The sequence below is a fragment of the Kribbella koreensis genome (genome assembly GCF_039525325.1).
In the GTDB taxonomy this organism is placed as follows: Bacteria; Actinomycetota; Actinomycetes; order Propionibacteriales; family Kribbellaceae; genus Kribbella; species Kribbella koreensis.
The window spans coordinates 56681-114049 of sequence record NZ_BAAAHK010000027.1; the positions used below are offsets into that span (position 1 = coordinate 56681).

The following is a 57369-nucleotide window of genomic DNA, read 5'->3' on the forward strand; positions in this document are numbered from 1 at the left end:
CCTCGTTGTAGGTGCCCGGGCCGTAGAACTGCCCGTAGCTCAGGACGACGCCGCCCTCGGCCAGCACCGACTTCTCGAGCGACGCGACGGCCACCGCGTCAGGCCCGTCCGGCAACTGCCACGCGACGCTCTGCACCAGCAGCTTCGGCGAGCCGACCTGCCGGGCGGCCTCGATCAGGTTCTGGTTGCCTTCGGTCCGGATCCGGGCGTTCAGCTCGGCGTGCGCGCCGATCTGCGCCAGGTCGTCCGGCAGGTCGGTCAGCTCGTTCAGGATCAGGTCGGGTTTGAAGTCGGTCACCGCCTGGATCAGCGCGTCGCGGTCGAAGACGTCGCACAGGATCGCCTCGGCGCCGAGCCGCTCGAGCAGCTCCGTCTTGGCCGCCGACCGGGTCATGCCGCCGACCACGTGCCCGTCCTCGACCAGCAGCGGGATCAACCGCTGCCCGATCTGCCCCGATGCGCCCGCCAGAAAGATCCTCATCGCCATCGTCGTTCTCTTCTCTCGAGTTATTCTGGATATTTAATGTCCAGGTTGTGCTCATGACTGTAGGCACTGACTACATCGGAGTCAAGTCAGCTACTCGCCGACGGCTTCCGGACCGGCCTCCTCGGCGGCCCAGTCGTCCAGCAGGCCGGCGATCCGGCCGAGGATGTCGCGCGCGATCTCGTACTCCACCACCCCGAACTCGGCCGCGAATCGCCGCTCGAGCTCGATCAGATGACCATGGCCGTCGGCGGACACCTCCCGCCCGTGCTCGGTGTACGTCACCAGCTTGGCCCGCCGATCCGCCGGATCCGGGCGCATCTCCAGGATGCCGAGGGCGACCATGTCGCGGACCACCTCACCCATCGACTGACGGGTGATCCCGGCCCGCTCGGCCATGTCGATGGCCCGCGAACCACCCTCGGCCAGCGTCGCGAAGACGGAGTTGTGGGCCGGCTTGACCTCCGGATGACCGCGCAGATGAGCGATCCGCACCATGTCGGCCTGCATCGCCCGGTTGGCCCGGTCGATCAGCGCGATCAGCGGCTTCCGGTCGAGCCGAGGACGATCAACCCTTGACATCCGTAAGGATTCCTTCCAATATTTCGACAGGAATCCTTACAGTATCAGGAGCGACGATGGACACCAAGGAGCTACGCCCCCTCGTGGCCGGCCTGTTCGCCCGGGGCCGCCGGCGGACCACCCGGATCGCCGTCGAGCAGGAGTTTCTCGTCGCCGACACCGCGACCGGCGCCGCCGTACCGATCGAGCGAGTACGCCGAGCAGCCCGTACCGCGCACGCCGCGCCGTACGTCAGCTTCGAACCCGGCGGCCAACTCGAGCTCAGCCTCCCCTGCACCGACGACCCGGCCGGCAGCCTCTGCGCCTACACCGAGGACCTCCAACGCCACCTCACCGCAGCGGGAATCCAGCTCGACGCCCAGCCCTGCGACCCGCGTCCCGAACACGAGGTCCCGCTTCAGCTGACAACCCCGCGGTACGTCGCCATGCACCGCCACTTCGACACGATCGGTCCCGCCGGCCGCCGCATGATGCGCCGAACCGCATCCACCCAGGTCTGCCTGGACTGGTGGCCGGGCGAGGCCGGCATCGAGCAATGGCGAGTCCTCAACCTCGCGGGCCCCTTGCTGGCCGCCAGATTCGCTCGAAGCTCAGGCCTCGGCAGCCGCCTCACCACCTGGCTCCGCACCGACCCAGCCCGCACCGGCTTCGACGACCGCCTACTGCATGCGGACCCAGTCACGGCGTACGCCGAATTCGCAGCCGTAGCCAAGGTCTTCGTCACCGGCGGCGCCGCCGACCACCTCAGCACGCTGTTCCCGCCAGTCCGGCCGCGCGGAACGTACCTCGAGGTTCGCTTCCTCGACGCCCAGCAACCAGCTGAGGTGGGTCCCGTGATCACGGCTCTGGCCAGTCTCATGTACGACGACGCCCTCCGCCGCCGGACCCTTCGCCTCCTTCAAACGCAGGCGCCTCAGCTGGCCGACCACTGGCACGCGGCAGCGATGGGAACCCTCAGCACCGCAGATCGGCTACTACCCGAATTGGAGCCGGCCGCATGAACAGCGTCCTCTTCGTCACCGACCCGCTCGACGGCCTGCAGGCCGACATCGACGCCACCATCGGCATGATGAGCGCGACCCAGGACCTCGGCCTCGACGTCTGGTCCTGCCAGCCCGCCGGCCTCATCGTTGCCAACGGCAAGCTTCACGCCAGGGCCCACCGGATCAGGCTCCGGCCACGGCATCCGGCCGGCCGCGACCATCGGTGGATCGTCGATCGTCGCTGGTACGACGAACTGGCGACGACCGTCGTCGAGGTCGCCACCTTCGACCTCGTGCAACTGCGCATCGATCCACCCGTCGACGAGCGCTACCTCCACACCACCTACCTGCTCGATCTGGCCGGTACGCCGGTGGTCAACCGCCCCGACGGAGTCCGCGCGATGCACGAGAAGCTGATCGCCCTGCGCTTCCCCGACCTCTGCCCACCGACGTTCGTCGGCGCCGACGTCGCAGGCCTCCGCGAGTTCGTCGCCGGCGCCGGCACCGCGGTCGTCAAGCCCGTCGACGGATTCGCCGGTCTCGATGTGTGGCTGGTCAGCAATGACCACGCCGCGCTGTCGCTCCTGGAGTCGGCCACGCACGGCGGCCGCCGCCAGGTGATCGCCCAGCAGTACCTACCGGCCGTTGAACACGGCAACAAACGCCTCTTCCTGCTGGACGGCGAGATCGTCGGCGCCGTACTCCGCAGGCCGTGCGCCGACGACTTCCGGATCGGCCCGCCGGTCGCGCCCGCCGACATCGACGACGCCGACCGGGCGATCGTCGACGCGCTCCGCCCGCAGCTGCTCCAGCACGGAATCGCCATCGCCGGCCTGGACGTGATCGGCGGCCGGCTGATCGAGGTCAACGTCACCTGCCCCGGCGGCATGCACAAGACCGACGCCCTGCTCGGCACCCAGCTCAGTCACACGATCGTCAGCCACCTCGCTGACTCGGCCCGTCACTTCGAAGGAGTACTCACATGACCACCATCACGATCGTCTGCATCGCCCTGATGGGCGTCCTGCTGTTCGGGCTCGGCGCCAACGTCACCCGGTGGCGGGTGATCCGTGGCAAGAACGGCGGCCCGCAAGCATCGACCGACCCCGCCGACCGGCTGCTCATCGCGGTCCGGGCGCACGGCAACGCCGCGGAGTACATCCCGACCATGATCGTGCTGCTGCTGGTCTGCTCGGCGCTGTCCGACAGCTGGTGGGTCGACGCGCTGTCGGTCGCGGCGCTCGTAGTACGGACCGTGCACGCCGTTGGCATGCTGACGTCGAAAACCCTCGCCGAGCACGGCCCGCTCCGCGATATCGGTGCCCTAGGCACCTATCTGGTCGGCATCACCTTGGGAATCACCGCGATCGCCGTCATCTGACCGGACGCCGGCTGACTGGCCGTCAGCCGGCGCGGCGTCAGCCGATCGGGGCGATCGTCTTCGCTCGGGCTCCTTCGTAGGCGGCGAGCAGGATGGCGAGGACGGCGATGCCTTCCTCCTCGGTGTGCAGCGGGCGGGTCTTGCCGAGCAACGAGTCGGCGAAGTGCCCGATCTCCGCGACGAAGGTGTCGACGGATCCCAGGTCCACGGTCTCGGTCTCACCGGTTCGGAGCTGAGTGGTGAGCGATTCACCGTCGCTGCGCAGCGATCCCAGCTCGCCGACGACGGAGAACCGCTCGGTGCCAGGCGCCGGCTGGTACGCCCAGCTCGTCACCAGTTGCCCGACGACGCCGTTGTCGAACCGGATCAGCACCTGCGCCGAATCCTCACCCTCCATGAACTTCAGCCGATGCGTCGACAGCATCGCCGTCGCCTCGACCGGCAGCCCGCCGGCCAGGTGCAACATCAGGTACGTCGGGTGGTACCCGGTGTCGATCAGCTCGCCACCGCCACTCGTCTTCGCGCTTGCCCGCCAGCCCATGTTGGCCGGATCGAAGTTGTTGTAGAAGCTGTCCGTGGTCCGTACTTCGTACACGGTGCCGATCGTGCCGGCCTCCAGCAACTCCTTCGCCTTCGCCACCGCCGGCATGAACAACTGGTTGTGCGCGCACATCAGCGTGACGTTGTTCTCGGTGACCGCCTTGCGCACGTCGGCGGCCTCGTCCGCCGACAGGCACAACGGCTTCTCGCAGAGAATGTGCTTGCCTGCTTGGGCCGCGGCCACGATCGCGTCGCGGTGCAGGTGATGCGGGAGGCAGATGTCGACGGCGTCGAGTTCCTCGGCTTCGAGCATCTGCAGATAGTCCGTGTACGCCGTTGCGCCCAGCTCCTCGCCACGCGCCTTGGCCGTCTGCTCGACCGCGTCGGCGACGGCGGTGATGCGGATCTTGGCGGCGTGCTGGTGATAGCCCTTGATGTGCGCGGAGGCGATCCCGCCACCACCGATGAGGCCGACCTTGAGTTGCGTCATCAGCTGATCACCTTCCCGTCGTACGCGATGGAATCGCCTTTCGTGGCAGCCTCGTTGGCGGCGACGACGAGGCGGGTCAGCTCGACGGCGCGGGCGAGGTTGTCGTCCGCGCGGGTGCCGTCGGTGATGTGGGAGACCCATTGGGCGAACGGGTCCGGGCTGTGCTCGGGTACCGGCAATTGGTTGCCCTTTACCCGGAGTACGTTGCCTTCGTCGGTGTAGCTGAGGCTGCCGTCGGTACCGAAGATCTCGATCGTGAACGGGTTCGGGCTGGCGAACCCCGCCTCGATCACGCCGAGCTTCTGGTCCGCGTAGCCGACGGTGACGACGGCGTTGTCCTCCAGGCCGCGGCCGGCCACCGACCGATAGATCGCGCTGACGGTCTCGGGGTCGGCTCCGAGGAACAACTGCAGCAGGTAGATCGGGTGGCAGCCGAGGTCGGTGAGTGCTCCCCCGATGGCCGCCTTCGGATCGAAGAACCGCTGCGGCAGCCAGCCTTCGTTGCCGTTACGCGGGATCGCTCCGTCGTGGGACAGGCGCACCCTGCCGTAGGTGAGCCGACCGAGGACTCCGCTGTCGATCACCTCGCGGATCGCCTGTGTGTACCCATGCGCAAGCCGCGGTAGTGAAACCACCAGTTTCACTCCGTTGGCATCGGCCGCCTCGATGATCTCGGTCGCCTCGGCAACCGTCGGCGCCAGCACCTTCTCGGTGAAAATGTGCTTCCCCGCGTTGGCCGCCTTGACCATGATGTCGCGGTGCACGTCGGTCGAGGTGGTGACGATGACCCCGTCGAGATCGTCCCGCTGCAGCAGCCCGTCCAGATCCTCCGTGAACGGCACTCCGAACTGCTCCGCCCCCGCCCGCCCCAACTCGACTTCGTCATCCCAGACGGCCACCAACTCCGTCCCCGGATGCTCCTGCGCCTGCCGGGCGTAATCCCTCGCATGAACGTGCCAGAACCCCAGAACAGCAACCTTGAGCGGTGTACCCACCAGCTCCTCCTAGCGAAATAGATTCCGCGATCCCCGCCACATTACAACGATGAACTGACTCCCGACAGACACCGCGAGTCCCCCTCCCACCCCTCGGACACACCCCCGCCCGCCCCCGTCGAGCGGATGGCGTGGACTCGGTTGGTGCGGGGTCAGGGGGTGGGCCGGTTGAGGGCTACCGCTCGTTCGAGGAGAGCTGGGTCTTGGAGGGTGTTGGGGTGGGCTTGCATGCGGGTTACTGCGACGAAAGCCTCGGCGATCGACCGGTCTTTGAGGGTTGCCTGGAGGATTTGGTTCATGGCCCAGCGTTGGTGATGGACCGGTTCGGGGACTTCGGCGCCGGTGAGTAGGTCTTGGCGGGCTGCGTCGCCGCCGGCTGAGATGGTCCAGGCGGCGTCGACGACTACTTGCAGGCTGGTGAAGTACGACGTTGCCTGGGTTGTCAGGTCGGGGTTGCTGTTCAGGTACTCGGAGAGGCAGGAGGCGTGGAGGGCGGCGGAGCTCAGGCCCTGGCCGTAGATGGGGTTGAAAGAGGCGACCGCGTCGCCGACAGCAATCAGGCGAGCGGGGAAGTTAGCTAGGCCGGTGAAGTCGCGGCGGCGGCTGTCGGCTTGGTGGTAGGTCTGGGCCTCCGAGGTAGCTGAACCGCTGGAGGCTTTGGCGAAGATGGGTGGGAGGTCGGCGCAGGCGGCGCGGAAGGAATCGATCGACTCCGCCGCCGAGTGATGCTCGTACGACATCAGCATCACCAGCCACTGGTCGTTCTCGACCCAGCCAGCAGCAGGTGCGCATCACCGATCGGCGCCTGCTCCTCCAGATCGTGATAGACGACCTGCTGATCGCTGCCCGCGAGGTACCCACCCAACGCCTCCGCCTCAGCAGCAAGCCCAGGCAGCCATCGCTCCAACTGCTGCAACCCACCCGGCAACAACACATGCCCATGCCGATCCTGCGGTACGCCGGAACGCCACCGCCCCGCCAGGTCGACCTCGTCACGCTCGACGACCACCACCCGCCGCGCATGATCAGCAAGCACCCGCGCAGCCAGCAACCCAGCCACACTCCCACCCATCACGCAGGCCGTCTCAAACAACACCGACGGCCGCTCCGGCACCCCCACCCCGGTAAGCCGCTCAAACACCGCCACAGCCGATTCCGACATCCCCCGCCCCCTTGTCCCCCCATCCACGGTAAGCGACGTTTCCCTGAGGGCATGTGCCGATCGACAGGTAGTGCACCCCCGAGACGCCGTACGCGGATCGCCATCCACGCTCAAGGTGCACTAGGGCGCGCGGACTACCTCCTGTCGATCCGCACGTCGGTCCATGGCCGGAGCTTCTCCGGGTTGCGGATGGCCCAGATGTGTTTGATCTTGTCGCCTTCCAGGTCGAAGGCGAGGACGGCGGCGGTGACGCCCTCGTCGAGGACGACCAGGCCGGGCTGGCCGTTGACGGTGCGTTCCTCGACGGTGAGGGAGCCTCGGCGTTCGGCGAGGTCGACGAAGTACCGGGCGATCGTCTCGGCGCCCTCGACGGGGTGGAGCGCGGCGCTGACCAGCCCGCCACCGTCGCCGATCGAGACGGCCTCGGGATCGAGCAGGCCGACGAGGGTCTGGATGTCCTTCGCTTTCCAGGCCTGCATGAAGTCGCGGACGATCGCGGTGCGTTCGGCCTCGGGAGCCGGCGGGGTCTGCGAGGTGCGGATGCGGCGGCGGGCCGAGGTGGCGAGTTGACGGCAGGCTGCCGGCGTACGGCCGACGATCTCGGCGACTTCGGGGAACGGGTAGCGGAACACGTCGTGCAGGATGAACGCGACGCGTTCGGCCGGGGTCATCGATTCGAGCACGACGAGGAACGCCATGTTGACCGACTCGTCGAGGGTGACGCGGTCGGCGGGATCGGTCTGCGTCTGGTCGGGGACGGGCTCGGGGATCCATTCGCCGACGTAGCGCTCCCGGCGTACCCGCGCTGAACCGAGCAGGTCGAGGCAGATCCGGCTCGCCACGGTCGTCAGCCAGGCGCCCGGCGACTCGATCGCATCCTGCTTGTCCCGCGACATCGCGTACCAGCGCGCGTACGTCTCCTGTACGACGTCCTCCGCGTCCGCCAGCGACCCGAGCAGCCGGTACGCGAGGTTGATCAGCTGCCGCCGCTCACTCATGATCACACTCAGCTTCGGATCGCCACCACTCACTGCCGCCTCCTCAGGTTTGCCGTCTCTCGAAGCACCGACGCCCCAGCCTCCCGGATTGTGAGGTCCTCACTCGACCCTTCTCGATCTGGCCGGTTTCGGTCAAACCTGTTCACATATGTGAATATAGTTCACACTTGTGCTTTCGGTGGTCTACCTTCGGGCCAGAGATGTCGAATCCTCCCGCCCTAAGGAGTTGTTCATGTCGCCACCTGTTGGGATCCGTGTTCGTGTGTTGGCAGTGTTTTTGATGGGGTGTTTGCTGGCTGGGTTGGGGGTGCAATACGCACAGGCGGCGCCGGCGCCGTTGCAGATCTATCCGGTGCAGTCGATCTATGCCGCCTCGCCCGACTACCGGCTGACCGTCAACGGGCAGAACGTGCCGGTCAGTGACTTCCCCGGGTACGACATCGCTCAGCTCGCCATGGGCGGCGGCGAGGCGACGATCACGGTCACGAAGGTCAACAACACCGCCATCGGGTCGTACTCGATCAGTCCGGCCAAGCTCAATCTCAGCGGGTCGGTCAGCGGCGCGAGTCTGACCTTCACCGTGACCCGCGACGAGTACCTGATCGTCAAACTCGATGGTCGGCCGGGCCTGGTGATCGCGATCGACCCGCTCGAGACCAACCGTCCCGCCGACAGCGGCGCCGGCATCTTCAACGTCCGCAACGCGCCCTACAACGCGCAGCCGGGAAGCGGCTACTCCACCACCGCCTTCCAGAACGCCCTGAACGACGCCGCCGCCTGGGGCACGGCCAACGGCAGGCAAGGCACCGTCTACGTCCCCGCCGGCGTCTGGACCCTCGGCACCATCTACCTCCGCAGCAACCTCGCCCTGTACCTCGCCCCCGGCGCCGTCCTGCGCTACACCGGCGAGCGCGCCAACTACGACGTCCACTGGCACAAGGATTCGCAGGGCCGCGACATCACCTGGTTCATCTCCACCCGGTACTCGTCGACCAGCATCTCGATCTACGGCCGCGGCACCATCGACGGCAACGGCAAGGCATCCCTTGCCCCGAGCAACCTCGGCGTCAACCTGCTGACCCCCGTCTACACGACCAACTTCCGGGTCGACGGGATCACCTTCAAGGAGGCGAGCAGCTGGATGGTGATGCCGATCCGCTCGGAGGATCTCAGCTTCACCAACCTGAAGCTCTTCAACCGCCTCGATCTCGAACTCGGCGAGAACGACGGCATCGACGTGATGGAGTCGAAAGCGGTGACGGTCCGCAACGCGATCGGCATCGGCCTCGACGACCCGTTCAGCACCAAGACCTGGGCAGCGAACACCGACATCACCAAGAACATCCCCGGCAACCCCCGGCCGCTGGACAACGTGCTGTTCGACGACATCATCACCTGGACCTTCTGCTACGGACTCAAGGTCGGCCAGGGTGTCCTGCAGAACCAGTCCAACGTCACCTTCCGCAACGCGGTCGTGTACGACGCGGCCGTCGCGATCGGCGTCCATCACAAGTACGGCACCGGTACGGCCGGCACGATCCGGTTCGAGAACATCGACATCGAGCGGCTGTCCTTCACCAACGACAACAACCGCACCTGGCTGGCGTTGTGGACCGGCGCCGGCGCGAACGGCGTCGGCCCGATCACCGGCGTGACGATCACCGATGTGAGAGTCCGCAACGCCGGTACCACCGCCGCTCGCATCAACGGTCAGCCAGGCGCCCAGATCACCGGCGTCGAGCTGCGCCGGATCCTGATGCCGGGCTCGTCGGCGTACGCGACCACCCTCACCCAGATGAACATCACCAACGTCTCCGAAGCCGGCCCGGTCACCATCAGCCAGTAAGCAGGCCGCGAGATCCCGCGCCGCGAGCTCGCACCCCGGACGAGTTCGCGGCGGTTCGGTTGCAGTGGGTTGCGCCACAGAAGTGGGAATCAACCGAATCCCCGGTCGAGGCGTCTTACCTTGCACAACGGGGTGATTCGGAAATTCTGGGGGAATTTCATGACTGCGGTACAAGAGTTGCTGACGCCTGTCCACCTGCCGGAAGTGCGCCTTCCGGAGCCACTTCCGGTAGGGCGGCGGGTGATGAAGCATCCGCGGATGATGCAGAGCCATCGGCTCACGCTCTTCGTGGTGATGTCGAACGTGCTGGTGCTCGGCTGGGGGTTGAGCGGTCACTGGTGGGACTCGGTGGTGAATCTCGCCTTGGTCGCTCAGGTGAACTTCGCACTGGGTGTGGTTGTGCGGCAGCAGTTCTTCGTGAACTTCCTGTCCCAGTTGGTGATGCGGGTGCCGAAGTCGTGGCCGCTTCGGGTGCGGTGGGCGCTCGCGAAGGGGTATCACCTGGGTGGGCTGCATGTGGGTGGCGCGGTCTGCGGGACGCTGTGGTTCTTCGCTTTGACCGTCGTCGCGACCGGGCAGGTGGGGTTGGGACTGCTTGTCGTGTACTACGTGCAGTCGCTCCTGCTGCTGGCGATCGTGATGACGTCGCGGCCCTCGATGCGGGCGAAGCGGCATGATCTGTTCGAGCGGGTTCACCGATTCGGCGGGTGGGCGCTGTCGACGCTGTTCTGGATCGGCGCCCTGCTGCTGGTGAACGAACGGCGCGGCGCGTCATCGGCCGGGTCGTCGCCGGCCGGCTCGGAGTCGTTGCTGGCGGCGCTCGCCGGTACGCCGACCGTGTGGGTGCTCGCTTTGACCACGACCAGCACGCTGGTTCCGTGGATGTTGCTGCGGCGGATCCCGATCGACGTCATCCGGCCGTCGTCGCATGTCGCGCTGGTGAGCGGCGGGCGCAGCCGCCCGATGGCCGGCTCGACGCGATCCATCTCGCGGCATCCGCTGCGGCAGTGGCACAGCTTCGCGGTGATCCCGACGCCGGGCGCGCCAGGATTCCGGATGGCGGTCTCCCGGGCCGGCGACTGGACCGGGGACTTCATCGACAATCCCCCGTCCCACGTCTGGGTCCGCGGCGTCGCCACGGCCGGGATGGCCAACTACGGAACGGTATTCAGGCGAGTTGTGTACGTCGTGACGGGCAGCGGGATCGGGCCGGTGCTGGCACATGTACTGGCGAATCGGGTTCCCATGAAGCTGGTGTGGGTGACGCGTGATCCGGTGAAGACGTATGGGCAGGCGCTCGTCGACGAGATCCTCACGGCTCAGCCGGACACCCTCATCTGGGACACCGACGCCTACGGCAAGCCGGACATGGTGAAGCTGGCGTATTCGGAGTACGAGTCCTCCGGTGCCGAAGCCGTCATCTGCGTCTCCAACAAGAAGGTGACCTGGAGGGTCGTCCACGGGATGGAGCGGCTGGGAATCCCCGCGCTAGGACCGATCTGGGACTCCTGACCGGAACTGACGAAGAATGCCGCGAAGTGGATGGGCTGCGGGCATGATGGGTGTTCGGCACACCTAGGAGGGGACGGCATGGCGTCCGACAGCTGGTTGTTCGAGGATGATCGCGGAGATCAGGTCGAGGTGGCTGCGCGGCCGACGCATGTGCTGGCCTATGCGCAGGCCGCACAGACGCTGGCGGCGTTGGGAGTACCGGTTGTCGGGTACTTCGGGTCGCAGCATCACGCCGATGCCGGGGCGCAACCCGCGCTGGGCCTGGACGTGCCGAGTATTGGCTCCGGCGATGCCGTCGACGACGAGCTGATCGCGACGCTGCAACCTGATCTCGTGGTCGGGGTCAGCTATGCGGGCGAGGTGTACGGGCTGTCGGAAGGTGCCGCGGCCAAGCTGGGTGAGCTCGCGCCGATCCTGCTGATCCGGATCGCCGGCGACCCGGGGCTCGAGACGATCATCGGGCGCTTTCATCAGCTGGCTGAGGCGTTGACGGGCTCGGACGCTGCGGACGACGAGGCGGTACTGACTGAGGCGCTCGGGCGGTTGAGTGCGGCTGTCGGCGAGCGGCCCGACATACGCGTCACTGCTTTGTCCGGTGGTACTCCGGCGGACGCGTATGTGGCCAATCCGGCGTACTGGCCGGGGCTGCGACTCCTGGCCGACGCGGGTCTGCCGTTCACGCCGACTCCGGCGCAGGGCGGCTGGGAAGTGGTGAAGTGGACCGAGCTCGCCAGTGGCCATCCTGCTGACATCCTGTTGTACGACCAACGGCCCAATTCGCTCGGCGCTGATCAGCTGGCGGAGATCCCCGCGTGGTCGGAGCAGTCGGCCGTACGCAGCGGTCACGTGTTGCCGTGGAACCCCGAGCCGCCGCTGACCTTCGCAGCAACCGCAGCATCCGTCGACGCGCTGACCGCCGCGATCAAGGCCGACAGCTAGCGGGTGCCGAAGCGTTGCTCTATTGCATCGAGTAGGGACTCGACCTGGCGGTACGTCGCGGAGCTGTAGGCGCCGATGCTGCGTTCGGCGCCGAGGGCGTCGCGCATCGCGTCGAGGTAGCGGCGCTGAACGATCATCATCTGCTCGAAGGAGTCGGGTTTGGCGTTCCGCAGCTGACTGCTCCCGGAGACGAGACCCGGAACGATCCGGTCCTTCATCGTCGTGACCAGCTCCGGGTCGAGCCGCTCGCCACCGATGGTCTGCTCCTCCAGCGGACCGAGCGTGTCGATCGCCCCTTCGCCGACCCGCCGCAGCAGCGACTGGACGGAGTCGCGCTTCTCCTCCGCACTCTCAGCCGCGAAGCTCATCCGATTGATCACCATCGGCAGCGTCAGCCCGAACAGCACCAGCGTGATGAGCGCGACCAGGAACGCCGCGAGCACGACGGTGTCGACGTGCGGCGCACCACCTGGGATCGTCTGGACAGCGGCGACTGTGACGACGCCGCGCATCCCAGCCCAGCCGACGACGACGTACCCGCGTCCGGTGATCGGCTCCCGCTCCTCGAACTCCACATCCGCCCGGCCACGAGCGAGCCGCCGACGGGCCCACGCCAGCCGGTTCTCCTCCCGCTGCCCTGCCGGTGTCATCGAGTCCAGCTGCTCTTCGAACTGACCGAGCTTCGCCCGGGTCTGCTCGTTGCGATCCTTCCGCCCGAACCGCTCCCGCAACGCCGGCCAGGCCAGCCCAGCGAACCTGAGGACGATCAACAGTCCAACTACCAGTAGTACAAGGCCGGTGATCTCAGCGGTGGTGGTCTCGGCCCGGGCTGCGTCCACGAGTTCGGGGAGTTGGTAGCCCATGGCAAGGAAGACGGCGCTCTCGAGGATGAAGCTGATCGTCGTCCAGGTGGTGGCCTGGGTCTGCCGATCGCGAGCGCTGAACCGCTTGCTGCCCAGGGCGCCGGTCAGCAGCCCCGCCATCACCACGGCCAGGACGCCGGAAGCGTGGACCTCCTCAGCCGGGAAGTACGCGAGGAAAGGGACCGCGAACGAGATCGTCGTGTTGAGCACCGGATCGTCGAGGCGCTGGCGCAGCAATGCGGTCAGCCAGCCGACCAGCAACCCGATCAGCACGGCTCCGAGCACCGCCCAGCCGAAGTCGAGGACCGTATGCCCGAAGCTGAACCCGGACGACGCGGCGATCGCGGCGATGGCTGTCCGGAGTACGACGAGAGCGGACGCGTCGTTGACCAGGCTCTCCCCCTCCAGCACCGTCATCAGCCGCGGCGGCAGCCCGATCCGGTGCCCGATCGCCGTCGCCGCGACCGCATCGGTCGGACTCACCACAGCGCCGAGCGCCGTGCCCAGTGCAAAGGAGATCTCCGGAAACAACGCATGCACCAGTGCCCCGATGGCCAGCGCCGACACGATCACCATCACCACCGACTGCCAGGCGATCAGCGACACGTTCCGCCGTACGTCGAGCACCGGCAACTGAACCGCTGACGAGTACAGGAGCGGCGGCAGCACTCCCGCCAGGATGAGCTCCGGCTCGACGTGGATCACCGGCGTACCGGGCAGATAACTGGCCCCGATCCCCAGCCCCACCAACAACAACGGCGCGGCCACACCCGTACGCCGAGCGAACACCGACGCCGTGATCATGATCGCCAGCCCGGCCCCGGCCACTAGCAGAAACTGATGGTCCACGCGACGGGAGTCTAGGTCCCGGCACTCGCCGATCCCCGCATTGCAGCAACCTGCAACCTTCACCGAAGGCCTGGCAGGTCGCCCCCACCGGATGGGAGCCTCTGGCGGTCGTTCGTCATTCCGTCTGGGGGGCTCACATGATCCGACAGCTGGCCGCACTCTGCGCCACCACCGCACTCCTCGCCGCCGCACTCCCGGCCACACAGTCCGTCGCCACGCCGGCTGCCGCAGCCGAGCCGACCGCCTGTGCCAAGACCGTTCTCCCGCTGCCTGCCGACACCGAGCCCGGCCTCAGCATGGTCAGAAGCGCGGATCCGTCCGGGCGGTACATCCTCGGGCACGCCCCGCGGCAGGAACGAGCCGGCTCCCAGGGAGTGCTCTGGGTCGACGGCGTACCGCGCTGGCTCGCGTCGAAGCCTGACAGCGAGTCGTACGGCTATGCGGTGGTCAAGGGCGGCTTCGTCCTCGGCTACAGCAGCAACCAGGCCGGTACCGACTACTGGGTCTACTCGGTCAAGACCGACTCGTACCGGATCCTGCAGGTGCCCGAAGGCCAGGAGATCTACACGCTCAGCGGGATGAACGCCCGCCAGGACATCGTCGGTAGCGTCTCCGACGAGACGGACCCCAACACCACTCACGCCTTCATCTGGCCGGCGGGCGGGCAACCGCGGCTGCTCCGCACGCCGCGGGGATCACAGGGATCCTCTGCTGAGGACATCTCCGACGAGGGCCGGATCATCGGGCGGGCCGATAACCCGGAAGACCCGAACAGCCCGATCAGCTACCTGTGGGAGTCCTGGAACAGCCGGCCGATCCCGCTCCGGGGCCCGCACCACGAGAACGTCTTCGTCTGGGACATCGAGGGCAGCCGGATCGGCGGTCAGGTGGGCAACGGCATCTACTCCACCGGGTACATCTGGAACACCCGCGGCGCCCTCGTCGCGCAGGTCGAGGATGCCGTGGCCGACGTCAACAGCTCAGGCGACGCCGTCACGGCAGGCGATGACTTCATCGACCACTACCCGTCGATCCTGGTCAGGAGCGACGGCACCAGGTACACCTTCCCCGAAGGCACGATGCTGACGCACGCCTTCAACCGCAACGCGCCGTGGACGGCGGGCGGCTACGAGACCAACTCAGGCTATTGGGCGGCGGTCGTCTACAAATGCGGCAGCTGACTGGAGGGCGAACCAGGCGGTCATTCTGACGTCGGGGTCGTCGAGGGAGTCGCCCAGCTGGTGCTCGATCTGGGTCAGGCGGTTGCGGACCGTGTTCCGGTGGAGGCCGAGCTCTTCGGCGGTCTTGAGGTGGGAGCCGTGGTGACGGAGGTAGGACCGCAGAGTTTCCAGCTGCTCTGCGGTCAAGGTCCCCAGATACGAAGCAGAGAAGGCTGTCGCCGTGGGCTGGTCGATGAGGGCAGTGAGACCTTCGTGGACGATGCGGTTCCAGCGGACGACAGGTCGGGCCGCAGACGTACGCGCAAGAGCCTGTACCGCGGTGCTGCGACTCCCGGCGAGGCTGTCGGGGGCCGCGATGTCGCCAACCCCCACAAACAAACCCAAGCCGGCCAGCTCGGAGGCGATACGCCCGGCGACCGCATCCGCAGCGACAACGAAGAGGTCGCCGTCCACGCGGACCGCCAGCGTCCCGCGACGGCCGGCCGCACCGTTGGCGCCTGCTACCTCGGCGAGGGTCAGGGCGTCTTCGATTGCTTCTGGGGGTCCTTGGGCGGCTAGGAGTTGGAGCTTGGTCGGGAAGGCGTTGCGGTCCAGTAGTAGCTGTGCGGTGCGGTGGTCGCCGGTCATCAGCAGGTCGAAGGCTCGGCTTGTGACGCGGCGGCGGTCCTCGAGCTTTTCGCGTTGCTGTTCGGAGACCAGGGCCAGGAGGGCTGCGGCGGTGGTGACGGAGCGGCGTTGGGGTTCGGTGGGGCGAGTGGGGGTGGCGGTGACGAGGTAGCTGTCGGGGCGTTGGTTGAGGCCGATTGGCTGGATGGTGATCACCTGCTGGGGTGAGCTCAGCGTGAGGGCGGCGAGCATGCCTTGGGAGCGGATCACCTTCAGTTGCTCGCGGATCTCGAGAAGGTCCAGGTCGCCGGGTGAGCCGGATTGGAGTTGGCCGGCGGGAGTGAAGAGGCAGGCGACGCCGGTGGTGACCTTGGCCAGTTGGCGCAGGATTGCTGATGAGGGGTCGGGGCCTGCGGCTGCGGCAGTGAGGCGGCGCTGGAGGTCGAGGGCGGTGCGGGCCGCGCGTTCTTCGGCTTGCTCCAGTAGGTCGGCGGTACGCCGGCTGATTGCCACGAACGCCGTCAGCCGTGGGACCTCGACAAGGTTGACCCCCAGCTCCTCGCAGGCCCGTACCAACCCCCGGGGCGGCGTCCGATGAGTCAACCCGGTGCCGATCCCGAGCCCGGCGACCCCGGCATCTCGGAGCCGGGTGACGTACGACGTCCACTCACGCCGCCAGCCCGCCGTGGCCAGACCCGTGGTCAGCAGCAGCTCCCCACCCTCAAGGAAAGGAGTGGGATCGACCAGCTCGCTGGTCGCTACCCAGCGCACCGGAGCGTTCGGCTGGGGAACATGGACCGCCTTCAGGTCCAGCCCCGGCTCAGCGAGTACGGCAGTCAGCGAGATCACCCTGACAGTTTTGCACAACCGACCGCATCAGATTGTGCAGATAAGCCATCGCCTCCGAGGCAGCCAACCCGCACCGTGGTGACCATGCCGAACCTACCCACCGGGGGCCCCGCGCTCCCCCAGGAACGTCGCCTGCTCACGGCCATCCCCGGTCCTCGCTCTCGCGACCTGCAGAGCCGGAAGTCCGCCGCCGTAGCCCAGGGCGTCGGGACGATCATGCCCGTCTACGCCGCCGCGGCAGGTGGCGGTGTAGTCGTCGACGTGGACGGCAACTCCCTGATTGACTTCGGCTCTGGCATCGCCGTCACCACCGTCGGCAACAGCGCTCCTGCCCTGGTCCAAGCGGTCCAGGACCAGCTGGCCTCCTTCACGCACACCTGCTTCATGGTCACCCCGTACGACGGCTACGTCCGCGTCGCCGAAGCTCTCAACCGGATCACCCCCGGCGACCACCCCAAGCGCACGGCCCTCTTCAACTCAGGTGCCGAAGCCGTCGAGAACGCGGTGAAGATCGCCCGCGCGTACACCGGCAAGCAGGCCGTCGTCGCCTTCGACCACGCCTACCACGGCCGCACCAACCTGACGATGGCGATGACCGCGAAGAACCACCCGTACAAGAGCGGCTTCGGTCCCTTCGCCGGCGAGGTCTACCGCGCGCCCATGTCCTACCCCTTCCGTGATCAAGGCATCGACGGTCCGGCAGCGGCGCGACGTGCGATCGAGGTGATCGAGAAGCAGGTCGGCAGCGAGAACCTCGCGGCCGTGGTGATCGAACCGATCCAGGGCGAGGGCGGCTTTGTCGTACCGGCTGACGGTTTCCTTCCCGCGCTGGCGGCATGGTGCCGGGACCACGACGTGGTGTTCGTCGCCGACGAGGTACAGACCGGGTTCGCCCGGACCGGCGATCTGTTCGCCTGTGAGCACGAAGGCGTCGTACCCGACCTGATCGTGACCGCGAAGGGCATCGCGGGCGGGCTGCCGTTGTCGGCCGTGACCGGTCGCGCCGAGATCATGGACGCTCCTCACGTCGGTGGCCTCGGCGGGACCTACGGCGGCAACCCGCTGGCGTGCGCGGCCGCCCTTGCAGTGATCGAAATGATCGAGACCGACGGGCTGGTCGACCGCGCCCGCGCCATCGGCGACCTGATGGCCGAGCGCCTGAGGAAGACCCAGGCGGCCGACGAGCGGATCGGCGACGTCCGCGGCCGTGGCGCGATGCTCGCGGTCGAACTCGTCGTACCGGGAACGACCGAGCCCGACGCCGACCTGACTCGCCGCGTCGCGACGGCCGCTCACGCCAAGGGTCTGATCGTGCTGACCTGCGGCACGTTCGGCAACGTACTGCGCTTCCTGCCGCCGCTGTCGATCCCCGATCACCTGCTGATCGAAGGCCTCGACCTCCTCGACACCGTGCTGGAGGAGTCCCGGTGACGTCCTTCGCCGTCTACAACCCGGCCACCGAGGCAGTCATCGCCGAGGTCCCGAACGGTACCGCCGCCGACGCGACCGCAGCCGTCGACGCCGCCGCGAAGGCCTTCCCGGACTGGGCCACCACCGCTCCCAGAGCGAGGGCCGAGGTACTCCGGAAAGCCTACGAACTCATCATCGCCGGCACCGAGAACCTGGCCGCCCTGATCACCGCCGAGAACGGCAAATCCGAAGCGGACGCAAGAGCCGAGGTCGCCTACTCCGCCGAGTTCTTCCGCTGGTTCTCCGAGGAAGCCGTCCGCACCGACGGCGAATACGGCTCGTCCCCCGCCGGCGGCACCCGCACGATCGTGACCCACCAGCCGGTCGGCATCGCAGCCCTCGTCACCCCCTGGAACTTCCCTGCTGCGATGGCAACTCGCAAGATCGCCCCTGCCCTGGCCGCCGGCTGCACCGTCGTACTGAAGCCCGCCTCCGAGACCCCGCTGACCGCCCTGGCGATCGCCGACCTGCTCACCGCGGCCGGCGTACCCGAAGGTGTGGTGAACGTCGTGACGACCGACTCCCCCGCCGAGGTGGTCACCACCTGGTTGGCGGACGACCGCGTCCGCAAGCTCTCCTTCACCGGCTCGACCCGGGTCGGCCACACCCTGCTCAGGCAGTCGGCCGATCGCGTTCTCAACACCAGCATGGAACTCGGCGGCAACGCGCCCTTCATCGTCACCGCCGACGCCGATCTCGACGCCGCCGTCGCCGGCGCGATGATCGCGAAGTTCCGCAACGGCGGCCAGGCGTGCACCGCGGCGAACCGCTTCTTCGTCCATGCGGACGTCCTCGACGATTTCGTGGCTCGCTTCGGCGCGGCGATCGACAAGCTCGAGGTCGCCCCGCTGATCAGCGCGAAGGCCGTCACCGGAGTCAGCGGCCTCGTCGACGATGCCGTCGCCGACGGTGCCCGGATCACCAACACCGGCCCGGTACCGGCCGACGGCTGGTACTACCCCGCGACCCTGCTCGTCGACGTCGAGCCCGGCTTCCGGATCGTCCGTGAGGAGATCTTCGGCCCGGTCGCGCCGATCATCAGCTGGCGCGACGAGCAGGAGATGCTTGCCCAGGTCAACGATTCGGAGTACGGACTGGCCGCCTACGTCTACGCCGGCCGGCTCCAGGACGCACTGCGGATCGCGGAGTCGGTCGAGGCCGGCATGGTCGGCGTCAACCGTGGCGTCGTCTCCGACCCAGCCGCCCCGTTCGGCGGCTTCAAACAGAGCGGGCTGGGCCGCGAAGGAGCCCGCGACGGATTGCGCGAATTCCAGGAAACGCAGTTCTTCTCGGTCGACTGGACCTAGCGCCGATGGCTGCTCGGGAGACGGGCAGGCTGCCGGTCGCACGGCAGTCGGCGCGGGCGCGGGCGCGGGCGTGGGCGTGGGCGTGGGCGTGGGCGTCCGTGCATACCTAACTCGGTTGGAAAGCGGTTGCCCTCGGCGTGTCGGAGCGTCCTCCGGGAGTTGTGCCTGCATGGCGCGTCGGCGGGGATAACGACAATGCTCGATTCCGGGCCTTGTATGTCCGGTAGACCTCCCCCTCTCCTCCTAGATGGCTAGCCAATGGCCGCTCGGACGGCGGGGACGACTTCTTGGGACCAGCGGTTGAGGGTGGTTTCGATGGGGTCGGTGCCTCGCGGGAAGAGGATGAAGCCGGCCGCGCCGTGGTCGAGTACGGCTTCGGTGAGTTCTTCGACCCATTGGGACGGCGAGCCTCCGATCCAGCGGCCGTCGTCGTCGCGGACGCGGTCCAGCGGCTGCGCGGTGATCTGGCCGGGGAAGTTGTAGATCGTCGCCACGTCGGAGGGTTTACGGCCGACCGACAGGGCCGCCTCGTCAATGATCGGGCGGGCCTGGCGGTACCGCTCGCTGAGCCAATCGGCTGCGTGGCCAGGGATCCAGCCGTCCGCCTGGCGGCCGGCTGCGGCCAAGGACTTGGGTCCGTTGGAGCCGGTCCAGATCGGTGGCGCCGGCACTTGGGAGGGCGCGAGTGCTGTCACGCCGTAGTAAGGGTCGGTGATCGCGGGACCGCCGCCGGAGAGCTTGCGGACCAGGATCATCGCCTGCTCGAACGCCTCCACCGCCTCGGCCGGGCTGACCTTGGGCACGCCCATCGTCGCGATCTTGTCCCACGCGCCGCCCGCACCGAGACCGAGTACGAACCGTCCACCGGAGATCGCGGTCAGCGATGACGCCGTACGGGCGAGCACCGGCGCCGGACGCAGCGGGAGGTTGGTGACATTGGCCAGCCCGGAGATTCGGGTCGTGCGGCCGAGTATGAAGGCGAGCGTCGCGTAGGGGTCGAGCAGATTGGGCAGGTAGGGGTGGTCCGAGAGCGAGAAAAGGTCGAGCTCGTCCCGATCCGCTTGCTCGGCCAGCCGGAGAATCTCCGGCACCTCGCGGATGTGGTCGGGCGAGCCATAGCCGAAGCGCACGTTCATCGTCTGTCTCCTAAATAGTTCGAACACCTAAATACTAGGCCTCCTAACTATCAGAACCCCAAACTGTCCGCAGGTCGGACTACAGTGGTGGCGTGGCGACGACGACAACGAGGCACACAGAGCTGGTCGGCTCCCTGGTGCAACTGATGCACGTCCTCCAGGACCTGTACGCCGAAACGAGCCGCCCACTGGGCCTCACTCCACAGCAGGCCCACCTACTGTGCGTCCTGCTCGCCGGCCCGCAAGGCATGACCGACCTGAGCCGCATAATGTCCATCGAACGCTCCAGCCTCACCAGCATGGTCGACCGCCTGGAACGCCGCTCCCTCCTGGCCCGCAACCCTCACCCGACCGACCGTCGCGCCAGCCAGATCACCCTCACCCCCGCCGGCCACACCCTCGCCGCCAAAGCCCACACCGCCTTCACCGACCGGGTAGAAGCCCTCACCACCGACCTCTCCCCTCGAACCCGCGAAACCCTGACCGCGGCCGTCACCCACATCACGGCACCCGAACTGAGCTGACAGCTCGAGCTCCCGCCCGGAGGTGATTGTCCAGCTCCTGGAGCCGGAGCAGGTCGGCCAGCCCCTGGGATCAGATCTGGGCGGCGAGGTTGCCTGCGGCTTCGATGGCGATTTCGATGGCTCGGGTGGCGAGGGGTGAATGGGTGCGTTCGGCCGGCCAGTGGAGGAACATCTCGCGGGATGGCGCCGGCTCTAGCTGATGGATGCTGAGGCGGTCGTCGGATGTGGCGTCGGATCCGTGCAGGGCAAGCCACGGCAGCACCGCTGAGCCGATCCCCGCCCGCACCATCGACAGGATGGTTTCGTGGCCGCTAGTACGGAACACGACCCGCGGCCGGGCGCCATACTCCGCAAGCGTCCGCTCCAACCAGCGCTGGTGGAAGGTGAGCGGCCACGCGACCATCGGCACTCCGTCGAGCAGCTCCGCGCGTACAGGCCCGTCCGGAAACACGCCGACGCCGGCCACCAACAGATACGGCTCGTCGAGCAGCTTCACGTGTTCGACGTCGCCTTCGATCCGGCCGTCGTGGAACAGCAGATCGAGATCCCCGAGCTTCGGATCCTCGGGCTCGACCTCGGACAACCTGATGTCGCAGCCCGGATGCTCATCCAGTAACTGCCGTACCACCGCCGGCAGGATCAGATTGGACACGCTCTGGAAGGTGCCGATGTCGATCCGCCCACTCCCCGCCCGGAACCGATCGACCGCATCAGCCAGCGCCTCCGACCTCGTCAGCAACTCGCGCCCATGACTCAGCACCACCTCACCGAGCGGGGTGAGTCGCACCGCCCGGGGCCCACCCGGCCGATCGAAAACAGCCCCACCCAGCGCCCGCTCCAGCGCCGCGATCTGCTGACTCACCGACGACTGGGTATACCCGAGCCGGACCGCCGCCCGCCCGAACGTCCCCTCCTCGGCGATGGCAGCCATCGCCCGCAAATGCCGCAACTCGACGTCGATCACCGACCAACCATAACCCTTGGCGATCACCTTGATCGATAATCATCGCTTTTCACGATCACCCACCGCGCCTAGCGTCGTACCCAAGAGACGCCGACTCAGCGAATGGGAGCACACCGATGACCGCGATGACCGACACCGAATGGCGATCCTTCGTCACCGCCGGAACCAAGCTCGCCCACGTGGCCCTGGCCCGCCCCGACGGCCGCCCCCACGTCACCCCGATCTGCTTCGTCCTCGACGGCGACGAACTGGCCTTCGCCCTCTCCCCCGGCAGCGTCAAAGGCGACCTGTTGGCCGGCGACCCCCGCATCGCAGCCTGCATCAGCGACGACCAGCAGCCCTACAGTTTCGTCACCCTCGAAGGCCAGGCAAGAATCTCCGCCGACCCCACCCACATCAAGTCCGTCGCCTCAGCCATCGCCGACCGCTACTACCCCACCCACCCCGCGGACGCCCTGGCCGAAACCTTCACAGAACAAGGCTTCACCGCAGTCCACATCACCATCACCAAGGTCATCGCCCACTCCGATCTCGGCTGACCTACTGCTCGGCAGTGATCCCGCGCAGCAGTCCGGTGGTCTGCCCGATCTCGATCAGGTAGCCATCCGGATCCCGCAGATAACACCGCACCTCCGACCCTCGATCCAACGGCTCGGTAAGAAACTGCGCCCCTTTCGCCCGGGCATCGGCATAGAACGCCGCGATATCAGCCACCCGCACATTGAGAAACGCCGACACCGGATCCCCAGCCTCAGGCGCACTCAACGTCACCCCCGGCTTGTCCGGCGTAGGCCCACCCCCCGGATTCATGATGATCCACGTATTGGCCACCTGAACCACCGCCGGATTCTCCGCCAGCACCACCCGCCCACCGAAGACATCCGCATAGAACTCCCGGGAAACCCCCACATCCCGCACAGTCAAGAACTGCGCAACAACCAACCCGGCCTCCGGCACCGGAAACCCGCCTTGCTCCGCCACTGTCCATCTCCGATTCCTCGTCGAGTCATACCCGTCAATCCAAGACAGCACAGCACCCACAGCTGTGACAGGCGGACGGCCGAGCAGGCGTGGGGAGTTGTTCAGGGGGTTGGGATGGGGGTGAGGTGGGAGCGGAGGATCAGGTGGAGGGTGCTGTGGAGGGCTAGGCCACCCAGGGAGTCGAGGGCTCGGAAGGTGAGGGTGAGGTCTACGGTCGCCGGTACGCCGAAGCGCACCCGGAACTCACCATCCTGCCGAGGTAAGCCGCTCAACTCATGCACCGGAAGATCCAACTCGAGCCCCGGCACCGGGCCGGCGTCGATCACCAGCCGCCCGGTCACGTACCCGGTGTTGACGATCGGGAACCCGATCGTGTGCCACTCACCGCTCGACAGGCTGGCTACCCGGTTCCCGGTCCGCGCCGCGTTGACCCGGGCCTCCGGATTGATCGTCACCGAGATCGGCGCCGTCGTCTCAACCGGCCCACAACAACCGGCCGCCTCCCCGTGAACCATCAGTCGACCTCGCATTCGGCGAGCCGCTCCCGATACGTAGCCTGCGCAGCGTCGTATCCGTCCCGTGCCGCCGGCCGCTCGGTCTCGCGGATGAAGCCGGACTTCGCCTTCCACAGCGCATCGACCGAGTCGTGCAACCACTGTGCGCTCCGACGCGACGCCCGGATCGGCAGCCCGCCGACCTCCACGAAGATCGGCTGCGTGTGCACACTGCGCAGGATCCGCAACGCAACCCACGACGAACGCTCGAGCTCAACCGAGAAGTCCAGAGCCTGCTCGTTGCCGTCAGCAAGCAGTTCCTGTGTGCCGACCGGCACTCCGTTCACCAGCACCTCGACCAGCACGTTCCGCGACCGGCCGATCCGCGACCGCTCAAGATGCCACCCAACCGGCGCGGAGTACACCGGCTGACCGGCAGCAGGCAACGCCGGCGGCTCCTCAGGCAACCAGGCAGTGACAGTAGCGCTCACCCGCACCACCCCCGGACCGTCAACCGCATGCTCCCGAGAGACATCCCCATCGACCGCGAAGTCGTAGACATGGCTGCGCCCATCACCGAAGTACGACGCACCGTCCTTCAACCCAAGAAGCCACGCCTCCAGAGCCTGCGGACCTTGCGGCGGCTCAGGCAGCCGCACATATGTCCGCCCGACCCCCGGCCCATCGTCGTAAATACAGGGATAGTCGGTCTCCCCGAGCATCAGCGTGCGATACCCGACATTCAGCAAGTGGTACCAGATGTTGAGCTCAGCAGCAGGCGCGAACTCAGCCCCACACTGGAAGTCCGCAGCACCGAGCGGCACATCGACGATGATCTCGTTGGACCCGATCGACTGAAAGCCAGGGATCACATAGTTCGGCAACTCATCGGTCCCGACCGACAGCCCGAGCCCGCAATGCGCATACCCGACCAGCGCGTTCTGCTCATGCCCCCACCGCATCACCGGCAGATTCCACGACGGCCAGTCCTCGATCACCGACGTACCCGGATAGTCCTGATCAGTCAGCCCGAGCAAGATGACGTGCCCCGAATGACTGGACGGGAACCCCGACACCTCCAGGTCGTACCGGAGCACACTCTGCCCGTCGCGATCAGTGTCCTGCGGCTCCCAGGTCATCCCCTGCGCCAGCTGCATAGCCGGATACTCCAGCTCTGCACGCGGACTGATCGACACCCCACTGAAGAACTGCTTCTGGTGGTAGTAACACGGCCCCCAGGTGAGCACGCTCCCCATCCAGAGCCCCTCGCCCCGAACATGCCGGATCATCGTCTCCGGCGTAACCCCCTCAGACGGAACGCTGTAATGCGAGCACCCACCCGCATGAATATGCGGATCCCCCGAGTAATACCCCCGCGCAGCCGGATCAGCCCACCGATCAAGCTCGATCGACACAGCTTCACTGTCCTCCGACAGTGAAACCTCGACCCGGACCTCCCGGTACTCCGGACCGCGCCGCGCCGTGATCTCGTACGACCCCGCCGGCAGCGCGATCACCTCACCGGTCGCCCGGTACACGTGCTCGTGAAAGAACATGTCCGGCGCCAACCGCATCGCCTTCGACGGATAAGCCCTACGCTGCGAATCCCGCACGGTCACCGCCGCCACCGTGCTACTCCCATCCGGCTCCCGGAGGTCGAACCGGATGTCGCGAGCAGGCAGACACTCGAAGTCGATCTTCGCCCCATACGGCCGGCTCTCGAACCCCATCCGCTGCCAGGCCTTCGACGACGGCGGCCGGGTCAGACTCTCCGTCGCCTCCTCCACCGCCAGCAGGAAACTCAGCTCACCACTGCGAGTCCCACCATCGCGGCTGTACAAGCTGATCACCTTGTACTCGACATCCAGCCCAGCCACATCGGTCGGCCCCACAAGCTTCACCTGCAGCCAGCTGCGCTCGATCCGCGGCACCACCGTCAACGTGTCGGCCAACGCGATCCGCGCCGCGTGGCTGTGGTGATCCACCAGCCCGAGCACATGATTCGACGGCGCGGACAGATCCCCCAGCAGCCGCTGCGGATTCACCACCCGAACCAGAAAACTCCGCCATCCATGCTGAACCAGCCGCGGCACCGCAGCCCCCGGCGTGGCCGCGGTCAGCCCTTGCTCATCGATCAGCGCCTCGACAAGGACATAGGGCCGTAGCAGTTCTTCCACCGCGGCAGACTTGACGGCCTCGCTCTGCGCGTCGTCAACCAGCTTCGCCAGTTGACCGATCAGTTCATCGGGTAGCGGTTCACCGATGTCACGAAGTTTCTCAACGGCTCGAGTCGCGGATGCCAGCAGTGGTTGGAACACAGGACCTCCCAGTCGCAGACCACCTCCGACCTTAGCCACCCCGGCCCAACCTGGCTCCCGGTTTTAGCCGAGGCCGAGACGACCACGGCTAATCTCGTGGGTCCGGGCTTCGCGCAGGCAGCGCAGATGAACGGCGGCCCAGGTCCGGTACGGACGCCAGTTCTCCGACACCTCCGCGAGCGTCCGGCCGGCGCCGTACCGGAAGGTGATCTCCTCGTCGAGCCGCCGCTCGTTCTGCGGGATCGCATCCGGCGCGTTGGCCCCACGCAACACCACCAACTCAGCGGCGAACGGACCAAGCCCCTTCACCTCCCGCACCGCACTGATCGCATCCTCAACCGGCATCGCCCGAAGAGCCAAACCATCCAGCCGACCATCCAACGCGGCCTCCGCAACCGCCTGCAGATACTCGGTCTTCCGCCCGGGCAACTCGAGGTCGAGCGCTCGCAACCGCTCCGGCGCAGGAAAAGCACCATTCTCGCCATACTCACGGACCAGCTCATCGCGAAGCGATGCCGCCTGGACGATCCGAATCCGCTGCGACAACACGGCCCAGGCAGCAGCCTCGTACGGCGAATGGAACCCGCAAGGCCGCAACCCCGGCAACTGCTCCTGCGCATCAGCGATCACCGCGTCACGCGAGCCCACCTCGACCCACCCGCGCCCGTCGACATCCAGCGACAAGAACCGGCCGGCCTGAGCAGCCGCCAACTCGAGATCGCCGGACCCCTCGACGACGATCCGCGCCGCGCTGTCGTGCTGAGTCACCCACACCTCAGCCCTGCTCCAGTCACCCTCGCCCCGGAACACCGTCCGCATCTCCTGCTGCTCACCCTGCGACGGCAACGCCCCCGGCGCGAACCCTTCCCAAAACTGCTTGCTCGTGGCAAGCGACCACGGCCCGAGCACCTCCACGGTCACCTCATGACGCGCCACCATCAGGCCTTGTCGTGGATGGTGATCGCATATCCGTCCGGATCCGTGAAGGTGAACATGCGACCGAACGGCCCGTCGTCCGGAGCCGCAACGATCGGTACGCCGGCAGCCGCCAACTCGTCATGCACCACCTGCGCGTCCTCAGCCTGCAGCCACAGCGCGACCCCCAGGCCCGGCCGCGGCGACGCGGCATCGAGGTCGACGCCGGGCAGCGGCTCACGTACCGCGAACGAGATCGGCGAGGTATCGAAAACCACCGCACCGGGCGGCGAGGCCGGCACCCGGCGCAGCCCGAGCCGCATCTCGTAGAAGGCAGCCGCCCGCTCGAGGTCGCGCGCCTGCAGAGCGAGGAAGTCCGGTCCGGTCACAGTCATGTCGATCTCCGTCTTGTATGTCAGTGTGTTGACATCCAGAATGTATGTCAGGATATTGACATGAGTCAAGGCGAACAGGTCGGCCCTCTGGACGAGGCGGTGGGCTACGTGCTGAAACGAGCAGCCACTGCCCTGCGGACAGCCATGGACGCGGCCCTGCGACCACTGGATCTGACCGTCCCGCAGTACTCCTGCCTCGAGGTTCTATCCCAACAGCCCGGCCTCTCCAACGCGGAGCTCGCCCGGGCCGTCTTCGTCACCCGCCAATCGATGAACCTGGTACTCCGGGGCCTCCAGGACCGCGGCCTGATCACCCGCCCGGCGACAGCCCCCCACGGCCGCGCCCTCCCCACCGAACTCACCCCAGCCGGCCGCCACCAACTCAAAGCAGCCAGTACCGCCGTACGCGCGGTCGAAGCGCGCATGCTCACACCGTTCACCAAGTCCCAGCAGACCCGCCTGCTGAACGACCTACTCGCCTGCGTCGAGGCCCTGGACTAGCGGTACGACCGGCTGGAGACCGCCCGACGGGACGGTGGGAGTCGCGGATCCGCCGTCGGGTTCGACCGTGACGGCCAGGTCTGTCTGCCCGGATACACCACCGTTGACGACGGTGGGGCGGAGCGTAGTACCCGCAGTGGACAGGCCGATGGAGCGTGCGTGGTGAGCGGCGTCGATGAGCCACAGTTGGTAGGTCTGGTGTCCTGGCAGGGGTTTCAGGTCGCGGATGAGGACAACTGCGGCGTCTTGGCGGCTGGAGAGCACCACGGTGGCCTGGCCTCCGCCGGTGACGGCGCCGTGGATTGTTCGCGCGTCCGGCTGGGTCAAGATCGTTGCGGCCCGAGTGCTGACGGCAGTAAGAGCTGTCTTGTCGCGGTACTGGTCCAGAGCAATCGCCCCGCTGGCGGCGATCGCCAGAAACGCCGCTGCCAGTGCGAGGGACCGGCGGGTAAGCGACCGGCGGGCGAACGGTCGGCGGGCGATCCCTGGTCGCGTCGCGCTCCGGCGTACCGGCCGTCCTGGAGGTCGCGCGCGGCTCGATGCAGTCGCGCCGCTCGATGACGTGGGTGGGGTGTGGAGCAGCGGTGGTTGCTGACGGGTCGTGTGGACCGAGTTCATCACCTTGGGTTTGAGGCCGGCCGGCGGCGGTGTTGCGACGTACGCGCCGAGTTTGGTGGCTGTCTCGCGGAGGTCGCTGACCTCGGTGCTGCAGTCGGCGCAGGTGGCGAGGTGCTGATCGAAGTCGGCTCGCTCTTCGTCGGACACCGCGTCCAGGACGTACGGACCGGTCAGGGCATGAACGTCTGTCGTTGTCACGTGGTGCCGCTTTCCTGGCGTCGGACTGGTGAATGGGTCAGGCCGTCTCGCGTCCTCGTCTGTGGTTCGGGGCGGGGCGTGATGCGGGCGGTGGCGCCTCCCAGGAGTAGGGAGGCACCACCGCTTACTGCTGGGTCGGTGTCACCGTCATCTGGTGTCCTGGCCTGGTGACATCGACCCGGTGATGCCGGGTCGGCGGGATCGTCAGCTCGCCGGCGGCATCAGTACGGTGTCGATCAGGTACACGGTCGCGTTGGCGGTCTTCACGCCGCCGCAGATGACCTTCGCGTTGTTGACCATCAGGTTGCCGCCCGAACCGGTGACGGTCAGCGAGCCCTTCTCGACGGTGGTCTGCTTGCCGACGACCGCGGCCGGGTCGAGCTGACCGGCGACCACGTGGTACGTCAGGATCTTGCTCAGCAGGGCCGAGTCGGTCTTCAGGGTGTTGATCGTCGCGGCCGGGATCTTCGCGAAGGCGGAGTCGACCGGGGCGAAGACGGTGAACTCACCGCCGTTGAGGGTCGAGACCAGGTCCACCTTCGGGTTCAGCTTGCCCGAGACGGCGGCAACCAGCGTCTTGAGCAGCGGGTTGCCGGAGGCCGCGGTGGCGACCGGCGCGGCGGCCATACCGTCGACCGAACCTGCACCGGTCGGGTTCGCCTTGGCGTAGTCGGCGCAGCCGGGGCCGACCAGGCCCGCAGCGTTGTCCACCGACGGCATCGCCGACGGGGTGTCCGACGTCGACGTGGAGGCCGAGCTGATGGTCGACGGGCTGCTGCTCGACTTGTCGTCGTCGCTACCACAGGCAACGGTTGCGAAGAGCAACGAAACGGCAGAGGCTGCGAGGGCGACCCGCTTGATGGTGTGGGACATGACGATCCTGCTCCTTGGGTGAAGTGGCTGAGCCAGCGGCTCAGCTGCTGACACCACTGATTCGGGGCCACCCCCTGGGGCGGATGGGTCGGGTCCGGAACTTTTCTGTCACGGCTTTCGCCGGCGCCCTTCACCCATCCACCCGGCCGGTCCGCAGCGAACTCGGGGTGACACTCGATCCCTTCTCACCTGGAGCGAACCCCATGATCACCTTGGCTTTGATCGGACTGCTGGGTGGGTTGATCACCGGTGTCTCGCCGTGTGTCCTGCCGATGCTGCCCATCATCTTCTTCGCCGGTACGACCGGCAGAACCGAACCACAGAAGAAAACCACCGCCCGCGCCGACGGTTCGGCCGGCGATGTGCTGGTCGAGGAGGTCGAGGCCGGGAAGCCGGCCCGGGACTGGCGGCCGTTGAAGATCATCGCCGGGATCGTGGTCAGCTTCAGCGTCTTCACGCTGGCCGGCTCCGTCATCTTGTCGGCGCTCGGCCTGCCGGACGACTTCCTGCGCTGGGGCGGACTCATCATCCTCAGCATCGTCGGCCTCGGCCTGATCTTCCCGGCGCTGGGGCACTGGATCGAGAAGCCGTTCTACCGGCTCCCCAAGATCAACCGCAACAACAACGGCGCCTTCGTCCTCGGACTGGGTCTCGGCACCCTGTACGTCCCGTGCGCCGGCCCGGTACTCGCCGCGATCACAGTCGCCGGCGCCACCGGTAACGTCGGCTGGCGGACGGTCGTACTGACAGTGTCCTTCGCCATGGGTGCCGCATTGCCGTTGCTGATCTTCGCCTCCGCCGGGTCGCGGATTTCGCAGCGGGTGAAGGCGTACCGCGATCACCAGAAGGGGTTCCGGGTCGCCGGAGGTGCGGTGATGATCGCGCTTGCCGTCGCACTCGCCTTCAACGTCACCGACGTGATCCAGCGGTCGCTGCCCAGCTACACCAGCGGGCTGGAGAAGAAGGTCGCCGAGAACAAGACCGTCCAGGGGGCGCTCGCGCCCGCGATCGGCAACGACGCCAGCGCCGACCTGGCCAAGTGCACACCGGGTGCCGCCGAGTTGGCGTCGTGTGGTGCGGCACCGGAGTTCCGGGGTACGCAGAAGTGGTTCAACACGCCTGGCGGGCAGCCCGCCACACTCAGCGGGTTGAAGGGCAAGGTCGTGCTGGTCGACTTCTGGGCGTACTCGTGCATCAACTGCCAGCGGGCGACGCCGCATCTGCTCGCCTGGGACAAGGCGTACAAGTCGCTCGGGTTGCAGATCGTCGGGATCCACTCGCCGGAGTTCGCGTTCGAGAAGTCGGCCGGGAACCTGCAGTCGGCGATCAGCAAGGAGGGCATCGGGTATCCGGTGGGTCAGGACAACAACCTCGCCACCTGGACGGCGTACCGGAATCAGTACTGGCCGGCCAAGTATCTCGTCGACGCCGGCGGCACCGTACGGTCGATCAAGTTCGGTGAAGGCGACTACGGCCAGACCGAGAACCAGATCCGCGAGCTGCTCAAGGCGGCCAATCCCTCGGTCCAGCTACCCGCGCCGGTCGACGGCACGGTCAAGGCCGACACGATCGGCGCCGACGGAACCACGCCCGAGACCTACCTCGGCTACTCCCGCTCGGCCAACCTCAATGGCCCTGTCGGCAAGCTGACCCCCAACAAGACCGTTGCCTTCGGCCTCAACCAGGCTCAGCCCGACGACACCTTCAGCCTCGGCGGTTCGTGGGCCGTCGGCACACAGAGCGTCACCTCCACCAAGGGCTCCCAAGCACGCCTCAACTTCCAGGCCGCGAAGGTCTTCCATGTCCTGTCCGGCGAGGGCACCGTCACCGTCTCCATCCCTGGCGAACCCGACAAGACCATCACGGTCTCCGGTACGCCGAACGCCTACCAACTGGTCGACAAGCCCACCCAGGAACGCAAGACAATGACGCTGACCTACAGCCCGGGCATCTCCGCCTTCACCTTCAGCTTCGGCTGAACCGATCAGCGCCAGGGGTTGACCAGGTCGGTGAGGTTCTTGGTCAGTGCGACCTGCAGCAGCGGACCGAAGGTGATCCGCTGGACGCCGGCCTTCTTGAGGTCCTCGAACGATCCCGACGCCGCGCCGTCGATCGGGTGGGCGGTCACATTGAGCGGGCCGGACAGCTCAGCCAGCAGAACGCCGAGGCTTTCGGCGTCGGGGATCCGCACCGGGTAGACGCAGCGGGCGCCGGCCGCCTCGCACGCTTGCGAGCGGCGTACCGCCTCGGCCAGCGGGTCGTCGAACTTGGCCACCTTGCCCAGGAACGCGTCCGTGCGAGCGTTGATGACCAGCTCGACACCGGCCTGGTCGGCGGCGGCGCGGATTGCACCGATGTAGTCGGCGTGCTCCTGCACATCCCGCAGCCGGCCCTCGCTGTGCACGGTGTCCTCGACGTTGATGCCGACGGCGCCGGCCTCGAGCACGCGCTCCACCAGCTCGGCCGCCGGAGTGTCGTAGCCCGACTCCACATCGGCAGTCACCGGCACGTCGACCGCCGCCGTGATCCGGCGGATCCCGTCGAGCGCATCCGCCAGCGTCATCCCCTCGTTGTCCTCCTGCCCGCGGGAGTTGGCCAACGGGTGGCTGCCGATGCTCAGCGCCGGGAAACCGGCCTCGACGACCGCGCGGGCCGACCAGGCATCCCAGACCGTCGGCAGCACCAGAGTCTCCCCGGTGTGGTGGAGCCGAAGCAGCTCGCTGGCCTTGGCTGCGATATCGGTCATTTCTACTCCCGAGAGGTCGAAGGGTGATGCTCGTCGCGGATTCCGGGTCAACGGTACCGACCGCTACCTCACGACGGCATGGAAAGACCCACCAGCGCTCCGGGGGTGAGGCTGGTGGGTCTTGGAGCCAGGGACTGGGCCCCGGCCGTCCGCTACATCGCGGGCCGCGGGTTGTTCGTTACAGCCCCGGCGGCGGGAGTTCACGGGGGCGCCTCCGTAGGGTTTGGGGGGTTTCGTTGACACCTTTGCGCGGGGGTCTTCATGGTGGGCGGACCGCCCCCAAAAAGTGAGGACCGCTCATGCGCAAGTCACCCGATCGTGCACGTTTGGCCGGTGCCGGCGTTGTCGCCGTCGCCTTGCTGGCCGCCTTCACCGCAGTACCGTCGCAGGCTTCCGAGCCAGCCGTGAACAGTCCAGCCGAGCCGAGGGTCAGCGCCAAGTCAGCCACCGCCGCGGATCGGCAGATGCTGGCTCAGCGTCCGTTGATCGAGGCCGCCGAACGTTTGGCGGTGGTCGCGGAATCGCCTGCTCTGCAAGGGTTCGCCGGTATCACTCTCGCCGACGACGCCGTTGTGCTCTGGTGGAAGGGTGCACCGCCGGCGCGGGTTCGGCAGGCCGTCTCGTCTGCGGCCAAGCTCGCACCGGTACGGATCGCCGGCGCCGTCCATTCCAAGAAGGAACTCGACCAGGCCGCCCGGTCCATCGCGACCTGGCAGCAGCAGAACCCGGGCGCCGGGGTCCATGCGGTGAAGAATCCTGGCGACGGCAGCGGTCTCGTGCTGAGCGTCAGCCCGACGCGTCGCGCGGCGGCCGAGCTCGGCCAGACTTTGCGGGAGCGTACCGGCGTACCGGTTCGTGTGGTTGCGGAGGAGCCGCTGAAGCCGCTGTCGCGTGGGGACGACTGGTCGCCCTGGATCGGCGGAGCGCGGCTCTGGAACCAGTCCGCCGGCGCGATCTGCACCACCGGCTTCGGCGTACGGGACGGCCAGCATCGGCCGTACATCCTCACCGCCGCGCATTGCGGCCAGTCGGGTCAGCAGTTCGCCGACGGGCAGGGTGAGTACATCGGGAACATGGGCGCGCGCAACCAGGACCATGACATCGCGCTGATCCCGACCAACAACGTCGACCCGCAGCTGTACGTCGGCGACGGCAACAGCGGCCTCGTCGAGAACGTCCCGTACTGGGGTCACGTCTTCGTCGGCCAGTACCTGTGCCAGAGCGGCATCACCAGCGCGGCGGTCACCGGCGGACCGGTCTGCAACATCAAGGTCCTGTTCTTCTACAACGATCGGGAGGACCTGGTCGAGGGCGAGCAGATGAACGGCCAGGACGCGGCCCGCGGCGGCGACTCCGGCGGTCCGGTCTACTCGCGCGGCGACGCCGGCCTGATCGCCAACGGAACCGTCACCCGCGGCGCCGGCCCCCGGATCGGCTTCCAGGACTTCGCCACCGCCAACCGCGACTTCGGCGTCAGCATGTCCTGAGCATCTTTCGCTGAGCAGCGCAGGTCCTAAGCGCCTTCGCTGAGAAGCTGGATCAGGTCGTGGCGGCCGGTGAGCCCGAGTTTGCGATAGACGCCGGACAGGTGGAACTCCACCGTCCGGCGGGCCAGGAAGAGCTGGTTCGCAATCTCCGGGTTCGACAAGCCGGCCGCCACCAACCGCGCGACCTTCCGCTCCTGCGCCGTCAGGCCGCGGAGGGCTCCCATCGCCGGCCCTGCGACTGACCGCGCCCGCTCCGCCAACGGCCGGGCACCGCAGTCGTCGGCAAGCTGGATCGCCCGGAGCAGCTGACGATCGGCGGCGCCGGCCTCGCCGCCCTTGTGCAGAGCCATTCCCAGTTCGTACCGAGCGAGCGCCTCATCCAGCAACTGCCCCGCGTCCTGCAACCTGCCGACGGCCTCGACGAGCTCGCGGCCCCGGGTGGGCCGCGTCAGCGCCAGCACGTACAACGCGAAGCCGATCGCGCCGTCGGTTCCAACGAGCCGCGCACGCTCGAGATTCTCCTCCGCGAGTCGCTCAGCCTGCGCTGACCGCCCCAACCGCAGCAGCGTCTCAACAGCAGCCGGCCGCCAGCGAACCACCTCAGGGCTGTCCACCCCGGCCTCGGCCAGCAGCTCACCACAGTCCAAGTACGTCCGTACCGCCGCCCCGAACTGCCCCGCCTCCACCTGTGCCCCACCCCGAGCCATCACCCCACCCGGCGTCACCTGCCCACCGTCGCCTAACAGCCGACACCCTCGCCTCTTGACCACCCTCGGCGTACCCCCAGCGACTCTCGTCACCTCCGCCAGACTCCAGACGATCCGCAGCACCAACGCCCGGTCCCGCAGTACCAACGCCTTCCGCAACAGCGCCCGGAGCAGGCTCATCACCGACCGCAGATCGCCCTTTCTGTGCAGAATCCGGACCCTGAGCAGCTCCAGCTCGACCAACGCCGACTCGTTGCCTTGGGCCACAAACTTGCTCCGCGCCGCCAGTACGGCCGATTCGGCCCGTACCGGCGCTCCCACCACCGAGAGCGTGAACAAGGCGTTCCAGCACAACCCGAACTCCCCCAGCGGATCCGCTGCGGCCAGTACGGCGTCCGCATCGCGCAACGCCGCTCTCGCATCGCCACCGGTCAGCGCCCCCGAGGCGGACCGCCCGGCCCGCGAAGCCAGATCCGACCGCGGAGCCCGGTCCCCGAACCGCCTCGCATCTCGCACCAGCGAGCCACCGGCCCGAAACCATCGATCCACCACCCGCAGATCGATCGCAGCGGACTCGTCCCACCCCGAACGCGCAATCCCGACCGGCATCTCGACCACCATCTCCCCAGAAGACGATCGCCCGAAATCCCCCTCACTCTGCCCCGGGAACCCTCGCCGGAAACGTTTCCTGACCGAATCCGGCCAGCCCTCCGGTAGCAGTCAGTCAGCTTGCCGCGGAGGCAACGGGGTCGCGGTCGAGGTAGGCGACGGCGAAGAGGATCAGCGCGGTGACGATGCTGACGCCTGCATTGGTGACGAGGTCAGAGGTGGCCATGCCTGACCCTGAAGCCCGGAACCGCCCCCGGACAGCTCGAAGAAGCCCTGGAAAGCCTCCGCAACCAGGGCCGGGTGATGTGCTCCTTCGACATCACCGACGACCTCGACCCCACGATGGCCGAATGCTCGCAGCCCTCCACCAACGCCGCTACGACACCATCCCCGAGATCGGCCGGCTGGTCGCAGCCCTCCCCGAGTACGCCGGTAGCGCCGTCCCAGAAGCAGACCGCGCCCGCCAGCCGGCGGCATCTCTTCGGCCGGCGCGATCTCTTCACTGCCGATGGATGCAGGCATATCGTCCGGCCGAGGGGTCTTTGTGCCCGCCCGCGACAATCTCGACGGAGCGTAGCCATGAGAACAGTACGTACAGGGAGGGGGCTCCTGGCCATCGGTGCGGTGACGACCACCGTGCTCGCGATGACCATGAGCTCAGGCGCGAACGCCGCCGGCCCGCAGCCCAAGGCCGACCCGGACGCGCCCGCGGTCCAGGCTGAGCCGGGCCAGCGAGAAGCCAAGGGGTTCTACGACGTGCGCACACCCAGCGCACGGACGACCTACGCGCAGGCCGCCAAGACGATGGCCAAGGAGGGCGCGGCCGCGGAGAAGTTCCGCGACTCGCTGGGCCCGCAGGGCATCGTCTCGGTGGACCCTGCGACCGGTACGCCGAAGCAGGTGGCCAAGCTGAACGGGTTCCTCACCGGTCCCAGCAGCAAACCGCCGGCCCGGATCGTGCTCGACTACATCCGGGCGCACCCAGAGATCTTCCGGCTGTCCGAGAACGACCTGCGGACGCTGCGGCTCCGCAAGAACTACCGCGACGTCGAGGGATCACATCACCTGTCCTGGGAGCAGGTGGTGAACGGCACTCCGCTCTTCGGCAACGGCATCGTCGGGCACGTCACCAAGCGCGGAGAACTGATCGCCATCATGGGCTCGCCCGTGCCTGGTCTGGCCGGGCTCGCCGCCGGCGCCGCCACGCCCTCGGTGAGCGCGGACGGCGCCCGGCTGGTCGCCGCCAAGGATGTCGGTGGCAAGACAGCGACGACCAGCGTGAAGACCGTCGCGGACGGCAGGACGTGGGGCAATGGTGACTACGCCAAACGGGTCTGGTTCTACACCCCCGCCGGCCTGCGCGCGGGCTGGGCGACGTACACCCAAGCCGGCGGCACCCTGATCTACAGTCACGTGATCGACGCGTCGACCGGCAGCGTCCTGTACCGCCGGCCGCTGGTCGACCATGCCAACGGCGACGGCCTGGTGACGGACTACTACCCCGGCGCGGCCAAGGGCGGCACTCAGCGGAAGGTCAACTTCTTCAAGGCCGGCTACCTCCAGAAGGGCGCCCAGACGCTCCAGGACGGTACGTCGGTCTACGCCTTCGCCGACATCAACGACGATGACCTGGCAGGAGCCGGTGAGACCGTCAAGGTCCCCGGTACGAGGACCACCGCGGAGTACCGGCTGGTGCCGTTCGCCAGCAACCCGCAGTGCTCGGTCTCCTTCGTCTGCACCTGGGACCCGGCGACGGCGAACTCCTGGCGGACGAACCTGAACCAGGACGTCACGCAGGCGTTCTACCTGGCCAGCAACTTCCACGACTACCTGAAGAAGTCGCCGATCGGGTTCACCGCGGCGGCGGGGAACTTCGAGGCCAAGGGCAGCGACCCGGTACTGCTGAACGCGATCGACGGCGCCAACACCGGGAACGGCCTGCCCGACGGCGGCCACGTCAACAACGCGAACATGAACACGCCACCGGACGGCACCTCGCCGACCATGCAGATGTACCTGTTCCACAACCCGGCCAACCCGGCCGACCGGTTCGTGCCGACCAGTTCGGCGAACGACGCCAGCATCCTGTACCACGAGTACACCCACGGCCTGTCCAACCGGCTCGTGGTCGATGCCTCCGGCAACTCCACCCTGAACAGCGTGCAAGCCGGCGGCATGGGCGAGGGCTGGAGCGACTTCTACGCGATGGACTACCTGGTCGCCAACGGCCTCCAGCCGAACAGCGGCGGGCTCGACGGCGAGGTCAAGGAGGGGACGTACACGGTCGCAGGCGGGCTGTTCCGCAAGGAAGCGATGGACTGCCGGGTCGGCTCGACCGCTCCCACCTGCAAGGCGCTCGACGGCACCCAGGGCGGCTACACCTTCGCCGACTTCCCGAACCTCGGGCTGCGCGGGCCAGAGGTCCACGACATCGGCGAGTACTGGGCGCAGGTGCTGTGGGACGTCCGCGAACGCTTCGGTCACACCAAGACGATCTCGCTGGTGACCCGGGCGATGGAGCTGTCTCCGTCCGACCCGTCACTGCTGGACATGCGCAACGCGATCCTGCAGGCCGACCAGGTCGTCAACCGCGGCAAGGATGTCGCCGCGCTCTGGCAGATCTTCGCGACCCGCGGCATGGGCTGGTTCGCCGGCGTCGTCGACGCTGGTGACACGGCCCCGGCGGAGGACTTCCACGTACCGCCGACCGGTGCCGGTGCCACCCTGCAAGGCACGGTGACCGACAAGCTCACCGGCGCGCCGGTACCGAACGCGCTGGTGTTCATCGCCGGCCACGACTCCGGCTACTCCGGCGACTACGCCGACGTGACCGATGCCCAGGGCAAGTACTCGATCGACGGGGTGCTGCCCGGGACGTACCCGAAACTGGTCGTCGCCGGCGGTCCGTACGAGATCCTGAACCAGGCCGTGACGATCGCGGCCGGAGGCTCGACGGTCAACTTCACCCCACGCCGCGACTGGGCCGCCGCTGCCGGCGGAGGCGCCGTCACGGACTTCAACGGCCCAGACTTCGCCCCGGCCTGTACGCCGCCGTACGCGATCGACCTGTCCCAAGGCACCGGTTGGGGCAGCACCACCGGCGACGACGCAGGCACCCCGACCAACACTCCGATCCCCAAGTTCATCGTGGTGGCACTGCCCGCGACGGTGAACATCACCACCTTCTCGGTCGACCCGTCACAAACCTGCGGCGACCCGGGAAGCGCAGCCACCGGCGGCTACCGCATCGAGACCTCCGCCGACGGCACCACCTGGGCGACCGCCGCCGAAGGCACCTTCGGCGCCGCCAACCGCCTCCGCTACAACGAAGTCACCCCCACCGGCAACACCACGGGCATCAAGTACGTCAAGTTCTGGATGCTCAGCCCCCAAGTCCCCGACATCACCACCAACTGCCCCGGCCCCTTCGCCGGCTGCCAGTTCATGGACATGATGGAACTACAGGTCTTCGGCACCCAGTAACCAACCATTGGGGCCCGGAACCTCATTGGGTTCCGGGTCCCGCCTCACCTCGCGCTACATGGCTGGTCTGGCTCGCCTTCCGGGGGTCCAAAGCCATGCTGATTGGCGGGCGGCCCGGCGGGATCTCGACCGTCGATCGGGGATGACGACTTGGTCGAGCCGCGGCAGTTTCAGCAGCGCGTCGGCCGTCTCGTCGTCCGGGTTGCTCCGGATGTACCGCTGTGGGTTCACCCCGACGGCACGGATCCGCGGCCCCCGACGCCCATCCGGCTCGGCGACGTAGGCGATGCCACCACTGTGATCAAGCCAGCGGATGACATCTTCGATCGAGCTGTCTTCCAACCCTCCGTGAGGGTCCGACCACTGAACGCGAGCAATACCGCGCAAGTCATCCCGCTCCTGCGACATAGCGACCGCAGTAACCGTCACTGCCGGATAACTTGCAAGGCTCATCGACTGCCAGCGCCTCCTGGTATATCAACCCTCGCATCGTGACACCCACCCCCACCACCCCGAAACCCCCAGCCCACCCATTGGACCGCTCCCGCCAGGGCCAGCACGCAGGACGCGACGTAGGAGCGGACGGCGGAGCCGGCGTGGGGAGTCCTATACCCAGTTCAGTCGTACATCTTGTCCAGGAGGTCGCCGTAGGTGGTTTCTACGTATTTGCGCTTCAGCTTCAGGCTCGGGGTCATTTCGCCGCCCTCTACCGTCAGGTCGCGGTCGAGGATGGTGAATTTCTTGATGGTTTCCCAGCGGTTGAGGCCGGCGTTCAGCTCGTCCACGTAGCCCTGGACGAGTTTCTGGGCGGCGTCGGAGGTGACGATTTCGGCGTACGACTTGCCGGACAGTCCGTTGGCGTCGGCCCAGGGCTGGATGGCTTCGGGGTCGAGGGTGACCAGGGCGGAGACGAAGTTGCGTTGGTTGCCGTGGACAAGGAACTGGCTGGCGTACGGGCAGATCATCTTGAAGCGGCCCTCGATCACCTGCGGGGCGACGTACTTGCCGCCGGAGGTTTTGAAGAGGTCCTTCTTGCGGTCGGTGATGAAGAGGAACTCGTCCTCGAAGTGCCCGATGTCGCCGGTGTGGAACCAGCCGTCGGCGTCGATGACCTCGGCCGTCTGCTCCGGCAGGTTGTGGTAGCCGCTCATCACGCCAGGGCCCTTGATCAGGATCTCGCCGTCCTCGGCGATCTTGAACTCGGCCGCCGGGAAGATCGGCCCGACGCTGCCCAGGCGGTACTGGTCCGGCCGGTTCAAAGTAGAGCCGGCAGCCGTCTCCGACAGGCCGTAGCCTTCGAGGATCAGCAGGCCGGCAGCGTGGAACCACTCGGCCAGCTTCTTGTCCAGTGCGGCCGAGCCGGAGACGAAGAACCGGATCCGCCCACCGAAGCGCGCCCGGATCTTCGACAGGACGAGCTTGTCGGCGAGGGTGAACTGAGCAGCCAGTACGCCGCCCGGCTCCTTCCCCTGCTGGCGAAGAGCAGACACCTGAGCGCCGACCCCGAAGGCCCAGTGGAACAGCTTGGCCTTGATCCCGCCCTCGGACTCCATCATCGTCACGATCCGCCCGTGCGCCTTCTCGAAGACGCGCGGCGCGGCAGCCATGAACGTCGGCTGGACAGCGGCCGCGTTCTCGACGATCTTGTCGACCCGTCCGTCGATCGCCGTCGCGAAGCCGATCTGGAACTGCACGGCCAGCAGCACCTGACCGAAAACATGCGACAGCGGCAGCCACAGCAACTGCAGGTCGTCCGGGCTCAGCACCCGGATCCCCTCAACCGCGGCGCCCTCGTAGGTCCAGACCGAGTGCGGCAACCGCACGCCCTTCGGCCGGCCGGTGGTGCCCGACGTGTAGACCAAAGTGCACAGGTGATCGGGCTGAACCTGAGCGATCCGCTCGTCAACCGCTGAGGGCGAGGACTCCAAAAGCTTCGCGCCCAGCTCATCCAGCGCCGCCAGCGTGATCACCCAGTCGCCGTCGCGCTCGTCCGGCTCGCCGTCGAGCAGCACGATCTTGCGCAGCGACGGGGTGTCGGACCGATGCGCGCGCAGCTTGTCGACCTGGCTGGCGTCCTCGGCGAAGACGACCTGTACTTCGGCGTCCGCCACGATGTACGACACGTCGGCAGCCATCGTCGTCGGGTAGATCGTCGTGGTCGCGGCGGCCGCGAGGATCGACGCGAGGTAGCACTGGACCCATTCGAGCCGGGTGCTGGCCGCGATGCCGACCCGCTGCTCGGGCTCGACGCCCAGCGCGACCAGGCCGGCCGCGCGCCGGCGTACCAGGGCTTCGGTCTCCTGCCAGGTCACGGAGCGCCAGCCGCCGTCGCCGGAGGGGGCTCTGAACGCCTCCCGGCCGGGCGTCGCGGCGACGCGATCGAGGAACATCTGCGCGAGGTGTTCCTTGCGGTTGCTGAGCAACGCGAGCTGGGGACCGTCGGCAACGGGCTTCATGTCTGGCCTCCACGGGGGGTCAAGTAACCGAACAGTAATAGGCCAGCGCAGCGCTGGCCATGCTGATCGCTTGCCCGGGCGCACCATCTCGATTACGTTTCCGCAACATGCGCGCACGGTCTGTGGCACTCGTCTCACTGTCCGTCCTATTCCTCGGAATCCTGGCCCCGGCGACGGCGGCCCCACCGCCGCCCGAGTTCGGCAGCGACTATTCCGATCCCCGGACCCCGGCCCCGCCCGTCGCGGTGCCGCACACCCGGCACTGCTCGGTGGAGATCGTCCGGAACGGCTTCAAGAACTTCGACCCGTACACCTCCACGTACACGCCCCCGGCCGCCTGTCGTGGGCCGTGGTCGAAGGTGGTCCTGCGGATGCAAGGCTCGGTCAAGGGCGTCCAGTACGACCGCCTCGGCCACATCACGATCGGCGGCGTGGGCGTGTTCCGCACCTCGACGCCCGAGCCGAGCACGGACGGCATCAGCTGGCAGGTCGAGAAGGACGTCACGTCGTACAGCCCGCTCCTCCGCACCCCACAACCGGTCGTGATGGAGCTCGGGAACGTCGTCGACCAGACCTACACCGGCGTCCTCGACATCGTCGTCACGCTCGACTTCTACACAACCGGCCACGGCGCCCCAGCAGCCCGTACTGCGAACGCCGTCCTCCCCCTGCAGGACCAGCGCCGCGAAGACTCCGACCTGGTCGGCACCGCGACGCTCCCCCGCAACACGTCTCGCCTACTCGGCGAGGTCTACGTGACCGGCTCAGGCGGTGGCTGCGAGGAGTTCTGGGACACGTCAGCGCCGGTCGAGACGGGCTACTCCTGCCCGGACGGGTCGCCGTACCGGGAGGTCGAAGTACAGATCGATGGCAAGACGGCCGGTATCGCCCTGCCGTACCCGTACATCTACACCGGCGGCTGGTCGAACCCGTACTCCTGGCGCCCCTCCCCCGCACCGCGCGCGTTCGACATCAAGCCGCTGACGTACGACCTGACGCCCTTCGCCGGGCTGGTCAGCGACGGCAAGCCGCACGAATTCCGCGTCCACGTGATCGGCGTCCCGGCCGGGCAGAGCGGCTGGTTCACGGTCCCCAATCTGCACGTCTGGACCGACGCGCACTCGAAGCAGACCAGCGGCAAGCTCACCTCGTACGCCGTATCGCCGCTGACCAAGACGGACAACGTCACCGGCTCGCCCAACGCGGCTGGATCCGTCGACACGTCGGCCTCCCGGTCGCTCAAGATCAGCGGGTACGTCGATACGTCGGCCGGCCGCGTCCGCACGACCGTCGAACGCTCACTCACCAATGACAGCAAGCACGTCTGGGAGGCCGGCGAAACCCGCGACACCCTCGACGCGTCCTGGCGTGATCTGTCGACCGTGACGACGGGGGCCCGAGTCGAGCGGACCGATCTCACGTACGGCAAGAACGGCTACATCAGCTTCTTGCCCAACGCAACCATTCCCGGCGGGTACGACGTCATCACCGACCTCGACGTCGCCGATCGCAGCCACACCACGAGCCGGGTCGGTCCGGTGACGGTGGCGGATCGGCGTACCGAGGAGACCTACGACGGGCGCGCCGCCTGGATCTACAACGTCCCCCGCGACCAGCGCCACGCCACCGGCACCCAAACCGTCCGCTACCGCATCACCGGCACCGACGGCTGTTACGACCACACGTTGTCGGCGGTCAACGGCATCTACACGAAGGACTTCTACCGCTGCTGACCCCGAGCCAGTCCTAGCCTGCGCCCATGGACTTCATCAAGAGCTTCACCGACGAGCAGTACGCCGGTGCGCTGGAGACATGGGCGTGGCTGGATCTGGCCGGCAAGAAGCCGATCCTGGCGACGATGTTCGGTCATGTGTTCCTGGCCGCGGACGACGGCTTCTGGCTGCTCGACCCGATCGCGGGCACGCTGACGCATCGGTGGACCGATCAGGAGCACCTGCAGACCGATCTCGATCGGCCGGAGGTTCAGGATGAGCTGCTGATCGATCTGGCTGATGCCGCGTTGCAGCGCGGGCTGGCGCCGGGGGCGGACGAGATCGTCGACTTCGCCACGCCGCCGGTTCTCGGTGGAGCGGTCGAGCCGGGGAATCTGCAGGTGATGGACTTCGTGGTCGCGATCAATCTGGCCGGGCAGATCCATGCGCAGACCACTGGGCTCGCCGACGGTACGCCGGTGACCGTCGCCGTTCAGGAGGAGCCGAAACGGCGAGGTCTCTTCGGACGCCGCAAGGGCTAGGCGCGTTGCTGGAGGAGTTCGGCGATCTGGACCGCGTTGAGGGCGGCGCCCTTGCGGAGGTTGTCGTTGGAGATGAACAGGACCAGGCCCCGGTTGCCGGGGACGGACTGGTCCTGGCGGATTCTGCCTACGTAGGACGGGTCGTTGCCGGCTGCCTGCAACGGAGTCGGCAGGTCTGACAGTTCTACGCCCGGGGCGGTGGCGAGGAGTTCGGTGGCCCGGTCGGGGGTGATGGGGTCGGCGAACTCGGCGTGGATGCTCAGCGAGTGGCCGGTGAAGACGGGAACGCGGACGCAGGTGCCGGCGACCAGGAGATCCGGGACGTGCAGGATCTTGCGGCTCTCGTTGCGGAGCTTCTGCTCCTCGTCGGTCTCACCGGTGCCGTCGGCAACGATCGACCCGGCCAGCGGGAGCACGTTGAAGGCGATCGGCCCCGCATAGACAGAGGGCTCAGGGAGTACGACGCCGTCCGTGCCGAGAGCGAGACGTCCAGCACCGTCGGCGAGAGCGTGGGTCTGGTCCTCGAGCTCGCGTACGCCGACGCCGCCCGACCCGGACACGGCCTGGTAGGTCGAGACGATCAGGCGGGTGAGCCGGGCCTCGCGGTGCAGCGGTGCGAGGACCGGCATCGCGGCCATCGTGGTGCAGTTGGGGTTGGCGACGATGCCCTTGGGGAGATGGTCGAGATCGCCCGGGTTGACCTCGGCAACGACCAGCGGTACGTCGGGGTCCATCCGCCAGCCGGAGGAGTTGTCGACGACGACGGCGCCCGCCGCGGCGACCTTCGGGGCGAACTCCTTGGACGCCGTCTTTCCGTTGGAGAACAGCGCCAGGTCGAGTCCCGTGAAATCCGCCGTCGCCGAGTCCTCGACGGTGATCTTCTCGTCGCCGAACGCCAGCTGGCTACCGGCTGAGCGGGCGGACGCGAAGTACCGGATCTCCTCGACCGGGAACTTCCGCTCCACCAGCAGTTGCCGCATCACGCCGCCGACCTGACCAGTTGCTCCGAATACGCCTACTCGCATGAGGCCAAGCCTAAGTGACCAGCTGAGTGGGTTACCCTCAATATGTGCTGAGTGAGACGAATCGATCCGCCGTGCGTGCCGCGGTGATCTTCGGCGACCACTCGTACCGCAGCGATCTCTACCAGTAGGACCGGCCGTTCCACCGAGCCAACCCCTACCCTTCTTTTCTTCGCTGCGAAGGATCACTCATGCACGACCTTTCACTGTTCACGCATGCCGACGTGCGGTGGGCTGCCCAGAACATGCCGCTGCTCCTCGACACCGATCTGACGCCGCTCAACGGCCTCCGGATCGCCATCTGTCTGCACATCGAGCCCAAAACAGCCGTCCTCTGCGCCCTGCTGATCGAAGCCGGCGCTGAAGTCTGGCTGACCGGCTCACCCGGTACTACGCGACAGGACGTCGCCGATTGGCTGGCCACGTTGGGCGTACACGTCCACGCCGCGGCCGACGACGACCGGTGCGCTGCTCCTGCGGGAGCGCGAAGACCAGCCACAGTTTCCCGTCATCGTGATCAACGACAGCTATCTCAAGCTGCTCGTCGAGAACCGGTGGGGAGTCGGGCAGTCGGTCGTTCAGGGCTTCATGAACGCGACGAACCGGATGATCCCCGGCACCCGGGCGACGGTGGCGGGCTACGGGCCTTGCGGTCGTGGCGTTGCGCAGACGTTGCGCCAGTTGGGCGCGCGCGTGCAAGTTGCCGACCTTGATCCGTACCGGCGGCTCGAGGCGGCGTTGGATGGTCACCGGGTCGGTCCGCTCGACACTCTGCTCGGCAGCACCGACCTGCTGTTCCTCGCCACCGGGCAGCCGGATGTGGTCAGCGACGAGGGCATCGCGGCGCTGCCCGACAATGCGGTGATCGCCGGTGTCGGGCACTTCCCCTGGGAGCTGGATCTGGGACGCCTCAAGTCGCTCGTCAAGGCTGTCGATGGATCCGCCCGGCAGACTGCCGATGGGTCTGCCCGGCAGACTGCCGAGCACGAGACTTATGTCCAGCCGGACGGGCGGCGGATCACGGTGCTTGCGCAGACCCGGATGATCAATCTGGTCAGTGCGGGTGGCAATCCGATCGAGGCGATGGATCTCGGACTTACGCTGCAGGCGCGGTCGCTCGCGCTCGTGGCGACTGGAGCCGCGCTGCCCGGAGTACAGGCTGTGCCGCAGGAACTCGATCGGGAAATCGCCGGAACCTTCGCCGCAACGCTGGAGCGCTCATGACCAAGCTGCCACTCGTCGACCTGCACCGGCATCTCGAAGGGTCGATCCGGACGAGCACGGTGCTCGATATCGCTGCTCGCACGGGGCATGAGCTCGCTGGGCGCGTGAAACCTCGTACTGCGCTCGTCGCCGATGGGTCCGAGGGCGGACTGCTTCCGTACCTGGACAAGGTGGATGTCGCGATCGGCGTGCTGTCTGGGGTGGATGACTGGAGTCGCGCGGCGGCGGAGGCTGTCGACGACGCCTTCGATGATGGGCTGGACTATCTCGAGCTGCGGTACTGCCCGGGGATCATTGCCCATGACACCGGTCTGGCGCCTGAAGCGGTGATCGACGCGGTGTCGGGGGCGGTGGCGGAGCGGTCAGCCAAGTGGGGGTTGCCGGTCGGGTTGATCGGGATCGTGGTCCGGCATCTCGGTGCCGACTCGGCCGAGCTACAGATGGCGACGCTGCTGTCGCGCCGGGAGACCTTCTGCGCGGTCGATCTGGCCGGCGACGAGGCGAACTTCCCGGCGGAGTTGTTCGCGGGTGCCTTCGGCAAGGCGCGGGACGCCGGGTTGCATATCACCATCCACGCAGGCGAGGCGGCCGGCCCGCAGAGCGTGTGGGATGCGGTGCGGCACCTCGGCGCGGAACGGATCGGGCATGGGGTGAGGGCTGCTGAGGATCCGCAGTTGATGGAGTGGCTGGCTGAGCATGGGGTCACGCTGGAGGTGTCGCTGACGAGTAATACGCAGACTGGAGCGGCTCCGAGCTACGCCGAGCACCAGATCCACAAGCTGCTCGCCGCTGGGGTGCCGGTCACGCTCAACACCGACAACCCACGGGTGAGTGACGTCAAGCTCTCGCAGGAGCACCACACGGCGGTGGTCGAGGTCGGCCTGACTGCCGAGCAGCTTGCGCTGGTCGCAAGTCAGTCAGCAGCAGCCGCCTTCGGCGAAATAGGCGCGCTCGCCGACGAGCGCTAAAGCCGGGGCGGGGGCCGGGGCTGGGTGGGCGCGCGGGGGCTGGGTGGGGCGAGCCGGGCACGGGGTGTTGAAACCGAGCCGGCCCGGGCTTCCCTAGGGGCGGGAGGGAGACCGGGCCGGCGGCGTGCGCCGGGCGGGCGCACTGGAGGGGGTCAGCTGTCGGAGACGAGTACTCCGCCGTTGGCTACGTCGGACTTTTCGATCTCCTGGAAGACGATGCGGACCGCTTCGCGCTTGGCGCCGAGGATGGCGATGGCGGAGTCGGTGACGGCGGCGACGAACTCGCGGCGCTGGTCGAGGGTGCGGCCGGAGAGCAGTTCGACGGTGATGTTCGGCATAGAAGTAGCTCCTTGAAGCGATCAGTTGAGTGGTTCTGCGGTGTGGAACATTGTTCCAGAGGAGTGGTCAGCTGACGGCGGCCGCTCGTCTGGCGAGAACCTCGTCCGACTCGTCGGGGTCGGAGTTGAGGGAGTCGAGGAGGGCGTCTACGGAGTCGCGGCGTTCGGGCAACAGGAGGCCTAGGCCTACGTAGACGACCAGAGAGGTTGCCAGCGGCAACGCGACCACCAGGGTGGTGTCGGTGGAGCCCACGCCCCACTTGACGATCGCCCAGACGATCAGGCCGGCCGCCCAGGAGGCGATCGCCGCCCGCGATCCGGAGCGCCGGAACCACGGCAGCAGGCCGAGCATCAGCGGGATCGAGATCGGGCCCATCGTCGCGGCCACCAGGTCGACGACGATCTTCAGGACCACGCCCTGACCGTTGGTGATGATCGCGATCAGCATGCTCAGCGTGACGAAGGTGAAGGTGGTGATCCGGGCGAACTTCAGCGTCGCGACGTCGGACAGCTTGCGCAGCTTCGGGACCAGCACCGGGCCGATGTCGCGGGTGATCACCGACGAGATCACGTTCGCGTCCGAGGCGACCATCGCCATCGTGTGCGAGAAGAATCCGGCCAGCACCAGCCCGATCAGCCCGCTCGGCAGCAACAGCTGCGCCAGCTGGACGTACGACTGCTCCGGCTTGGCCAGATCGGGCACGAGCAGCGGCGCCGCGCACATCGGGATGAAGAGCACCAGCGGCCAGACCAGCCACAGGATCGACGACAACAGCGCGGACCGCTTCGCCTCGGAACCGGACGGCGCGGCCATGTAGCGCTGCGCCAGGTTCCACATCCCGCCGTTGTACTCGAAGGTCTTGATGAACAGGAACGCGATCAGGAAGACCGGTGTGTACGGCCCGTTCAGCGCGTCACCGTGCCCCTCGGGCAGCTGGTCCCACATCTTCCACAGCGTCGGGATGCCGTCCAGGTGCGAGAGCACGCCGACGAACATCGCGATCCCGGCCGCGGCCTGGATGATGAACTGGCCGAAGTCGGTGAGCACGTCGGCCCACAGCCCGCCCAGCGTCGCGTACAGCATCGTCACCACACCGGTGAGCAGGATGCCCCACCGCATCGGCACACCGGTGAAGCCGTTCAGCAACACCGCGATCGCGACCCACTTGGCGGCGATGTCGACCACCTTGAGCGCGGCACCGGAGTACGCGAGCACCTGCTGTGTCGGCAAGTTGTACCGCTTGGCCAGGTACTCCAGCGGCGACACGACGCCGTGTTTCGCACGGAGCCGGTTCCACCGAGCGGCGAAGAGGAACGCGCCGATGCCGACCCCGACCCCGATCGAGACGGCCCACCAGACGTACACGGTGATGCCGTAGGTGTAGGCGACCGCCGCGAAGGCGACGAACATGACCGCGCTGTAGCCGGACATGTGGTGCGAGATGCCGGACAGCCACCAGGGAATCCGGCCGCCGGTGGTGAAGTAGTCCACCACCGTCTTGATCTTGGTGCGCGACCAGAGGCCGATCAGCACCATCAGCACGAAATAGCCGGCCAGCACCGTCCAGTCGAGCGCTGTCATCGGGGGTCCTCCAAGATGCCTTGTCCTGCGAGGGCGGGATGTGAGGAAGGTTCCATCTGCCAGAACCAGGTGTCAAGAGGTGGAACAAACACCGACACCAAAGGGAGCTGTTCAGCCCACGACACGGACATCGTTTGACAGACTGTTCCATGAGATAGAACCTTGTTCTGTGAATTCGCCGCAGAAAGCTCTCCAGGTCAGGCACGCCACCCATCCCGACCAGGTGCCCGGGTTCGACACCGCCGCACTGCGCCGGACCTACCTGGTCGACGACCTGTTCACCCGTGACACGATCACCGCGGTGCTCACCCACCACGACCGGATCGTGCTGGCCGGCGCCCTGCCCGTCAGCGGCCCGCTCACCCTGGGCACCTGGCCGGAGCTGCGCAGCGAGTTCTTCCTCGAGCGCCGCGAGGCCGGCATCGTGAACGTCGGCGGCCCCGGCACGGTGACGGTCGACGGCACCAAGTTCGAGCTCGTCACCGGCGCCTGCCTGTACGCCGGCCGCGGCGCCCGCGAGGTGGTCTTCGAAGGGACCGACGCCGCGTTCTACCTGTTCTCCGCGGTCGCACACACCGACTTCCCGACGACGCTCGTCCAGCCCGGCGAGGGCAACCGGCTCGAGCTCGGCGACCAGCAGACCGCGAACCGCCGCACCATCGACCAGTACATCCATGCCGACGGCGTGAAGAGCTGCCAGATCGTGCTCGGCGTGACGACCCTGCACGCGGGCTCCACCTGGAACACGATGCCCGCGCACACCCACGACCGGCGGACCGAGTGCTACCTGTACTTCGGGCTGCCCGAGTCGGACCGGATCGTGCACCTGCTGGGCGAGCCCGAGGAGACCCGGCACCTGATCGTCGCCGACCGCCAGGCCGTCATCTCCCCGAGCTGGTCGCTGCACTCCGGCGTCGGCACCGCGGCGTACAGCTTCGTCTGGGCGATGGCCGGCGAGAACCAGGCCTTCACCGACATGGACGGCGTCGACGTGAAGGACCTGCGGTGACGCAAGCGTCCTTCTCACTCACGGGGAAAACAGCGCTCGTCACGGGTGCCCGCCGGGGCATCGGCGCCGCGATCGCGGCCGGACTGGCAGCGGCCGGCGCCGACCTGATCCTGATGGCGCGCGACGCGGCGCTGGAAGACACGCTCGAAGCGATCAAGGAGAACGGCGGCGGCGCGGCGACCATCGTGACCGCCGACTTCGCCGACCCGGCCGCCGTCGAGCAGGCGGCGATCGCAGCAGTGGAGGGAGCTGCTGCGGCGGGCCGCCAGATCGACATCCTGGTCAACAACGCCGGCACCATCCGCCGGGCGCCCGCGGCAGCCACGGGGGCGGCCGACTGGCAGCACGTGATCGACGTGAACCTCAACTCCACCTGGGCGGTGACCCGTCCGATCGGTGCCGCGATGGTGGCGCGCGGCAGTGGCAAGATCATCACGATCGCTTCCCTGCTGAGCTTTCAGGGTGGGATCAACGTTCCGGCGTACACGGCGAGCAAGCACGCGGTCGCCGGCCTCACGAAGGCGCTGGCCAACGAGTGGGGCGCGGCCGGCGTCCAGGTGAACGCGATCGCCCCGGGGTACATCAGTACCGACAACACGACCGACCTGCGGGCCGACGTGGAGCGGGAAGCGGCCATCCGCGACCGCATCCCGGCCGGTCGCTGGGGCCGGCCCGAAGACCTGATCGGCGCCGCGGTCTTTCTGGCCTCGGCGGCGTCCGGCTACGTCAACGGACACGTACTGGCCGTCGACGGTGGCTGGCTAGCCAGATAAGAGGTGACAGGATGAGCGACATGAGTTCGCCCTCGGCCATCGACAAGACGCTGATGGTGCTCGACGCCGTCCTCGAGCACTCCCGGTTCACCGACGTGGTGACGGCCACCGGCCTGGCCAAATCGACCGTGCACCGGATCATGGCCTCGCTCGTCGAGCACGACTTCGTCGCGCAGTCGGAAGACGGTTCGTACCATCCAGGCCCCAAGGCGCTCCGGCTGGCCGGCCACGCGCTGACCAACGTCGACCTGGCCACGGTCGCCCGGCCGGTACTGGCCGACCTGGTCGCCCAGACCCGCTGCACAGTCCACGTCGGACTGCTCAACGGCGACGAGGCGATCTACGTCGCCCGCCTGGACGGCCCCAAGCCGTACCGGATGCCGTCGCGCGTGGGCAAGGCCTTCTGGCTGCACTGCACCGGCATCGGCAAGGCACTGCTCGCCGAGAAGGACGACGAGGCGCTCGATGCACTCGTCACCCGTACCGGCCTGCCGGCCCGCACTCCCCTGACCCACACGACCGCCGCCTCGCTGAAGGCGGATCTCACCCAGGTCCGGGCCCGCGGATACGCGCTGGACGACGAGGAGAACGAGCCCGGCATCCGCTGCGTCGCGGCCGTCATCCACGACCACACCGGTACGGCGATCGCCGCGGTCAGCATCTCGACGCTGTCGCTGGAGCAGTCGATCGCCCAGGTCGCCCTGATGGCACCGGCCGCGATCGAGGCGGCCCGGAAGATCTCGGCCGCGCTGGGCTACATGGAACCCACACACTGAGTTCTCAATCCTGCGCGGTCCGTTGTCACCGGGTCTCCGCGGCGTTAGCATCGGCTTTGATTATTAGGAAACTTTCTTAACGATCAGCGGCCCGCTCCCGCCCCAGGAGGCCCATCCCATGAAACGCGTCCCCCATTGGTTACTGGCGACCGCCTTGGTCGCCGGCGTCTGTACGGCGATCCCCGCCGCCGGCGCCTTGCCCAGAGCAGAGGCAGCTCCGTCTGCCGCTGCCATCCCGAGTTTCCTGTTGCAGACCTCTGCCCAGGTCTCCGACGACTCCGCCGTCACCAAGCCGGGCTTCCCGACCGGCGGCTGGCTACCGGTGTCGTCGCGCTCGACCGTGTTCGCCGGGTTGCTGCAGAACAACAAGTACCCGGACCCGTTCGTGTCGACGAACATGAAGAACGTCGACAAGGCCCAGTTCACCGTGCCCTGGTGGTACCGCTCGGAGATCCAGGTCACCGACACCACCCAGCGCACGTACCTCGACTTCAGCGGCGTGCTGTCCCGCACCGACGTCTGGGTCAACGGGGTCCGGGTCGCCGACAAGACCCAGACAGCCGGCGCCTACACCCGGCACGACCTCGACATCACCGCGCAGGTCCATTCCGGCAGCAACGCGGTCGCGTTCAAGGTCTATCCGAACGACCCGAACAACGACCTCACGATGGGCTGGATCGACTGGGCTCAGACGCCACCCGACCAGAACATGGGTATCGTCCGCGATGTCGTCGTCCGGCACAGCGGCCCCGTCGCGCTGCGCGGCGCTCACGTGGTCACCAAGCTGACCGTGCCCGCGCTCGACCACGTCGACCTGACGCCGAAGGTCGATGTCCGCAACGACTCGGCGGCCGCGGTGACGACGATCGTCAGCGGTACCGTGGCCGGCGTACCGGTCAGTCAGTCGGTCTCCCTTGCGGCCAAGGAGAAGAAGACCGTCACGTTCGCCAACGTCGGGCTGGACAACCCGAACGTGTGGTGGCCGGCGGGGATGGGCGGACAGCCGCTCTACTCCTTCGACGTGACGGCCGCGGTCGCCGGTACGACGTCCGACACGGCGTCGGAGAAGTTCGGCGTACGGGATGTGAAGGCACCGCTCAACAGCAGTGGCGGGCGGGCGTACTCGATCAATGGCCGGCCGTTGCTGGTCAGGGGTGGTGGCTGGTCGCCGGATCTGTTCCTGCGCTGGGACGCGACGTACGCGGCCGACAAGCTCAAGTACGTCAAGGATCTGGGCCTCAACACGGTCCGGCTCGAAGGACACATCGAGCCCGACGAGTTCTTCGAGATGGCCGATCAGATGGGCGTGCTGACCATGCCCGGCTGGGAGTGCTGCGACAAGTGGGAAGGCCAGGTCAACGGCGGCGAGCAGGGCAACACCTGGACCGCCGAGGACTACGTGACCGCCAAGTCGTCGATGACGGCCGAGGCCGAGCGGCTGCGGAACCACCCGAGCGTGCTGACCTTCCTGATCGGCAGCGACTTCGCGCCGAACGCGACGATCGAGAAGAACTACCTGGACGCGCTGAACGCCGCGGACTGGAAGACCCCGGTGATCCCGGCCGCGTCGGCGAAGTCGTCGCCGCAGCTCGGCAGCTCCGGGATGAAGATGAACGGGCCGTACGACTGGATCCCGCCGAACTACTGGTACGACAAGGCGCACACCGACTCCGGCGGCGCGTGGGGCTTCAACTCGGAGACCTCGGCCGGACCGGACATCCCGACGCTGGACACGCTGAACCGGATGCTCACGCCGGCCGAGCTCGACGTGTTGTGGAAGAACCCGGCGGCCACCCAGTACCACCGGTCCTCGTCGTCGACCTTCGGCAACCTGAAGCTGTTCGGCAACGCGCTGTCCGGCCGGTACGGCGCTCCTTCCAGCCTGGCGGACTACGTCAAGAAGGCGCAGCTGGCGGCGTACGAGAACGTCCGGTCCGAGTTCGAGTCGCACAACCGGAACTTCACCGACTCGTCGAACCCCTCGACCGGGTTGATCTACTGGATGCTCAACAGCGGCTGGACGTCGCTGCACTGGCAGCTGTTCGACACCTACCTCGACCAGAACGGCGCGTACTACGGCGCCAAGAAGGCGAACGAGCCGCTGCACATCCAGTACTCCTACGACAACAAGTCCGTTGCCGTGATCAACCAGAACCACGCGGCCGCGTCGGGGCTGACGGCCTCGGTGAAGCTGTACAACATCGACGGCACGGAGAAGTTCAGCCAGACCGCATCGGTGTCGGTGCCGGGTGACGGTGGGAAGACGACGGCGCTGACGATCCCGGCTGTGAGCGGGTTGTCGACGACGTACCTGGCGAAGCTCGTCCTGACGAACTCGTCCGGGGCCGAGGTCAGCCGCAACGTCTACTGGCTGTCCACCAAGGCGGACACGCTGGACTGGAACAACACCGACTGGTACTACACACCGACCACCAGCTACGCCGACCTGACCGGTCTGTCGAGTCTGGCCCAGACACCTGTCTCGGCCAACGCGACGACGTCCGCGAGTGGCGACACCACGACGACCACGGTGACGTTGAAGAACACGTCGACGGCGAAGACGCCGGCGTTCTACCTCGACGCGCATATCGTCGTCGCCGGCAAGCCGGTACTGCCGGTGCAGTGGAACGACAACGCGGTCTCACTCTGGCCGGGTGAGTCGGTTGTCCTGCGGGCGTCGTACCGTACTTCGGACCTCCATGGCGCGGCGCCTTCGGTGCGGGTGACCGGGTGGAACACGGCGACGCAGACGATCCCCGGAAACGGCGGTGGACCGACTGATCCGCAGCCGGTCCTCTACGAGGCCGAGGACGCGACGATCACGGCCGGGGTGGTCGAGTCGAACCACGCGGGCTTCACGGGTCGCGGATTCGTGAACTACGACAACGCGGTCGGCAGTGCGGTCGAGTGGACGGTCAACGCCGCCACCGCGGGGCCTGCCACCGTCGTACTCCGGTACGCCAACGGCACGACGACCAACCGGCCGATGAACGTGTCGGTCAACGGGACGGTTGTGTCGAGCGGGCTGGCGTTCGCTGGTACCGGCAACTGGGACACCTGGCAGACCAAGACGCTCACGGTCAACTTGGTGGCCGGGAGCAACAAGATCAAGACGGTGGCGACAACTGCCAACGGCGGTCCGAACGCGGACAGCCTGACCGTCTCCTAACCGGCCTGGGCCGTCACCTGCTGATGCTGGCGGGTGGCGGCCCAGCGCACCACTGGTACGAATAGGACTCCGATCACGGCGAACCAGACGCCCAGAATGATCCAGCCCGGTACGCCGAGTCCGAGCGGCAACAAGGCGAGCACCGTCGGCGCCACCATCGTGCTGATCGACATGCTGGTGCCCCAGACGCCCTGGTACTGCCCTTGAGCGTGATTCGGGGCGAGGTCGTAGCTGAGCAGGAACGAGCCCGAGGACTGCAACAGCTCTCCGATCACCTGGACGAACGCACCCAGCACGAGCAGCGCGACCGCGACGGCTACCCCGCCGCCTGACGCGCCGGCGAACAGCGCCATCGATGCCAGCAGCAACCATCCTGCCTGGCGGGTGGCTCTGGCGGCGCTCGTCGGATCAGCGATCCCCCGGCTCGACCTGACTTGGAACAGCGACACCACGACGGTGTTGACGACGAGCAGCAACGCGATCGTCCAGCGCGGAGCCTCGGTGTGATCGACCACCCAGAGCGGGATCGCGACATCGAGCACCGCGTAGTGGATGGACATGCCGGCGTTGAGCGCGGCGACGGCGAGGTAACCGCGATCGCGCAGCGCGACCCATACCGGACCGTCCTCGCTCTTCGGCTGCGGCGCCACCCTCGGGATGGCCAGGATGATGAAGGCCGAGCTGAGGGTGAGGACGGAGTCGAGCACGAACATCGTCCGGTAGGCCGCGGCGGTGTCGAAGTGCAGCGCGAGCGCGCCGACGCCCGCGCCGACCGTGATGCCGATGTTGGTGATCGCCCGCAGATAGGCGCGGGCGGCGACTCGCCCGGTGCCGGTCGTCACGGCTCCGATCAGGGCCGCCCGGACCGAGCCGGCGCCGCGATCGAGGATCGTCAGGACGATGGCGACGGCGAGGAACTGCCAGAAGGTCTGCACCAGCAGGTAGGCCAGCGACAGCACCGCGACGGAGCCGCCCAGGAGTACGAACAACGTCCGCGGTCCGCGGCGATCGGCCAGATGCCCGAGCGGGATGCCGGCCAGCAGGCCGAAGAGCCCGGCGATGGTCAGGCCGAGGCCGATCTGCGCGATGGACAGGCCGACGATGCGGTTGAAGTACAGCACGCTGACCGTCATCAGCAGGCCGTTGCCGACCCGGCTGAGCAGCGTCGCCAACGCCAGCGGCCTCAGCGGCCCCGGCTCGGGAATCAGCCCCTTCACAGCTCCCTGTACTCCGCGCCGAGACCGGCCGACTGTCGCGCGGCCACCCGTCGGGCGATCTCCCGAAGCTCGTCCACCAGGTCGGCGTCGGAGTCGAGCATGCCCTGCATCTTCGCACTGTCCTGAGCGGCGAACATGACCGCGACGGTGACCTCGTGGTCCGGCCTGCTCAGCACGGTGATGCCGTCGCCCGCGCCGATCGTCCCGGTCCTGAGCACCTTCAGATAGGCGCCCGGCCGGCCGGCGTGATGGAACCGCTTGACCCAGCCCTTGAGCTGCATCCGGTGCTGGAAGGTGATGCACGGGACGCGCGGCGCGCGCACCATCACCTCGACCTCGTCACCGATCCGCCACACCTCACCGATCAGCGCATTGCTGATGTCCAGCCCCTCGGTCCGCAGATTCTCCCCGAACAGCCCGGTCGGGATCTCCCGCCCAAGCTGCTCGCTCCACCAGAGCGCGTCCTCCTCGGCGTACGCGTAGAGCGCCTGGTCCGGCCCGCCGTGGCTGTCGATGTCGCAGACCCGGTCACCCTCCAGCCCCAGCTCCCCCACCGGCACCCGCCGGCTCTGCGGCCGCTTGTCGATCGCCGTGAACCCCGTCTCCTTGGGCCCCGGAATCAACTCTTCGACCACATTCACCGTCAGCACGCGCATACCAGCCATGCTCTCCCGTGCGGGGTGCGGACTGCCACCGAATTAGTCCTGGATGGCCTTCACGATGGCGATGTTGCGGGTCAGCCAGTCTTGGGGGAGGAAGGCGTCGGGGGTGGTGGAGCGGAGGACGTTGAGGACGTTGACCATCTGGCGGACGATGATCCAGTCGCGGGCGCGGTCTTCGTCCAGTTCGGCGGTGTCGATGGCGGCGTAGAAGCGCTGGCGGATCCGGAAGCGGATGTCGCCGGTGGCGACGACCTCGTCCCAGCGGTTCCAGATCAGCGGCGCGACTTCGAAGTACGGGTCGCCGGACAGCGGTTTGGGGTCGATCACCAGCCACGGCTCGCGGTCGGCGGCCATGACGTTCTCGTAGTGGAGGTCGCTGTGGATCAGCTTGCCGTCGCAGGCCGGGTCGGAGGCGAAATCGGTGGCCAGCGAGATCGCCTGTTCGACGTACCGGTGTGGCACCGGCGCCGACGCGGGGAGTTGGCGGAAGCCCTCGATCCATCGCTTCACCTCGCCCGACAAGGGCCGGTACTGCGGCCCCGCCGCGACGTGCAGCCGTTTGTAGCTGGAGGCAACGATCTCGCAGGCCTCGAGATCGCCCACCGTCGTCAGGTCGCGCGGTTGCAGACGCTCCAGCAGCAAAGCGAACCGCCGCGGATCGGCCCGGAGCAGTTTGACCGCACCATTCCCGTCCCAGGCCCGCAACGCGAGATGCTCGGTCTCTGCCTCCACATGCGGAAACTGGACCTTGAGCACCGCCGGCGTACCGTCCTTGGCCAGCACCGGCACCACCAGCGCACATTCCCCGTACGCCGAACCGCCGTCGACCCGCAGCTCCCACTGACTCAGCAACTCGGCCACCAGCTTCGGCAGCCGGTCGAGCCAATCGGCCCAGTCCGGACCGCGCGTACCGACCTTGAGGAACTCCGCGGGGATGTCGACCGGCACTACTTCTTGGCCTTCTCCGACGGCTCGTTGGTCTTGAGGGCGGCGATGAAGGCTTCCTGGGGGACCTCGACCCGGCCCACCATCTTCATCCGCTTCTTGCCCTCCTTCTGCTTCTCGAGCAGCTTGCGCTTCCGGGTGATGTCACCGCCGTAGCACTTCGCGAGAACGTCCTTGCGGATCGCCCGGATCGACTCGCGAGCGATGATCCGGGACCCGATCGCGGCCTGGATCGGCACCTCGAACTGCTGCCGCGGGATCAGCTCCTTGAGCTTGCCGGCCAGCGCCACGCCGTACCCGTAGGCGTTGTCGCGGTGCACGATCGCGGAGAACGCGTCGACCGTCTCGCCCTGCAGCAGGATGTCGACCTTGACCAGGTTGGCGGCCTGCTCGCCGGTCGGTTCGTAGTCCAGCGAGGCGTAGCCCTTGGTCTTCGACTTCAGCTGGTCGAAGAAGTCGAAGACGATCTCGGCCAGCGGCAGCGTGTACCGCAGCTCGACCCGGTCCTCGGACAGGTACTCCATCCCGAGCAGGTTGCCCCGCTTGGTCTGGCACAGCTCCATGATGACGCCGATGAAGTCCTTCGGGCTGAGGATCGTCGCCCGGACGACCGGCTCGAAGATCTCGTCGATCTTGCCGTCGGGGAACTCGCTCGGGTTGGTGACGACGTGCTCCTTGCCGTCCTCCATGGTCACCCGGTAGACCACGTTCGGCGCGGTCGAGATCAGGTCCAGGTCGAACTCGCGCTCGAGCCGCTCGCGGACGATCTCCATGTGCAGCAGGCCGAGGAAGCCGCAGCGGAACCCGAACCCGAGCGCGCCCGAGCTCTCCGGCTCGTACTGCAAGGCAGCGTCGTTGAGCTGCAGCCGCTCCAGCGCGTCGCGCAGGGTCGGGTAGTCGTCGCCGTCGATCGGGAACAGACCGGAGTACACCATCGGCTGCGGGTGCTTGTACCCGCCGAGGGCCTCGGTCGCGCCACGGATCGCCG

The 57369-nt window shown here is 67.5% G+C and carries 51 protein-coding genes and 1 pseudogene (2 of these 52 only partly in view); 24 read left to right on the top strand and 28 right to left on the bottom strand.

Annotation, left to right across the window (positions count from 1 at the left end; all coding sequences use genetic code 11):
• Both ABD116_RS41145 and ABD116_RS41150 read right to left on the bottom strand, forming a co-directional pair.
• On the bottom strand, positions 1-481 hold the 5' portion of the coding sequence (locus tag ABD116_RS41145) for an NAD-dependent epimerase/dehydratase family protein (RefSeq protein WP_343984066.1). It extends 101 nt beyond the left edge of the window; the window shows 481 of its 582 coding nt (coding positions 1-481); it begins with the start codon at positions 479-481; its stop codon lies off the left edge, out of view.
• A gap of 96 nt (positions 482-577) precedes the next feature.
• A complete protein-coding gene (locus ABD116_RS41150; protein WP_343984068.1) occupies positions 578-1066 on the bottom strand; it encodes a MarR family winged helix-turn-helix transcriptional regulator in 489 nt (162 codons plus the stop codon).
• Positions 1067-1122: 56 nt separating this feature from the next.
• On the opposite strand from ABD116_RS41150, the gene ABD116_RS41155 reads away from it, so the two are divergent.
• From ABD116_RS41155 to ABD116_RS41165, 3 genes are read left to right on the top strand one after another with little or no spacing between them, the layout of a single operon-like run.
• The gene (locus ABD116_RS41155; RefSeq protein ID WP_343984070.1) at positions 1123-2067 is read left to right on the top strand and encodes a glutamate-cysteine ligase family protein; all 945 of its coding nucleotides are present in this window, start codon (positions 1123-1125) and stop codon (positions 2065-2067) included.
• Positions 2064-3035 carry an ATP-grasp domain-containing protein gene (locus ABD116_RS41160; protein WP_343984072.1) on the top strand — a complete coding sequence of 324 codons (972 nt, stop codon included), beginning with the start codon at positions 2064-2066 and terminating at the stop codon, positions 3033-3035. The genes ABD116_RS41155 and ABD116_RS41160 overlap by 4 nt, the downstream gene beginning before the upstream one ends.
• Positions 3032-3430, top strand: a complete 399-nt coding sequence (locus tag ABD116_RS41165; RefSeq protein ID WP_343984074.1) for an MAPEG family protein — start codon at positions 3032-3034, stop codon at positions 3428-3430. The genes ABD116_RS41160 and ABD116_RS41165 overlap by 4 nt, the downstream gene beginning before the upstream one ends.
• Positions 3431-3467: 37 nt before the next feature.
• Here ABD116_RS41165 and ABD116_RS41170 read toward each other — a convergent pair whose 3' ends face one another.
• From ABD116_RS41170 to sigJ, 5 genes are all read right to left on the bottom strand, one after another.
• Complete coding sequence (locus ABD116_RS41170; RefSeq protein ID WP_343984076.1) at positions 3468-4460, bottom strand: Gfo/Idh/MocA family protein; 993 nt, start codon at positions 4458-4460, stop codon at positions 3468-3470.
• Entirely contained in the window at positions 4460-5455 is a 996-nt protein-coding gene (locus ABD116_RS41175) for a Gfo/Idh/MocA family protein (RefSeq protein ID WP_343984078.1), read from the bottom strand. Before ABD116_RS41175 ends, ABD116_RS41170 begins: the two co-directional genes overlap by 1 nt.
• Before the next feature lie 152 nt (positions 5456-5607).
• On the bottom strand, positions 5608-6195 hold the full coding sequence (locus ABD116_RS41180) for a hypothetical protein (RefSeq protein ID WP_343984080.1): 588 nt from the start codon (positions 6193-6195) through the stop codon (positions 5608-5610).
• Between the two features lie 5 nt (positions 6196-6200).
• Complete coding sequence (locus ABD116_RS41185; protein WP_343984082.1) at positions 6201-6596, bottom strand: NAD(P)-binding protein; 396 nt, start codon at positions 6594-6596, stop codon at positions 6201-6203.
• Positions 6597-6751: 155 nt separating this feature from the next.
• Entirely contained in the window at positions 6752-7648 is an 897-nt protein-coding gene (gene sigJ, locus ABD116_RS41190) for an RNA polymerase sigma factor SigJ (RefSeq protein WP_343984084.1), read from the bottom strand.
• A 274-nt stretch (positions 7649-7922) separates the two neighbouring features.
• Between sigJ and ABD116_RS41195 the strand changes: the two genes are divergently transcribed.
• From ABD116_RS41195 to ABD116_RS41205, 3 genes are all read left to right on the top strand, one after another.
• A complete protein-coding gene (locus tag ABD116_RS41195) occupies positions 7923-9461 on the top strand; it encodes a glycosyl hydrolase family 28 protein (RefSeq protein ID WP_343984086.1) in 1539 nt (512 codons plus the stop codon).
• A 258-nt stretch (positions 9462-9719) separates the two neighbouring features.
• The gene (locus tag ABD116_RS41200; RefSeq protein WP_343984088.1) at positions 9720-10973 is read left to right on the top strand and encodes a ferredoxin reductase domain-containing protein; all 1254 of its coding nucleotides are present in this window, start codon (positions 9720-9722) and stop codon (positions 10971-10973) included.
• Positions 10974-11051: 78 nt separating this feature from the next.
• Positions 11052-11912 carry an ABC transporter substrate-binding protein gene (locus ABD116_RS41205; RefSeq protein WP_343984090.1) on the top strand — a complete coding sequence of 287 codons (861 nt, stop codon included), beginning with the start codon at positions 11052-11054 and terminating at the stop codon, positions 11910-11912.
• On the opposite strand, the gene ABD116_RS41210 is transcribed toward ABD116_RS41205, so the two are convergent.
• Entirely contained in the window at positions 11909-13624 is a 1716-nt protein-coding gene (locus ABD116_RS41210) for a cation:proton antiporter (RefSeq protein ID WP_343984092.1), read from the bottom strand. The genes ABD116_RS41205 and ABD116_RS41210 overlap by 4 nt on opposite strands.
• A 137-nt stretch (positions 13625-13761) precedes the next feature.
• Between ABD116_RS41210 and ABD116_RS41215 the strand changes: the two genes are divergently transcribed.
• A complete protein-coding gene (locus tag ABD116_RS41215) occupies positions 13762-14805 on the top strand; it encodes a hypothetical protein (RefSeq protein ID WP_343984095.1) in 1044 nt (347 codons plus the stop codon).
• Here ABD116_RS41215 and ABD116_RS41220 read toward each other — a convergent pair.
• Positions 14764-16260 (bottom strand): PucR family transcriptional regulator, encoded by a 1497-nt coding sequence (locus ABD116_RS41220; RefSeq protein WP_343984097.1) that lies wholly within the window; start codon positions 16258-16260, stop codon positions 14764-14766. The two genes, ABD116_RS41215 and ABD116_RS41220, sit on opposite strands and share 42 nt — an antisense overlap.
• Positions 16261-16344: 84 nt before the next feature.
• Between ABD116_RS41220 and gabT the strand changes: the two genes are divergently transcribed.
• On the top strand, positions 16345-17691 hold the full coding sequence (gene gabT, locus ABD116_RS41225) for a 4-aminobutyrate--2-oxoglutarate transaminase (protein WP_343984099.1): 1347 nt from the start codon (positions 16345-16347) through the stop codon (positions 17689-17691).
• Positions 17688-19037: an NAD-dependent succinate-semialdehyde dehydrogenase gene (locus tag ABD116_RS41230; RefSeq protein WP_343984101.1), complete on the top strand. Its 1350-nt coding sequence runs from the start codon at positions 17688-17690 to the stop codon at positions 19035-19037. The genes gabT and ABD116_RS41230 overlap by 4 nt, the downstream gene beginning before the upstream one ends.
• A gap of 251 nt (positions 19038-19288) precedes the next feature.
• Here ABD116_RS41230 and ABD116_RS41235 read toward each other — a convergent pair whose 3' ends face one another.
• Positions 19289-20173, bottom strand: a complete 885-nt coding sequence (locus ABD116_RS41235) for an LLM class flavin-dependent oxidoreductase (RefSeq protein ID WP_343984103.1) — start codon at positions 20171-20173, stop codon at positions 19289-19291.
• Positions 20174-20265: 92 nt separating this feature from the next.
• Between ABD116_RS41235 and ABD116_RS41240 the strand changes: the two genes are divergently transcribed.
• Complete coding sequence (locus tag ABD116_RS41240; RefSeq protein ID WP_343984105.1) at positions 20266-20697, top strand: MarR family winged helix-turn-helix transcriptional regulator; 432 nt, start codon at positions 20266-20268, stop codon at positions 20695-20697.
• A 70-nt stretch (positions 20698-20767) separates the two neighbouring features.
• On the opposite strand, the gene ABD116_RS41245 is transcribed toward ABD116_RS41240, so the two are convergent.
• Positions 20768-21661 (bottom strand): LysR family transcriptional regulator, encoded by an 894-nt coding sequence (locus tag ABD116_RS41245; protein ID WP_343984107.1) that lies wholly within the window; start codon positions 21659-21661, stop codon positions 20768-20770.
• Between the two features lie 116 nt (positions 21662-21777).
• On the opposite strand from ABD116_RS41245, the gene ABD116_RS41250 reads away from it, so the two are divergent.
• Positions 21778-22200: a PPOX class F420-dependent oxidoreductase gene (locus ABD116_RS41250; RefSeq protein ID WP_343984109.1), complete on the top strand. Its 423-nt coding sequence runs from the start codon at positions 21778-21780 to the stop codon at positions 22198-22200.
• 1 nt (position 22201) lies between these two features.
• On the opposite strand, the gene ABD116_RS41255 is transcribed toward ABD116_RS41250, so the two are convergent.
• The 5 genes from ABD116_RS41255 to ABD116_RS41275 form a co-directional block, all read right to left on the bottom strand.
• The gene (locus ABD116_RS41255) at positions 22202-22642 is read right to left on the bottom strand and encodes a VOC family protein (RefSeq protein ID WP_343984111.1); all 441 of its coding nucleotides are present in this window, start codon (positions 22640-22642) and stop codon (positions 22202-22204) included.
• Between the two features lie 101 nt (positions 22643-22743).
• Entirely contained in the window at positions 22744-23157 is a 414-nt protein-coding gene (locus ABD116_RS41260; protein ID WP_343984113.1) for a hypothetical protein, read from the bottom strand.
• The gene (locus tag ABD116_RS41265) at positions 23157-25313 is read right to left on the bottom strand and encodes a CehA/McbA family metallohydrolase (RefSeq protein WP_343984115.1); all 2157 of its coding nucleotides are present in this window, start codon (positions 25311-25313) and stop codon (positions 23157-23159) included. Before ABD116_RS41265 ends, ABD116_RS41260 begins: the two co-directional genes overlap by 1 nt.
• Before the next feature lie 204 nt (positions 25314-25517).
• A complete protein-coding gene (locus ABD116_RS41270) occupies positions 25518-26393 on the bottom strand; it encodes a DNA-3-methyladenine glycosylase family protein (protein ID WP_343984117.1) in 876 nt (291 codons plus the stop codon).
• On the bottom strand, positions 26393-26764 hold the full coding sequence (locus ABD116_RS41275; protein ID WP_343984119.1) for a VOC family protein: 372 nt from the start codon (positions 26762-26764) through the stop codon (positions 26393-26395). The genes ABD116_RS41270 and ABD116_RS41275 overlap by 1 nt, the downstream gene beginning before the upstream one ends.
• A 60-nt stretch (positions 26765-26824) precedes the next feature.
• On the opposite strand from ABD116_RS41275, the gene ABD116_RS41280 reads away from it, so the two are divergent.
• On the top strand, positions 26825-27265 hold the full coding sequence (locus tag ABD116_RS41280) for a MarR family winged helix-turn-helix transcriptional regulator (protein WP_343984121.1): 441 nt from the start codon (positions 26825-26827) through the stop codon (positions 27263-27265).
• Here ABD116_RS41280 and ABD116_RS41285 read toward each other — a convergent pair.
• Complete coding sequence (locus ABD116_RS41285) at positions 27236-28081, bottom strand: anti-sigma factor (protein ID WP_343984123.1); 846 nt, start codon at positions 28079-28081, stop codon at positions 27236-27238. The two genes, ABD116_RS41280 and ABD116_RS41285, sit on opposite strands and share 30 nt — an antisense overlap.
• Before the next feature lie 204 nt (positions 28082-28285).
• A complete protein-coding gene (locus ABD116_RS41290; protein WP_343984125.1) occupies positions 28286-28954 on the bottom strand; it encodes a fasciclin domain-containing protein in 669 nt (222 codons plus the stop codon).
• 203 nt (positions 28955-29157) lie between these two features.
• Here ABD116_RS41290 and ABD116_RS41295 point away from each other — a divergent pair, with 203 nt between their 5' ends.
• On the top strand, positions 29158-30933 hold the full coding sequence (locus ABD116_RS41295; protein ID WP_343984127.1) for a cytochrome c biogenesis protein CcdA: 1776 nt from the start codon (positions 29158-29160) through the stop codon (positions 30931-30933).
• A gap of 5 nt (positions 30934-30938) precedes the next feature.
• Here the strand turns inward: ABD116_RS41295 and ABD116_RS41300 are convergent, their stop codons facing one another.
• Entirely contained in the window at positions 30939-31700 is a 762-nt protein-coding gene (locus ABD116_RS41300) for an isocitrate lyase/PEP mutase family protein (protein WP_343984129.1), read from the bottom strand.
• A gap of 299 nt (positions 31701-31999) precedes the next feature.
• On the opposite strand from ABD116_RS41300, the gene ABD116_RS41305 reads away from it, so the two are divergent.
• Positions 32000-33187, top strand: a complete 1188-nt coding sequence (locus ABD116_RS41305) for a chymotrypsin family serine protease (protein ID WP_343984131.1) — start codon at positions 32000-32002, stop codon at positions 33185-33187.
• A 26-nt stretch (positions 33188-33213) separates the two neighbouring features.
• Here ABD116_RS41305 and ABD116_RS41310 read toward each other — a convergent pair whose 3' ends face one another.
• Complete coding sequence (locus tag ABD116_RS41310; protein ID WP_343984133.1) at positions 33214-34503, bottom strand: LuxR C-terminal-related transcriptional regulator; 1290 nt, start codon at positions 34501-34503, stop codon at positions 33214-33216.
• 579 nt (positions 34504-35082) lie between these two features.
• Here ABD116_RS41310 and ABD116_RS41315 point away from each other — a divergent pair.
• Positions 35083-37986, top strand: coding sequence for a M36 family metallopeptidase (locus ABD116_RS41315; RefSeq protein ID WP_343984135.1), 2904 nt, complete (start codon positions 35083-35085; stop codon positions 37984-37986).
• A 617-nt stretch (positions 37987-38603) separates the two neighbouring features.
• Here the strand turns inward: ABD116_RS41315 and ABD116_RS41320 are convergent.
• On the bottom strand, positions 38604-40442 hold the full coding sequence (locus tag ABD116_RS41320) for an AMP-dependent synthetase/ligase (RefSeq protein ID WP_343984137.1): 1839 nt from the start codon (positions 40440-40442) through the stop codon (positions 38604-38606).
• Positions 40443-40549: 107 nt separating this feature from the next.
• On the opposite strand from ABD116_RS41320, the gene ABD116_RS41325 reads away from it, so the two are divergent.
• Complete coding sequence (locus tag ABD116_RS41325; protein WP_343984139.1) at positions 40550-42175, top strand: peptide-N4-asparagine amidase; 1626 nt, start codon at positions 40550-40552, stop codon at positions 42173-42175.
• A gap of 26 nt (positions 42176-42201) precedes the next feature.
• Positions 42202-42696, top strand: coding sequence for a T6SS immunity protein Tdi1 domain-containing protein (locus tag ABD116_RS41330; RefSeq protein ID WP_343984141.1), 495 nt, complete (start codon positions 42202-42204; stop codon positions 42694-42696).
• On the opposite strand, the gene ABD116_RS41335 is transcribed toward ABD116_RS41330, so the two are convergent.
• Positions 42693-43721, bottom strand: coding sequence for an aspartate-semialdehyde dehydrogenase (locus tag ABD116_RS41335; protein ID WP_343984143.1), 1029 nt, complete (start codon positions 43719-43721; stop codon positions 42693-42695). The genes ABD116_RS41330 and ABD116_RS41335 overlap by 4 nt on opposite strands.
• Positions 43722-43909: 188 nt before the next feature.
• Here ABD116_RS41335 and ABD116_RS41905 point away from each other — a divergent pair.
• From ABD116_RS41905 to add, 3 genes and pseudogenes are all read left to right on the top strand, one after another.
• Positions 43910-44155: pseudogene (locus tag ABD116_RS41905) on the top strand (adenosylhomocysteinase); the annotation flags it as partial.
• Between the two features lie 76 nt (positions 44156-44231).
• Entirely contained in the window at positions 44232-44942 is a 711-nt protein-coding gene (locus tag ABD116_RS41340) for a Rossmann-fold NAD(P)-binding domain-containing protein (RefSeq protein ID WP_343984145.1), read from the top strand.
• On the top strand, positions 44939-45910 hold the full coding sequence (gene add, locus ABD116_RS41345) for an adenosine deaminase (protein WP_343984147.1): 972 nt from the start codon (positions 44939-44941) through the stop codon (positions 45908-45910). The genes ABD116_RS41340 and add overlap by 4 nt, the downstream gene beginning before the upstream one ends.
• 152 nt (positions 45911-46062) lie before the next feature.
• On the opposite strand, the gene ABD116_RS41350 is transcribed toward add, so the two are convergent.
• Both ABD116_RS41350 and ABD116_RS41355 read right to left on the bottom strand, forming a co-directional pair.
• Positions 46063-46248, bottom strand: coding sequence for a tautomerase family protein (locus tag ABD116_RS41350; RefSeq protein ID WP_132194310.1), 186 nt, complete (start codon positions 46246-46248; stop codon positions 46063-46065).
• Between the two features lie 67 nt (positions 46249-46315).
• On the bottom strand, positions 46316-47830 hold the full coding sequence (locus ABD116_RS41355) for a sodium:solute symporter family protein (RefSeq protein ID WP_343984154.1): 1515 nt from the start codon (positions 47828-47830) through the stop codon (positions 46316-46318).
• A 169-nt stretch (positions 47831-47999) separates the two neighbouring features.
• On the opposite strand from ABD116_RS41355, the gene kduI reads away from it, so the two are divergent.
• From kduI to ABD116_RS41375, 4 genes are all read left to right on the top strand, one after another.
• Positions 48000-48839, top strand: coding sequence for a 5-dehydro-4-deoxy-D-glucuronate isomerase (kduI, locus tag ABD116_RS41360; RefSeq protein WP_343984156.1), 840 nt, complete (start codon positions 48000-48002; stop codon positions 48837-48839).
• The gene (locus ABD116_RS41365) at positions 48836-49612 is read left to right on the top strand and encodes an SDR family oxidoreductase (RefSeq protein ID WP_343984158.1); all 777 of its coding nucleotides are present in this window, start codon (positions 48836-48838) and stop codon (positions 49610-49612) included. Before kduI ends, ABD116_RS41365 begins: the two co-directional genes overlap by 4 nt.
• Positions 49613-49623: 11 nt before the next feature.
• Positions 49624-50388 carry an IclR family transcriptional regulator gene (locus ABD116_RS41370; RefSeq protein ID WP_343984160.1) on the top strand — a complete coding sequence of 255 codons (765 nt, stop codon included), beginning with the start codon at positions 49624-49626 and terminating at the stop codon, positions 50386-50388.
• A gap of 118 nt (positions 50389-50506) precedes the next feature.
• The gene (locus ABD116_RS41375) at positions 50507-53557 is read left to right on the top strand and encodes a glycosyl hydrolase 2 galactose-binding domain-containing protein (protein ID WP_343984162.1); all 3051 of its coding nucleotides are present in this window, start codon (positions 50507-50509) and stop codon (positions 53555-53557) included.
• Here ABD116_RS41375 and ABD116_RS41380 read toward each other — a convergent pair.
• The 4 genes in view from ABD116_RS41380 to lepA are tightly spaced (at most 42 nt apart) and all read right to left on the bottom strand, a layout consistent with a single transcriptional unit that may run on beyond the window.
• Positions 53554-54774, bottom strand: a complete 1221-nt coding sequence (locus ABD116_RS41380) for an MFS transporter (RefSeq protein WP_343984164.1) — start codon at positions 54772-54774, stop codon at positions 53554-53556. The genes ABD116_RS41375 and ABD116_RS41380 overlap by 4 nt on opposite strands.
• Complete coding sequence (locus tag ABD116_RS41385) at positions 54771-55430, bottom strand: MOSC domain-containing protein (RefSeq protein WP_343984166.1); 660 nt, start codon at positions 55428-55430, stop codon at positions 54771-54773. The genes ABD116_RS41380 and ABD116_RS41385 overlap by 4 nt, the downstream gene beginning before the upstream one ends.
• A 42-nt stretch (positions 55431-55472) precedes the next feature.
• Complete coding sequence (locus ABD116_RS41390; RefSeq protein ID WP_343984168.1) at positions 55473-56384, bottom strand: aminoglycoside phosphotransferase family protein; 912 nt, start codon at positions 56382-56384, stop codon at positions 55473-55475.
• Positions 56384-57369: the 3' portion of a translation elongation factor 4 gene (gene lepA, locus ABD116_RS41395; protein ID WP_343984194.1), read on the bottom strand. It continues 901 nt past the right edge of the window; the window shows 986 of its 1887 coding nt (coding positions 902-1887); its start codon lies off the right edge, out of view; its stop codon occupies positions 56384-56386. The genes ABD116_RS41390 and lepA overlap by 1 nt, the downstream gene beginning before the upstream one ends.

What these genes read in the sequence shown, in the direction of transcription:
- ABD116_RS41150 (WP_343984068.1), bottom strand. Translation starts at nt 1,066, where the DNA reads ATGTCAAGGGTTGATCGTCCTCGGCTCGACCGGAAGCCGCTGATCGCG.
- ABD116_RS41155 (WP_343984070.1), top strand. Translation starts at nt 1,123, where the DNA reads ATGGACACCAAGGAGCTACGCCCCCTCGTGGCCGGCCTGTTCGCCCGG.
- ABD116_RS41160 (WP_343984072.1), top strand. Translation starts at nt 2,064, where the DNA reads ATGAACAGCGTCCTCTTCGTCACCGACCCGCTCGACGGCCTGCAGGCC.
- ABD116_RS41165 (WP_343984074.1), top strand. Translation starts at nt 3,032, where the DNA reads ATGACCACCATCACGATCGTCTGCATCGCCCTGATGGGCGTCCTGCTG.
- ABD116_RS41170 (WP_343984076.1), bottom strand. Translation starts at nt 4,460, where the DNA reads ATGACGCAACTCAAGGTCGGCCTCATCGGTGGTGGCGGGATCGCCTCC.
- ABD116_RS41180 (WP_343984080.1), bottom strand. Translation starts at nt 6,195, where the DNA reads ATGTCGTACGAGCATCACTCGGCGGCGGAGTCGATCGATTCCTTCCGC.
- ABD116_RS41200 (WP_343984088.1), top strand. Translation starts at nt 9,720, where the DNA reads ATGATGCAGAGCCATCGGCTCACGCTCTTCGTGGTGATGTCGAACGTG.
- ABD116_RS41205 (WP_343984090.1), top strand. Translation starts at nt 11,052, where the DNA reads ATGGCGTCCGACAGCTGGTTGTTCGAGGATGATCGCGGAGATCAGGTC.
- ABD116_RS41215 (WP_343984095.1), top strand. Translation starts at nt 13,762, where the DNA reads ATGATCCGACAGCTGGCCGCACTCTGCGCCACCACCGCACTCCTCGCC.
- gabT (WP_343984099.1), top strand. Translation starts at nt 16,345, where the DNA reads ATGCCGAACCTACCCACCGGGGGCCCCGCGCTCCCCCAGGAACGTCGC.
- ABD116_RS41235 (WP_343984103.1), bottom strand. Translation starts at nt 20,173, where the DNA reads ATGAACGTGCGCTTCGGCTATGGCTCGCCCGACCACATCCGCGAGGTG.
- ABD116_RS41250 (WP_343984109.1), top strand. Translation starts at nt 21,778, where the DNA reads ATGACCGCGATGACCGACACCGAATGGCGATCCTTCGTCACCGCCGGA.
- ABD116_RS41260 (WP_343984113.1), bottom strand. Translation starts at nt 23,157, where the DNA reads ATGGTTCACGGGGAGGCGGCCGGTTGTTGTGGGCCGGTTGAGACGACG.
- ABD116_RS41270 (WP_343984117.1), bottom strand. Translation starts at nt 26,393, where the DNA reads ATGGTGGCGCGTCATGAGGTGACCGTGGAGGTGCTCGGGCCGTGGTCG.
- ABD116_RS41275 (WP_343984119.1), bottom strand. Translation starts at nt 26,764, where the DNA reads ATGACTGTGACCGGACCGGACTTCCTCGCTCTGCAGGCGCGCGACCTC.
- ABD116_RS41280 (WP_343984121.1), top strand. Translation starts at nt 26,825, where the DNA reads ATGAGTCAAGGCGAACAGGTCGGCCCTCTGGACGAGGCGGTGGGCTAC.
- ABD116_RS41290 (WP_343984125.1), bottom strand. Translation starts at nt 28,954, where the DNA reads ATGTCCCACACCATCAAGCGGGTCGCCCTCGCAGCCTCTGCCGTTTCG.
- ABD116_RS41295 (WP_343984127.1), top strand. Translation starts at nt 29,158, where the DNA reads ATGATCACCTTGGCTTTGATCGGACTGCTGGGTGGGTTGATCACCGGT.
- ABD116_RS41300 (WP_343984129.1), bottom strand. Translation starts at nt 31,700, where the DNA reads ATGACCGATATCGCAGCCAAGGCCAGCGAGCTGCTTCGGCTCCACCAC.
- ABD116_RS41305 (WP_343984131.1), top strand. Translation starts at nt 32,000, where the DNA reads ATGCGCAAGTCACCCGATCGTGCACGTTTGGCCGGTGCCGGCGTTGTC.
- ABD116_RS41310 (WP_343984133.1), bottom strand. Translation starts at nt 34,503, where the DNA reads ATGCCGGTCGGGATTGCGCGTTCGGGGTGGGACGAGTCCGCTGCGATC.
- ABD116_RS41315 (WP_343984135.1), top strand. Translation starts at nt 35,083, where the DNA reads ATGAGAACAGTACGTACAGGGAGGGGGCTCCTGGCCATCGGTGCGGTG.
- ABD116_RS41320 (WP_343984137.1), bottom strand. Translation starts at nt 40,442, where the DNA reads ATGAAGCCCGTTGCCGACGGTCCCCAGCTCGCGTTGCTCAGCAACCGC.
- ABD116_RS41325 (WP_343984139.1), top strand. Translation starts at nt 40,550, where the DNA reads ATGCGCGCACGGTCTGTGGCACTCGTCTCACTGTCCGTCCTATTCCTC.
- ABD116_RS41330 (WP_343984141.1), top strand. Translation starts at nt 42,202, where the DNA reads ATGGACTTCATCAAGAGCTTCACCGACGAGCAGTACGCCGGTGCGCTG.
- ABD116_RS41335 (WP_343984143.1), bottom strand. Translation starts at nt 43,721, where the DNA reads ATGCGAGTAGGCGTATTCGGAGCAACTGGTCAGGTCGGCGGCGTGATG.
- add (WP_343984147.1), top strand. Translation starts at nt 44,939, where the DNA reads ATGACCAAGCTGCCACTCGTCGACCTGCACCGGCATCTCGAAGGGTCG.
- ABD116_RS41350 (WP_132194310.1), bottom strand. Translation starts at nt 46,248, where the DNA reads ATGCCGAACATCACCGTCGAACTGCTCTCCGGCCGCACCCTCGACCAG.
- ABD116_RS41355 (WP_343984154.1), bottom strand. Translation starts at nt 47,830, where the DNA reads ATGACAGCGCTCGACTGGACGGTGCTGGCCGGCTATTTCGTGCTGATG.
- ABD116_RS41370 (WP_343984160.1), top strand. Translation starts at nt 49,624, where the DNA reads ATGAGCGACATGAGTTCGCCCTCGGCCATCGACAAGACGCTGATGGTG.
- ABD116_RS41375 (WP_343984162.1), top strand. Translation starts at nt 50,507, where the DNA reads ATGAAACGCGTCCCCCATTGGTTACTGGCGACCGCCTTGGTCGCCGGC.
- ABD116_RS41385 (WP_343984166.1), bottom strand. Translation starts at nt 55,430, where the DNA reads ATGCGCGTGCTGACGGTGAATGTGGTCGAAGAGTTGATTCCGGGGCCC.